A 55,888-nucleotide genomic window follows, 5' to 3' on the forward strand; every position below is an offset into this window, starting at 1 on the left:
ATCGCGTTGCGCATTTACTGAACTCCCGGCAACGATGTGGTCCTCTGCCGCGCCCATGGCGCGGCCAGTAGGGAGCCGGACCATGAAGCGTCGAGACATCTTGCGGAGAGGCGGCCTGGCTGCCGGCCTCGCGGCCTTGGCGTCCCCCGCCGTGTGGGCGCAGAGTGGCGCCTGGCCTAACCGGCCTATCCGCATGATCGTGCCCTACACCCCCGGAGCGGCCACCGATGCCATGGCGCGGCTGGCGGCCATGAAGCTGCAGGAGCGGCTGGGCGTGACCGTGGTGGTGGAGAACCGCCCGGGCGGCAGCGGCACGCTGGGCGGGCAGCTTCTGCTGCAGGCGCCGGCGGATGGCTATACCATCATGGGCTCCGCCTCCATCCACCCCATGGCGCGCCACGTCATGAAGGACGTGCCCTACGACCCGGTGCGGGATTTCCTGCCGCTGGCACGCAGCGCGCGCGGCCCCTGCGTGCTGGTGATGGACCCGCGCCGGCCGGAAACCACCCTGGCCGAGGTCATCGCCGCCGCGAAGGCGCAGCCGGGGAAATGGTCCTTCGCCACGTCTTCCCTCGGCGCCGCCGGGCATCTGGCCAGCATCGAGTTCAACCGCTCCGCCGGCACCGGGATCGAGATCGTGCCCTATCGCGGTTCCGCCCCCGCGCTGACCGATGTGGCGGCGGGCAATGTGCAACTGATGTTCGACCCCGTGCTGGCGACGCTGCCGATGATCCGCGGCGGGCAGTTGCGCGGCCTCGGCATCGCCACGCCCGCGCGCACGCCGCTGGCGCCGGAACTGCCGACGCTGGCGGAATCCGGCCTGCCGGGTTTTGAATTCTATTCCTGGTACGGCGTCTGGGGCCCGCGTGGCCTGCCGCCGAAGATTGCGGCACGCATCAACACCGCTATCGTCGAGGGGCTGCACGAGCCGGAGATGGTGCGGCGGCTGGCGGGGCAAGGATTTGAGCCGGTGCGCGAGACCATTCCCGAGATCGAGGCCGCCATCGCGCAGGATGTCCGGCACAGCGCCGAACTGCTGCGCGTCGCGAAGTTCGAGCCGCAATAAGAAAGTTCAGGAAGACCGCATGAGCATCCAGGCTACCGCCCCCGTCGATCCGCAGGACCACGCGCTGGTGCGCGACTGGTTCCGCGAGCTTTCGGACCATGTCCAGGCCGTGGATTTCGCGGCGGCGCGGCATCTCTTCGCCGATGACTTCATCGCCTTCGGCACCTACAGCAACTTCGTGCCCGGCCGCGACAATGCCGAGGCCAACCAGTGGCGCAAGGTCTGGCCGACCATCGACGGCTTCACCTGGCGGCTGGACGACGTGCAGGCATTGGTTTCGCCGGACCGGCTCTTCGCCGTCGGCATGGCGGTGTGGGATTCCACCGGCTACCTGCCGGATGGAAAGCCTTTCGACCGCAAGGGCCGCGCCACCTGTTCCTTCGCGCGGGAGAAGGTGGGCGAGCCCTGGATCGCGACGCATACCCATATGTCGCTGTTCCGGGGCACGCCCGATGTCTCGCACGGCAACAAGCCGTCGCGCAGTTAGGGCTTACCCCAGGTGGCGGTTGATGGCCGCCACCACATCGGCCTGCGCCTGCCGCGCCTTGGTCAGCAGGCTGGTCTGGCCCAGGAAGCCGTGCGGCACGCCGGAATAGACCTTCAGGTCATGCGGGATGCCGGCTTCCGTCAGGCGCTGGACCAGCTTCAGCGTGTCGTCCAGCAGCGGGTCCAGCCCGGCGGCGATCAGCAGCAGCGGCGGCAGGCCTTCCACCGGCGCGTTCTGCGGCGCCGCGCCGGCATCGTCGCGCGGCGTATCGGCGAGGTAGTGTTTCCAGAACCAGTCCAGCCGCGCAGTGGAAAGCCCGAAGCGCCCGTCACCCAACTCGTGGTGCGAGGGCGTGTCATGGTCGGTGGACAGCATGCCATAGACGATGACGCCCAGGCGCGGCTGCCATTCGCCGCCATCGCGCAGCCGCAGCAGCGCCGCCAGCGCGCCGTTGCCGCCGGCGGAATCGCCGCCGATGCCGATCCGCTCCGGGTCAATGCCCAGGTTGGCGGCTTCCGACCACAGCCAGCGCATTACCGCGACGATCTGTTCCACCGCCGTGGGGTAGGGGTGCTCCGGCGCTAGGGCATATTCCAGGCCGACCACCACCACGCCGGCCTGTTCCGCCACCTCGCGCTTCCAGCGGTCCAGCGTGTCAATATTGCCCAGCGCGAAGCCGCCGCCATGCACATGCAGGTAGGCCGGCAGCACGCCCGTCTTGCCCTTGGGGCGGTAGATGCGCACCGGGGTCGGCGGCGTGGTGGGCAAGGTATGGTTGGAAATCTCCGCTTCCGGCCCGCCTTCGTTGAGGAAGGCCTGGTAGCGGTAGGTGGTGGCACGGGCCTCGGCGACAGGCTGGGTCAGGATATCGCCATTGGCCAGCCCGCGCTGCCGGAAGGTCTCCTGCGCCGCGAGAACCTCGGGGTCAGGCTGGGGGGCAGGGGGCAGGTCGGTCATCGCGGCTCGCGCTCCGGTATCTTGGGGCGGGCAGCTTGGCAGAGCTTCCGTTTCGGCACCAGACGGTCAGCCGCCGCCGGCTGCATCCGCCTCGGCCGAGAGACGCGCCGCGAGGCCTGGCGGCAGCTTCAGCCGATGTGCCAGGGCATCGAGATAGGTCCGCTCGGCCGGGTTGTCCGGGTCGATGGCCAAGCGGCTGGCGAGGAAGAGTTCCGCCGCCTGTTCCGGCGTGCGGGCACTGGCGGCAATGGCGTCCAGGTCGGCGGGGCGGGAGAGCGCGTCGAAGACCAGTGCCTTGGCCTCAGCATCCAGCCCGGCCTGTTCGACCTGGGCGAAGATGGCCTGCTGCTCGGCGGCATCGATATGGCCATCGGCCTTGGCGGCGCCGATCATGGCGTGCACCAGCGCCAGGGCGAAGGGCTGCCCGTCGGCGGCGGGGCGTTCCGGCAGGAAGCTGTCATTGGCCGGCGGGGCGCCGCGCGCCTGCTCCTGCTGCCAGTTCTGGTAGGCGCGGTAGGCCAGCGCGCCCAGCGCCGCGGCGCCACCATGGCTCAGCACGCCGCCGATGCCCTTGCTCTTCTTCTTGCCGCCCAGCAGCAGCCCGATCAGCCCGCCGGCACCGGCGCCGCCCAGAAAGCCGGCGGGAATGCCGCCCGGCAGCCCGGTGCCAGGGCGTGACGCGCCCTGCCCACCCGTGGCCTTTTTCAGCAGGCCACCGAGCTGGCCGGTGCCCTTTCCGTCAGGGCCGAGGAAGCGGTCGAGGAGGGACTTGGCGTCGATCATGCTCTTCAGATCGGGATAAGATTAAAGAAAATCAATATCTGCCTCCGCGCGACCATGGCTGGGGTCGAGACAATGGGCGTGGCTGCTATCCGCCAGCACCTCGATGACACGGCACTGGCCGACCGTGTCGCCGTGGACTTCCAGCATCCGCTCCAACTCCGTCTTCAAGGATTGCAGCCGGGCGATGCGGCTGCTGACGGCGGCAAGCTGTTGCCGCGCGATGGCATCGGCATCGGCGCAGGGAGTGTCGGGGCCGGCCTCTGCCAGACGCAACAGGTCGCGGATGGCTTCCATGGAGAAGCCCATGTCGCGGGCATGGCGGATAAAGGCGAGGCGGCGGCGGTGCGGCTCAGCGTAAAGGCGCTGGTTGCCGGCGGTACGGGGTGGCTCCGGCAGCAGCCCGACTGTTTCGTAGTAGCGGATGGTGCGGACATTGGTGCCGGTCAGGCGCGCGAGGTCACCAATGGAGAAGGTCGTCATGCCAGGACATCCGGTTTTTGACAGCCTTTCAGATAGGGGGCCGGACAGGATTTTGAATTCGGGGCCTGCGGCCGAGTAAGCTTCCTAAAAGGCTTTGGATGGGCGCATTGTCTTGACCCTGGCGGAAGAGGCCGTCGCTGCATCTCGCACGACGCAACATAACAACCCGCTGTCACAGATCTGGGGCTTGTCCTTCGTCAGGTCCGACTGACCCAGGGTTTGTGACAATTAACTAATTGATCTCATTCCTCTTGAACCTCCAGTCCCTGGAGGTCCCATAACACATGCCGTCGAACAAGGATTGGAGGCAGGCGATGGCACGGGAGACGGAGGCGGAGACACTCGCCTGGCGGGTGGAGGGGATGGACTGCGCCGCCTGCGTCGCCAAGGTGGAGAAGGCCGTGGGCCGGTTGCCTGGCATCACCGATATCCGCGTCAATCTGATGGCCGAGCGGCTGAGCCTGCGGCGGGCGGAGGATGGCGCCTCGGCCGAGACGATTGAGCGGCAGGTCAATGCCCTCGGCTACCGCGCCCGCCTTGTCGCCCCGGCGGAGGGGCCAGTGCCGGAGCATGGCCATGGCGGCTGCGGTTGCGGGCATGTGCAGGGCGGCGGCCATGATCACGACCATGGGCATAAGAACGGGCATGGGCACGCCCACAGCCACGGCGGCATCGTGCATGCTCATGGCGAGGAGGAGGAACTGCCCCTCGGCACCCCCTGGTGGCAGCGCGGCAAGGCGCGGTTGGTCTTCCTGATTGGTGCGCTGGTGGTCGCGGCCTGGGTGCTGGCGCATCTGCTGCCTGCGCTGGCCGGCTGGTTCTGGCTGGCGGCGACGCTCACCGGGCTGGTGCCTTTCGGCCGCCGGGCGCTGGTGCTGGCCCGTGCCGGCAGTCCCTTTTCCATTGAGACGCTGATGTCCGTCGCGGCCCTTGGCGCCATCGCCATCGGCGCGACGGAGGAGGCGGCGTTGGTGGTCTTCCTCTTCGCCCTGGGGGAACTGCTGGAGAATGTGGCAGCCGGCCGCGCCCGCGCCGGCATCCGCGCCCTGGCGGCGCTGATGCCCGCTACGGCACGGCGTGAAACCGCCACCGGGGAGTTGGAGGAAGTGCCCGTCGCCGCGCTGCGCCCCGGCGACATCCTGCGCCTGCGCCCCGGCGACCGTGTGCCCAGCGATGGCGAGATCCTGGAAGGCCGCTCAGCCATGGATGAAAGCCCCGTCACCGGTGAAAGCGTGCCGGTGCTGCGCGGCCCGGGCGAGCCGGTGGTGGCGGCCTCCATCAGCACCGATGGCGCGCTGCGCCTGCGCGTCACGCGCGGAGCGGCGGATAACACCCTGGCCCGCATCGTGCGGCTGGTGGAGGAGGCCACGGCGTCCCGCGCCCCCACCCAGCGCTTCATCGAGCGCTTCAGCGCCTGGTGGACGCCCGGCGCCATGGCGGCCTCCGCGCTGACCATGCTGCTGCCGCCGCTGCTCTTTGGCGGGGAATGGGGCACCTGGTTCTATCGCGGGCTGGCGCTGCTGCTGGTGGCCTGCCCCTGTGCGCTGGTGATCTCGGTGCCGGCGGCCATGGCCTCTGGCCTCTCGGCCGGGGCGCGGCGCGGGCTGCTGGTGAAGGGCGGCGCGGCGCTGGAAGCCATCGGCGGCGCCAGGAGCATCGCCTTCGACAAGACGGGAACCCTGACCGAGGGCCAGCCCCGCGTCACCGACCTGATCCCCCTGGGGGGCGCCGATGCCGACATGGCCTTGCGGCTGGCGGCGGCGGCGGAGCAGGAATCCGCCCACCCCCTGGCGCGCGCCATCCTGGCCGAGGCCGAGGCGCGCGGGCTTTCCCTGCCGCCCGCGACCGAGAGCGGCGCCGTGGCCGGCCGTGCCGTGCAGGCGGTGGTGGAAGGGCGGCGCATCTCGGTCGGCAGCCCGCGCCATGCCGCCGAGGCCGGCGCCGCCTTGGATGATGCCCGCGTCGCCATGCTGGAGGCCGAGGGCAAGACGGTGGTGGCCGTACTGGCCGATGGCCTGCCCCTGGTCCTGATCGCCCTGCGGGACGAGCCGCGGGAGGATGCCGCCGCCGGCATCGCCGCGCTGCGGCGCCTGGGCCTGCGCCCGGTGATGCTGACCGGCGACAATCCGCGCACCGGCGCCGCCATCGCGGGCATGCTGGGCATGGAGGTGGAAGCCGGGCTGCTGCCCGCCGACAAGCTGCGGCATATCGGCCTGCTGCGGCAGGCCGGGCCGGTGGCCATGGTGGGGGATGGCATCAATGATGCCCCGGCGCTGGCGGCGGCCTCGGTCGGCATCGCCATGGGCGGCGGCACCGATGTGGCGCTGGAGGCCGCGGATGCCGCCCTGCTGCGCGGCAAGGTGGCGGGCGTGGCGGAGCTGGTGCAGCTCTCCCGCGCCACCCTGTCCAATGTGAGGCAGAATGTGGCGGTGGCGGTGGGGCTGAAGCTGGTGCTGCTGGTGACCACGCTGCTGGGCATCACCGGGCTCTGGCCCGCCATCCTGGCGGATACTGGCGCCACGGTGCTGGTGACGCTGAACGCATTGCGGCTTCTGGCCTGGCGGCCACGCCCGGCATGAAAGGCGCCGCCACGCCCCCGCTGACTCTTGTATTTGCGAAGCATTCTCATTAAGGGGCAGGGAGGCTTCGTCGGGCGCGTCCATGCGGTCCCGGCAATTCCGGAGATTCCGCATGTCGCCGACTTCTTTCGGCCCCAGGGCCGGCCGCCTGCTGTGGCTGCTGGGAGCCACGGCCTTGTCGCCTGTCACCGCCTGGGCCCAGGCCGCCGAGGCGCCCGCCGACACGCTGGTCCTGCCCATGGTCGATGTCACCGGCCGCGCCGAAAGCGCGCTGGAGCCGGTGCGCGGCTTCGTGGCCGAGCAGCAGATCTCCGGCACCAAGACCGACACGCCGCTGATCGAAAGCCCGCAAAGCATCTCCGTGGTGCCGCGCGACCAGATCGACGCGCGTCAGGCGCAGACCATGGGCGAGGCGCTGCGCTACACCGCCGGCGTCCGCACCGAGAACTACGGCACCGACAGCCGCACCGACTGGTTCCAGATCCGCGGCTTCAATGCCCAGGACAACGGCATCTTCCTCAACGGCCTGCGCTACAACACCGGCTATGCCGGCACCATGTTCGAGACCTATGGCCTGGAACGCTACGAGGTGCTGCGTGGCCCGACCTCGGTGCTCTACGGCCAGATCGCGCCCGGCGGCCTCGTCAACATGGTGCAGCGCCGGCCGACCGAGCAGCAGATGGGCGAGGTGCGCCTGACCGCCGGCAGCTTCGGCCGGCTGCAGGGCCAGGGCTATTCCAGCGGCCCGCTGAGCAGCGACGGCACCTGGACCTACGGCTTCACCGGCCTGGTGCGGGATGCCGATACCCCGGTGGATGAGGTCAAGGACAACCGCATCTTCCTGGCGCCGACGCTGACCTGGCGCCCCACCACCGATACCTCGCTGACCCTGCTGGGCTACTACCAGCGGGACCGCACCTCGGGGAACCAGTTCCTGCCCTACGAGGCAACGGTGGAGCGCACGCCCTTCGGCCGTGTCAGCCGCAGCCGCTTCACCGGCGAGGAGGATTTCGACCGCTTCAACCGCTCGCAGTATGGCATCGGCTACGAGCTGTCCCATCGCTTCGACAATATCTGGTCCTTTCAGCAGAACCTCCGCTACAGCCATAGCAAGATCAACTGGGACCAGGTCTATGGCGGCGGGCTTGAGGCGGACCAGCGCACGCTGAGCCGCTTCGCCTATACCGCCAATATCGATGTCGGCACCTTCCAGGTGGACAACCAGCTGAAGGCGCAGTTCGCCACCGGGCCGCTGAACCACACGGTGCTGGCGGGCTTCGACTACAGCCAGGTGAACTACCGCAACGCGCAGTATTTCGCCTCCGCTCCGTCCCTGGACCTCTTCGCGCCGGTCTATGGCAGCCCGGTGCCGGCGTTGACCCAGCCCTACGACAACGTGCGGCAGGTCAATACGCAGTACGGCCTCTACCTGCAGGACCAGATCCGCTGGGGCAACCTGGTGCTGGTGGGCGGCATCCGGCATGACTGGGCCTATTCCGATATCGATGACCGTGATGCCGGCGGGGTGCACAGCTACCAGAACGACAAGGCCTTCACCTGGCGGGTGGGCGCGCTCTACCTGGCCGATAACGGCCTCGCGCCCTATGCCAGCTACGCCCGCTCCTTCCAGCCGCAGATCGGCACGGATACCGCCGGCATCGCCGCGGGTTGGGCCCCGCTGGAAGGCGAGCAGTACGAGGTCGGCATCAAGTTCCAGCCGAACGGCCTGCGCTCCTTCATCCAGGTGGCGGCCTTCCACCTGACGCAGCAGAACACGCTGACGCCGGACCCGGTGAACGTGTTCCAGCAGGTCTCGGTCGGCCAGATCCGTGTGCGCGGCGTGGAGGTGGAAGCCACCGCCGAGCTGGGCAACGGCCTGAGCCTCGTTGGCTCCTATACCTATCTCGACCCCGAGATCACCCAGAGCAACACCGCCGCCGAGATCGGCCGCCGCCCCGCCGGCGTCGCCAAGAACAGCGCGGGGCTTTACGCGGAATACAGCCTCGCGCGTCTCGCCGGGCCGATCGGTGGCCTGACGGTGGGTGCGGGCGTGCGCTACCTCGGAAATACCTCGGCGGTGAACACCGGCGGCGCGGTGGTGCCCTCCACCACCCTCTTCGATGCCGGCATCCGCTACGACCTGTCCCGCCTCAGCGAGAGCATGAAGGGGCTGATGCTGAACGTCACCGCCAGCAACCTGGCGGATACCCGCTATGTCTCCCGCTGCTCGGGCACCACGGGTTGCTTCTACGGCAATCGGCTGAATGTTCTGGGTAGCGTCAGCTACATCTGGTGAAAATAAGCTAACCCCCGGCGTAATCGCGCCGGGGGGCTGGACATCCCGCCGCCGCGCTCGACATGCTGTTGCAGCGACGGGAGTTTGTTTGATCGTGCAACCCAAGCCCCTGGTGAAGACCGAGCCCGGTCCCGCCGCCCAGACCTCGTTGCAGGAGCGTCGCCCGCGCAGCCTGAAGCACGGCGACAGCTTCGCCCTGTTTGACCGCGCCGGCGATCTCGATGGGCTGTCCGGAAGCCCGGAAGGGCTGTTCCACCTCGATACCCGCTACCTCTCGCGCCTGGGGCTGCGGGTGAACGGGCAGGTGCCAGTGCTGCTGGGCTCGGCCGTCAGTCCCGACAACATCACCCTGACCTGCGACCTGACCAACCCGGAGATGCCGGCCGATGCCGGCGGGCCTTTGCCAGCCGGGCGGCTACATCTGCGCCGCACCAAGTTTATCTGGAACGGTGCCTGCCATGAGCGCATCGCCCTGCGGAACTACGGCCACCACAAACGGCAGGTGCAGCTGGATTTCACGTTCCATGCCGACTTCGCCGATCTGTTCGAGGTGCGCGGCCGCAGCCGCCCGGCCCGTGGCCGGATGCACGAGCCGGTGGTGGAGGATGCACGCGTCACCCTCCGCTATACCGGGCTCGACGACGTCACCCGCAGCACCACGCTCAGCTTCGCGCCGGCACCCGACAGCATCGGCGCGGATGGCGCCAGCTTTCTGGTGGAACTGCAGCCGGGGCAGCGCTGCGTCCTGTTCCTGTCGGTGGCGGTGCGGGAAGTGGCGGCCGAGGCGCCGCCGGGCGGCGCGCCCCTGACGGCGGACCGCGCCTTCCATGCGGCGTTGCGTACCTCCCGCCGGGCCTCGCGGCAGGTGGCGGCGCGGGCGGCGCGGGTGGAAAGCTCCCACGAGATCTTCAACGAGGTGCTGCGCCGCGCCAGCGCCGACCTCGACATGCTGCTGACGGACAAGCCGGGCGGGCCCTATCCCTATGCGGGCATCCCCTGGTTCAGCACCGCCTTCGGCCGCGATGCGCTGATCACCGCCTGGCAGACGCTGTGGTTCGACCCCGCCATCGCGCGCGGCGTGCTGCATTTCCTCGCCGCCACCCAGGCACGGGAGGAAGACCCTGCCAATGACGCCGAGCCGGGCAAGATCCTGCATGAGATGCGCGCCGGCGAGATGGCGCGGCTGCGGGAGGTGCCCTATGGCCGCTACTACGGCAGCGTCGACTCAACGCCGCTCTTCGTGATGCTGGCCGGCGCCTATCTGGACCGCAGTGGCGACCTGGACCTGTTGCGGGATCTCTGGCCGAATATCGAGGCCGCCCTCGGCTGGATCGATTCCGCCGGAGACCGGGACGGCGACGGCTTCGTGGAATACCAGCGCCGCACGCCGCAGGGGCTGGAGAACCAGGGCTGGAAGGACAGCGCCGACAGCATCTTCCATGCCGATGGCACCCTCGCGGAAGGGCCGATCGCGCTGGTCGAGATGCAGGCCTATGTCTATGCCGCCTGGCAGGCCGCGGCCCGGATCGGCCGGGCCCTGGGCCTTGACGGGCGTGCCGCTACCCTGGAGGCGCGCGCCGCCCGGCTGCGGGAGGATTTCGATGCCGCCTTCTGGGATGAGGAACTCGGCACCTATGTTCTGGCGCTGGATGGCGCCGACCGGCCTTGCCGGGTGCGGTCCTCCAATGCCGGGCACGCACTCTTCGCCGGCATCGCGAAGCCGGAACGGGCGGCGCGGCTGGTGGCCACGCTGATGGACCCCGCCAGTTTCTCTGGTTGGGGCATCCGTACCCTGGCGGTGGGGGAGGTGCGTTACAACCCCATGAGCTACCACAACGGCTCCGTCTGGCCGCACGACAATGCCATGATCGCCGAAGGCTTCTCGCGATACGGCTACCGGGCCGAGGCGGCGCGGGTGCTGGAAGGCATGTTCGCCGCTGCCGAGCATCTGGAACTGCGGCGGCTGCCGGAGCTTTTCTGTGGCTTCCCCCGCCGCAACGGAGATGCGCCCACGCCTTACCCGGTGGCCTGCGCGCCGCAGGCCTGGGCAGCGGTTTCGCCACTGTCGCTGATGGCGTCCTGCCTCGGCCTGAGTTTCGCGCCTGAGATCCGCTGCATCAGCTTCCAGCGCCCCGCCTTGCCGGCCTTTCTGCATGCGGTGACGCTGCGCAACCTGAGGCTGGGGGAAGCGCGGATCGATATTGGCTTCCGCCGGGTGGAGGAGGGAGTCGGCATGGCCGTGCTGGCGCGCGAGGGTGACATCCGCGCCACCATGACGAGCTGATTGGCCATCGAAAATTCGGGGTTTGGTGGAATAGACCTTATCAGGAGCGTGATTTAACATCGCGCCAAAGCCCCGCCACCGGGCGGGCCAGGAAGAAGGACAGCGCCAGATGCCACATGACGGGCACGACCATTCCTCGCTGGAGGGGCCGCCGGATGGCTGGAAGCACACCGGCGTCCGCGTGATCCCTGGCGACAGGCTGGATGAGAATACTGCGCAGACCCCCGGCATGCACCGCGCCGCCGCCATCAACCTGGCGCGCGTCGGGGCGCAGAAGATCTGGGCGGGCACGGTGCATATCCATGCCAATGCCAAGACCGGCGCGCATCATCACGGGCCGCTGGAAAGCGTGATCTATGTGGTGAAGGGCCGCGCCCGCATGCGCTGGGGCGAGAAGCTGGAATATGTGGCCGAGGCCGGTCCGGGCGACTTCATCTATGTGCCGCCCTATGTGCCGCACCAGGAGATCAACGCCTCCACCGACGAGACGCTGGAATGCGTGCTGGTGCGCAGCGACAATGAGGCCGTGGTGGTGAACCTGGATATCGAGCCGGCGGAGAAGCCGGAAGACGTGGCCTGGATCGACCCGATCCATAAGGCCTGAATCGGAAAGGGCGCGGGCGGCGAGGCCAGCGCCCTTTTCCTGTCATGGGTCGCCGTCAGTGCGTGCTGGCGGTGCCCGGTGGCTGCGCCCAGTCCTGGGTGCGTGCGGCAACGAGACGCGCGACGCGCGCGGCCTCCGCCGGGGTGGGGAAGGTGGCGCCGTCCAGGTCGTCCACCACGGGGTCCACGGCGCGGAAACGCCAGCCGGTGGCATGAGAGACGGCAACGCCGACGAAGCGGCCCGCGACGTCGATGGGGCGAGAATTGATCATGATCAGGCATTCCCTGGCCGGCGCGCGCGAGGGCGCCGGAACACTCGTAGAAAAGACTCGGATTTTGAGAAGGCTGTGGCGCTTAGCGCCAACAGCGCATTCGTGCCCGGTCGGGCAGCGCCAGGGTCCGGAATACGGAGCGGCGCTTTAGCATTTGGTGACGCGGTGCAAGCTGCATGGGTCAAATCCCGCGGGGCCCGGAGGCCCGATAAGCCATGATTGGCTCGCACTAGGTGACGCCAAACCTTGACATCATCAAGTGGAATTTTTGTTATCCACTTCACCATTGTGGAATAAGCTCCGCGCGAGGAGCGCGCGCAAACCTCGATAGGTGTTGTCTCTGACCCTTCCGCCGGGAAACACTTGGCGGACCGCATCGGAAGGAGTGTCGAAACCATGACCTCTGTACGGACCTCACGCCGGGCGCTGCTCGGCGGCCTGGCACTCGCGGGGCTGGCATGCGGCGGCGCGCGGGCGCAGGCACCGACGCAGCTCCTCAACGTATCCTATGACCCCACGCGGGAATTCTACCGGAGCTATAACGCCTTCTTCGCCGAGCGCTGGAAGGCCCAGGGCGGGCAGGGAGTGCAGATCCGCACCTCCCACGGCGGCTCCGGCCGGCAGGCACGCTCCGTCATCGACGGGCTGCCGGCGGATGTGGTGACGCTGGCCCTGGCTTATGACGTGGATGCCATCGCCGAACGCGGGTTGATCGCTCCCGACTGGCAGAAGCGGCTGCCCTTCAACAGCGCGCCCTATACCAGCACCATCGTTTTCCTGGTGAAGAAGGGAAACCCGAAGAATATCCGGGACTGGGGAGATCTGGCGCGGGAGGGAGTGGGGGTGATCACGCCCAATCCCAAGACCTCGGGCGGCGCGCGCTGGAACCATCTCGCGGCCTGGGCCTGGGCGCTGCGCCAGCCCGGTGGCAGCGAGGCCTCGGCGCAGGAATACCTCGGCAGGCTCTACCGCAACGTGCCGGTGCTGGACACCGGCGCGCGGGGCTCCACCACCACCTTCGCCCGCAACGGCCAGGGCGATGTGCTGCTGGCCTGGGAGAACGAGGCGCATCTCGCCTTCGAGGAATTCGGCCGCGACAAGTTCGAGATCGTTTATCCGCCGCTGTCCATCCTGGCCGAGCCCTCGGTGGCCGTGGTGGACAAGGTGGTGGACCGGCGCGGCAGCCGGGCGCTGGCGGAGGCCTATCTCCAGGCCCTCTACACGCCGGAAGCCCAGGCCCTGGCCGCCAAGCACTTCTACCGCCCGCGTGACGCCGCTGCCCTGGCCGCCGTCGGGGACCGCTTCCCCCGCCTGGAGCTGGTGACGGTGGATGGCGATTTCGGCGGTTGGGCGGCGGCGCAGAAGCGCCATTTCGACGATGGCGGCAGCTTCGACCAGGCTTACCGCCCTGCGCGCTAGGGGAGCCATTCCGGGCTTTGGCGCCTCCCTGGGGGTGACGCTGCTGTGGCTGGGGCTGATCGTGCTGGTGCCGCTGGCGGCCCTGGCCGTCCGGCCCTGGGAGCTGGGGGTGCAGGGCGTGCTGCGCTCCCTGGCCGAGCCGCGGGTACTGGCGGCGCTGCGGCTTTCCTTCCTGGCCTCCCTGGCGGCGGCGGCGGTGAACCTGCCTATCGGGCTGCTGCTGGCCTGGGTACTGGTGCGCGACCGCTTCCCGGGCCGGCGGCTGCTGGATGGCGCCATCGACCTGCCCTTCGCCCTGCCCACCGCCGTGGCGGGCCTGGCGCTGACGGCGCTCTATGCGCCGGAAGGCTGGCTGGGCGCGCCGCTCGGGGCGCTGGGGCTGAAGGTCGCCTATACGCCGCTGGGCGTCGGCATCGCCATGCTCTTCGTGGGCCTGCCCTTCGTGGTGCGCAGCGTCGAGCCCGTGCTGCGCGACCTGCCACGCGAGGCCGAGGAAGCCGCCGCTACCCTGGGCGCCAACCGGCTGCAGACCCTGCTCCGCGTGGTGCTGCCGGCCCTGATGCCGGCGCTGCTGGCGGGCTTCGCCATGGCTTTTGCCCGCGGACTCGGGGAATATGGCAGCGTCATCTTCATCGCCGGCAACATGCCCATGGTGAGTGAGATCGCGCCCCTGCTGATCACCATCCGGCTGGAGCAGTATGACTATGCCGGCGCCGCCGCCGTGGGGCTGGCGATGCTGCTGCTGGCCTTCATGATCCTGCTGCTGCTGAACTGGCTGCAACGCTGGGGCCGCGCCAAATGAGGAACGAGAGCCGCTGGCCCCGGCGTGTCGTGCTCGGCGTCGCCCTGCTGCTAGCGGTGGTGCTGCTCCTCCTGCCCCTGGTCACGGTCTTCGCCGAGGCCCTGCGGCGCGGCCTGGCCCCGGCGCTGGAAGCCATCGCGGAGCCGGATACGCAGGCCGCCATCCGCCTGACGTTGCTGGTGGCGGCCCTGTCGGTGCCGGTGAACACGCTGGGCGGCCTGGCCGCCGCCTGGTGCATCGCCAAGTTCACCTTTCCCGGGCGTGGCCTGCTGCTGGCGCTGATCGAGCTGCCTTTCTCCGTCTCGCCGGTGATCTCCGGCCTGGTCTGGGTGCTGCTCTTCGGGGCGCAGGGCTGGTTCGGGCCCTGGCTGCAGGCGCATGACCTGCAGATCATCTTCGCCCTGCCGGGGCTGGTGTTGGCGACGATCTTTGTCACCTTTCCCTTTGTCGCCCGCACCCTGGTGCCTCTGATGCAGGAGCAGGGCCGCACCGCCGAGGAAGCGGCCGCGACCCTCGGCGCGACCGGCTTCCAGACCTTCTTCCGCGTGACGCTGCCCGAGATCCGCTGGGCGCTGTTGTCCGGCGTTCTTCTCTGCAATGCGCGGGCGATGGGCGAATTCGGCGCCGTATCCGTCGTGTCAGGCCATATCCGGGGCGAAACCAACACCATGCCGTTGCAAGTGGAGATCCTCTACAACGAGTATCAGTTCGTCGCCGCCTTCGCGGTGGCGGCGCTGCTGACGCTGCTGGCGCTGGTGACGCTGGGGGCCAAGGCGCTGCTGGAACGTCATGGCGCCACGCGCGCGCATCCCGCATGAGCGTCTCCGTCCAGGGCCTGTGCCGCCGGTTCGGGAATGCCGCCGCGCTGCGCGACATCGACCTGGAGGTGCGGAGCGGCGAGTTCGTCGCGCTGCTCGGCCCTTCCGGCTCCGGCAAGACCACGCTGCTGCGTATCCTGGCGGGGCTGGAGGCGGCCGATGCGGGGCGGGTGCTGATCGAGGGCCAGGACATGGCAGATGTGCCGGTGCGCTCGCGGCGGATCGGCTTCGTCTTCCAGCACTACGCGCTGTTCCGGCACATGAGCGTCTTCGAGAATATCGCCTTCGGCCTGCGCATCCGCCCCCGCGCCACCCGCCCGCCGCGCGCCGAGATCGCCCGGCGCGTGACCGCCCTGCTGGAGCGGGTGCAGATCCCGGAACTGGCGGCGCGGCGGCCTGATCAGATCTCGGGCGGGCAGCGGCAGCGCGCGGCACTGGCGCGGGCCCTGGCCATCGAGCCGCGCCTGCTGCTGCTGGACGAGCCCTTCGGCGCCCTGGATGCCGAGGTGCGCAAGGGCCTGCGCCGCTGGCTGCGGGACCTGCATCGCGACATGGGCCTCACCAGCATCTTCGTCACCCACGACCAGGACGAGGCCATGGAACTGGCGGACCGCGTGGCGGTGATGCGCGGCGGCGCCATCGTGCAATACGACACGCCGGAAGAGCTGGTTGAACATCCCGCCGACGCCTTCGTGGCCGGCTTCCTGGGGGAGGCGGTGCGGCTGGAGGCGCAGTGGGATGGCACGGCGCTGCGCTTCGACCCCCTGCCGCTGGCGCCCCTGCCGGCCAGCGCCCTGCGGCAGGCCCCGCGCGCCCCTGGACCGGCCCTGGCCTTCATCCGGCCCCGCGACTGGCAGGTGCTGCCGGTGGCGGAGGCAGGCAATGCCACCCTGCGCGCCCGCCGCCCCACCGGCCATGGCGTGCGGCTGGAGCTGGAGCTTGGCCCGCTGATCGTGGAGGCCGAGCTGCCTGGCAGCCCGCTGCGCCCCGGGGACGCCTGCCTGCTGCGGCCGGGCGCCGCCCGCGCCTTCGCCACCGGCTGAAGGCGGCAACGTTCCCGCCGGCCAGGGCGTTCAAGCTCCGACCCATCCGATGACCGGAGCAAGAATGTCAGCCAGCCTGCCCGTGACGCCCTTGCGCTACCAGCCTTCCTTCGAGCAGCCGGACGGCGACGAAGCCGCCACCACGCATGAGCTGATCGAGGCGCTGCGGGACATCCAGGAAACCACTTTCCGCAATTCCGAGCAGGCGCTGCGCGGCGTGCATGCCAAGAGCCACGGCCTGTTGCAGGGTGAGCTGGAGGTGCTGGAAGGGCTGCCGCCGGAACTGGCGCAGGGGCTCTACGCGCGCCCTGGCCGCCACCCGGTGGTGCTGCGCTTCTCCACCAATGCCGGCGATATCCTGGATGACAGCATCTCCCTGCCGCGCGGGCTGGCGCTGAAGGTCCTGAACGTGGAAGGCGAGCGGCTGCCGGATGCCCCGGGCGGCACCCAGGATTACGTGCTGGTCAATGCCCCGGCCTTTGCCGTCGCCAAGCCGAAGCAGTTCCTGGGCAGCCTGAAGCTGCTGGCCAAGACCACGGATACGCCGCAGGCCTGGAAGAAGCTGGCTTCCACGGTGTTTCGCGGCGCCGAGGCGCTGGTGGAGGCGGCGGGCGGAGAGAGCGCAACCCTCAAGACCATGGGCGGCCATCCCCAGACGCATCCCCTGGGCGAGACCTTCTATTCCCAGGTGCCGCTGCTGCATGGGCCTTACATGGCCAAGATTTCCGTGGCGCCGGTTTCCTCCAACCTGAAGGCGCTGAAGGATGCGCCGCTGGATGTGCGGGACCAGCCCGATGCCCTGCGCCGCGCTGTGAACGGCTTCTTCCGCAGCGAGGACGCTGAATGGGAGTTGCGTGTGCAGCTCTGCACCGACCTGGACAGCATGCCGATCGAGGATGCTTCCGTACCCTGGCCGGAGGAGAAGAGCCCCTTCATCGCCGTGGCGCGCCTGCGGGTGCCGCGGCAGACAGGCTGGAGCGAGGAACGCGCCGCCGCCGTGGATGAAGGCTGCGCCTTCAGCCCCTGGCATGGTTTGGCGGCGCACCGGCCGCTGGGCGGCGTGATGCGCGTGCGCAAGGCGACCTACGAGGCCTCCTCCCGCTTCCGTGCCGGCCATGGCCGCTGCCCGATCCATGAGCCGCAGGGTGAGCTGAACCTGCCGGCCTGACACCGATCATCCCGCCGCCGGGCGGGCCAGAACAAGGCGCAAGACGATGAGCGAGGAAACGCATATCGAACCCTATGAAGGCCCTGCCGGGGGCTGGGGCTCGCTGAAATCGGTCGAGGGCATCCTGCACCGGGAAGGCCGCCTGGTGGGCGGCAATGCCATCCTGATGAAGCAGAACAAGCATGACGGCTTCGCCTGCGTCTCCTGTGCCTGGGAGAAGCCGGCGGTGCCGCATGCCTTCGAGTATTGCGAGAACGGCGCCAAGGCGACGGCCTGGGAAATCACCTCCAAGCGCGTCGGCCCCGACTTCTTCGCCGGGCATACCCTGGCCGAGCTGCGCGGCTGGCGGGACCATGACCTGGAAGCGATTGGCCGCCTGACCCAGCCGATGCGCTGGGACCCGCACAGCGATACCTACCGCCCCGTGACCTGGGAGGATGCCTTCCGCGAGATCGGCGTCGAGCTGCGGCGGCTGAAGCCGGAAGAGGCGGTCTTCTACGTCTCCGGCCGCGCCTCGCTGGAAGCGTCCTACATGTGGCAGCTTTTCGCGCGGCTCTACGGCACCAACAACCTGCCCGATTCCTCCAACATGTGCCACGAGAGCACCTCCGTGGCGCTGCCGGAAAGCATCGGGCAGTCGGTGGGCACCACCTCGCTGACCGACTTCTCGCATACTGACTGCATCATGTTCTTCGGGCAGAATCCGGGCTCCAACAGCCCGCGCATGCTGCATCCGCTGCAGGAAGCCTCGAAGCGCGGCGTGCCGATCATCACCTTCAATCCGCTGCGCGAACGCGGGCTGGAGCGCTTCACCAACCCGCAGTCGCCGACCGAGATGCTGACGGGCAAGGAGACGCGCATCTCCTCCCAGTACCATCAGGTGAAGGCGGGCGGCGACATCGCGGCCATCATGGGCCTCTGCAAGGCACTGATCGAGGCCGATGATGCCGGCGAGCCGCTGCTGGACCACGACTTCATCGCTCAGCACACCCAGGGATTCGAGGATTTCGCCCGCGCCGCGCGCAAGACCGACTGGGCGGATATCGAGCAGGAATCCGGCCTGACGCGGCCGGCGCTGGAAGGTGTGGCGCGCTGCTACGGCAAGTCCAAGGCGGTCATGGCCATCTATGGCATGGGGCTGACCCAGCATCGGCGCGGCGTCGAGAATGTGCAGATGCTGGTGAACCTGCTGCTGCTGCGCGGCAATATCGGCAAGGAAGGCGCCGGCATCTGCCCCGTGCGCGGGCATTCCAACGTGCAGGGCCAGCGCACCATCGGCATCAGCGAGAAGCCGGAGCTTGTGCCGCTGGACAAGCTGGCGGAGCAGTACAACTTTTCCCCGCCGCGCGAGAAGGGGATGAACACCGTGGAAGCCTGCGAGGCGGTGCTGGACGGCCGCGTGCGCGCCTTCCTCTCGCTGGGCGGCAACTTCCTGCGCGCGGTGCCGGAGACCGGGCCGATGGAAGAAGCCTGGCCGCGCCTGCGTCTTTCGGTGCAGATCGCCACCAAGCTGAACCGCTCCCACCTCGTGCCGGCGGAGGTGACTTACCTGCTGCCCTGCCTCGGGCGCATCGAAACCGATACGCAGCGCGCCGGGCCACAGACCGTCTCGATTGAGGATTCCAACGGGCAGATTCATCCCTCTCGCGGCCTGTCGCAGCCGGCCAGCGAGCATCTGCGGTCGGAGCCCGCCATCGTCGCCGGGCTCGCGAAGGCCACCCTGCCGATGAACGCCCGTGTGCCCTGGGATGAATGGGTGGCGGATTACAGCCGCATCCGCGACGCGGCCGCCGAGACCTTTCCCGATATTTTCGGTGGCTTCAATGAGCGCCTGAAGACGCCTGGTGGCTTCCCACGGCCCCGCGCGGCGCGGGAGCGGGTGTGGAAGACCAAGACCGGCAAGGCCAATTTCATCTCCCCCGCCGGGCTGCGGGCCGACCCCGATGTCCCGTTGCAGCGAAAAGGGGTGCTGCAGCTCATCACCCTGCGGTCCAACGACCAGTTCAACACCACCGTCTATGGCTATGACGACCGCTTCCGCGGCGTCAGCGGCACGCGGGACGTAGTCTTCATCGGCCGCAACGACATGGTGCGGCTGGGCCTGGAAGAAGGCCAGAGCGTGACCCTGCGCACCGAGGCCGACGATGGGCGGGAGCGTCAGGTCTCCGGCCTGCAGGTGGTGGCTTACGACCTGCCCGATGGCTGCATCGCGGCCTATTACCCGGAATGCAACCGGCTGATCCCGCTCTGGCACCATGCCGAGCGCAGCAAGGTACCGGCGGCGAAGTCGGTGCCGGTGCGGGTGGTAGCGTCATGATGCCTGGCTCGCGGCAGGCTCCGCGCCGCGCCTGGCGTGGCGGCAACTGGCAGGATGGCGATCGCGCCTTGCCTGAGGAGGTCGCGGTGGCCTTCACCTATGACGGCACGGCCCATGCCGTAATGATGGCGACGCCGGATGACCTGCGCGACTTCGCCATCGGCTTCAGCCTGACGGAAGGCATCCTGACCCATGCCGATGAGGTGGAGGTGCTGGAGATCGTGCCGCTGCCCACCGGTATCGACCTGCGCTTCTGGCTGCAGCCGGGGCGGGGGGAGGCGCTGGCGGCGCGGCGGCGGCGGATGGCCGGCCCTGTCGGCTGCGGCATGTGCGGGTTGGAAACGCTGGCCCAGGTGCAGCGGGCCGTGCCGGAGGTCGGCCCCGGCGTGGCGCTTTCCCCCGAGGAGATCGAGGCCGCCCTGGCCAGCCTGCCACCGGCCCAGGCGCTGAACACGGAAACCCATGCGGTGCATGCGGCGGCCTTCTGGCACCCGCGCCGCGGCCTGGTGGCGCTGCGCGAGGATGTGGGCCGCCACAATGCCCTGGATAAGCTGGCGGGCGCCCTGGCCGCCCGTTCCTTGCCGGCCGCGGAAGGTTTGGTGATGGTGACCAGCCGCATCTCGGTGGAGCTGGTGCAGAAGGCGGCGATGCTGGGCGCGCCGATGCTGGCCGGCATTTCCGCCCCCACCACCCTGGCGCTGGAGGTGGCGGAGGCTGCCGGCATCACCGTGATGGGCATCTGCCGGCGCGACGGCTTCGAGATCTTCACCCGCCCCCACCGAGTGCTGGAGGCCGCGCCGGCCTAGGCTTCCAGCGCCAGCACGGCGAAACTGGCCAGCCAGTGCTCGCCCATGTAGTCGCCGGCGACATGCGGCAGGGCGGATTGGAGATGCGCCTCGGCGGTCTCAAGCGCCAGAGCGCGGCGCGGGTCGGCTTCGGGCAGCGCGGCGACCAGGCTGCGCCAGCACCAGGCGCGGCTGAGGTTCAGCCCGTCCAGATGCGCAATCTTGCCATCCGTGCGGTCGCTGACCGTGGCAGGGCAAAAGAGCGTCGCGGGCTGCCGTTGCGCCAGCCGGGGCAGGAAGCGGTCGATCCAGGGCAGGAAGGCGCCTTCCGGCAATAGGCGCCGCATGCATTCCGCCTCGATCAGTGCGGAGGACAGGAAGTCGTCGCCGCCGGGTTCCCAGGCTTGGCAATCGATATCCTCGCTGAACCAGCGGGCCGCCGTATCCCGCAGCATGGCGGCGAGCGGCTGGTGCGACATCGCCGCCGCGTAATCGGCGGCCAGGACAAAGGCGAAGGCGCTGTTGTAGTGGGTGCCGACACGGGTGGGGTAGGTGGCGCGCGGCAGGAAGTCCAGGAAGCGCTCTGCCATCATGCCCGCCAGCGGCGCCAGGGCTTCGGCATGCGGCGAGGGAAGCTCGGCGGCGAGCTTCAGCAGCCAGCCCCAGCCATAGGGCCGCTCGAAGCCGCGTGCGGTGGGGCGGCGCAGATAGGCGCATTCCGCTTCCACATTCGTTGGCGTGAACTGCGTCTCGAACAGCGTGCGGATCTCGGCGGCCGAGTCCATGCCAGGGAAGCGGCGCAGCAGCCGCGCCAGCATCCAGTAGCTGTGCACGCAGGAATGCCAGTCGAAGCTGCCGAAGAAGATCGGGTGCAGGTCGCGCGGGCCGCGCGCATCTTCCGGCCCGGCCATCACATGATCCAGCTTGTTGGGGTATTCCCGCGTCACGTGCCCCAGCGCGATGCGCGCCAGCTTCGCGGCAAGGGTTTCGTCCAGCCTTGTCATGCCTTGTTCCTCTCGCCAAAGCGGTCCTGCCAACAGGGCTGCGCGTTGGGCCAAGGCAAAGTCGTGGCCGAGAAGACGGCACGGGCCACGGCGCGCGCCATCACCTGCGTCGCCGTATGGCCGAGCAGGGTCAGCGCCGCAACCGGGTCCCCCAACGGCACGGCACCCGTGGCGGTGGCGAAGACGGTATCGCCATCCGTGGGCGCATGGGCGGGCAGGATGGCGCGGGCCAGCCCGTCATCCGCCATGATGGCCAGCCGCCGGGCCTGCGCCTTGGTCAGTGCCGCATCGGTGACCACCAGCCCGATGGTGGTGGCGGTGCCGGCGCTGCCCTTGAGGCGCGGCCGCAGATCCTCCGCCCCGAAGTGCTGCGGCAGGCCGAGGCCGCCGAATTCCGCGCCCTGTTCGAAAGGCGCGGCCCAGAAGCAGGGGCCTTCGCCCACCAGGGGCGAGCCGACCGCATTCACCGCTACGATGGCCGCCACCCGGTGCCCCCGTGCCGTGACCCCACTGGCTGAGCCCAGACCGCCTTTGACGGTGGCGGTGGTGGCCCCGGTGCCGGCGCCGACGGAGCCGAGCGCGAACTCCCCCGCCGCCGCTGCCCGCGCCGCCGCGTAGCCCAGGTCCCGGTAGGGGCTGAACCGCCCCCAGTCCTTGTTGCCGCCGTTCAGCAGGTCGAAGAGGATGGCCTGGGGCGCCAGCGGGATGTTGATGCCGCCGAACCGGATGCCGCGCCCATCCTCCCGCAGCGCCGCCTGCACGCCGCCCGCCGCATCCAGCCCGAAGGTCGAGCCGCCGGAGAGCACGATGGCATCCACCCGCTCCACCGTCATCTCGGCGCGCAGCAGGTCGGTATCGCGCGTGCCGGGGGCGCCGCCGCCGATCTGCACCGCGGCCACCGCCGGCGCGTCGAACAGCACGGCGGTGACGCCGGAGCCCAGCGCCAGGTCGGTGGCATGCCCGACCCGGATGCCAGGAATGTCGGTCAGCAGGTTGAGTGTCTGGCTCATGGCAAGGGATCATGCCGTCTGCCGCGGGCCCGGCCAAGGCTTGCCATCCGGCGAAACCGGCCTAGCCTGCCCCACACCGCGATGACGGAGACCACCATGCGCTTTCCGCGCCGCTCGATCCTTGCCGCTTCCGCCACGCTGCTGGCCGCGCCGCGCCTGGCGCGTGCGCGGCGGGCCAGTACCCTGCGCTTCGTGCCGCAATCGGACTTGGCAGTTCTCGATCCGGTGCTGACGGCGGCCTATGTCACCCGTAACCACGCCATGATGGTCTTCGACACGCTCTACGGCATGGACGCGGAGTTCCGCGTACGGCCGCAGATGGTGGAGGGCCATGTGGTCGAGGATGACGGCCGCCGCTGGACCCTGACGCTGCGCCCCGGGCTGCGCTGGCATGACGGCGCGCCCGTGCTGGCGCGGGATTGCGTGGCCAGCATCCGCCGCTGGGCGGCGCGGGACGCGCTGGGACAGTCGCTGATGGAGGCGACGGAGGAACTCTCCGCGCCGGAGGATCGCCTCGTCCGCTTCCGGCTGAAGCGGCCCTTTCCGCTGCTGCCGGCCGCGCTGGGCAAGCCGGGCTCGCCCATCTGCGCCATGATGCCGGAGCGGCTGGCGCAGACCGACCCCTTCAAGCCGGTGGCCGAGATGGTCGGCAGCGGCCCCTTCCGCTTCAATGCGGGGGAGCGGCTGGCCGGCGCCCGCGTGGTCTATGACCGAAACCCGGATTACCTGCCGCGCGAGGATGCTTCCTCCTTCACCGCCGGCGCCAAGCGGGTGCATTTCGACCGCGTGGAATGGCAGGTGCTGCCCGACCCGGCCACCGCCGCCGCCGCGCTGCGCAGTGGCGAGGTGGATTGGTGGGAAGCGCCGGGCTTCGACCTGCTGCCGATGCTGGAACGCGGCGGCGAGGTGCGCACCACCCTGCCGGACCCCACCGGCTTCATTGGCATCATGCGGATGAACCACCTGCAGCCGCCCTTCAACAATCCGGCGCTGCGCCGCGCGGTGCTGCCGGCGCTGCGGCAGTCGGATTTCATGGCGGCCGTGGCGGGCAGCGACCCCGGCGGCTGGCGGGAGGGCATCGGCTTCTTCTGCCCCGGCACGCCCATGGCCAGCAATGCCGACATGGAGGCCCTGACGGCACCGCGAGACCTGGAGGCGGCGAAGCGCGCCGTGGCGGCCTCCGGCTACAAGGGGGAGCCCGCGGTGGTGCTCGCGCCTTCCGACTTCCCGAACCTGAAGGCGCTGGCCGACGTGGGCGCGGACCTGCTGCAGCGCATCGGCATCAAGGTCGATTACCAGGCGATGGACTGGGGCTCGGCCATCCAGCGCATCGGCAAGATGGAGCCGGTGGAACAGGGGGGCTGGAGCGTCTACCACACCTTCTGGTCCGGGCTGGACCAGCTGAACCCGGCGGTGAATGCCTCGCTGCGCGCCAATGGCCGCGCGGCTGGGCGCGGCTGGCCGGACAGCCCGGCGCTGGAAGCAATGCGGGAGCGTTGGCTGCAAGCGCCGGACGAGGCCAGCCAAGCCGCCATTGCCGTTGAGATGCAGCGGCAGGCCTTCCAGGACCTGCCCTATATCCCGCTGGGCCAGTTGCTCCAGCGCACCGCCTTCCGCCGGGATATCCAGGATATCCCGACGGGTTTCGCCGCTTTCTGGAGCGTGCGGCGCGGCTGAGGCTTATTCCACGCGGATGCCGCCCGCGCGGATCACCTTGGACCAGCGGTCGTGTTCGGACTTCAGGAAGCTGGTGAACTCCGCGCGCGTTCCGGCGACAATACGCCCGGCCTGCACTTCCTCCACGGCCTTGCGCACTTCCGGCACGGCGGCGACCTTGTTGAAGACCTCGTTGATGCGGTCGGCCAGCGCGGGGTCCATGTTCGGCGGGGCAACGACGCCATACCACACGGCGGCCTCGAAGCCCGGAATGGCATCGCGTGCCGAGGGCACGCCTGGCAGCTGGTCCGTCGTGTCGCCGCCCAGGGCGACCGCGCGCACCTGACCACCCTTGATCATCGGGAAGGCGGAGGCGAGGCTGGGGAAGGAGAATTGCGCATCGCCGCGCATCACCGCCGTCACCGCCTCGGAGCCGCTGCGATAGGGCACATGGACCATGCTGGTCTTGGTCTGCTGCTCCATCAGCGCCATGGCGAGATGGCTGATATTGCCGACGCCGGCGGAGGAATACACGAAGCCGTCCGGCTTGGCGCGCGCCGCGGCGATGATCTCGGCCAGCGTCTTCTCCTTCACGGAAGGATGCGCAATCATCACGGCATGCAGGATGGCGCCCTGCATGATCGGCGTGAAGCCGGTCAGCGGCTCATAGGAGAGCTTGGGGTTCAGCTCCTTGCCGACGACATTGGCGCCGATATCGGCCATCATCAGCGTATAGCCATCGGCCGGCTGGGTATTGGTATAGGAACCCGCCACCATGCCGCCGGCACCGGAGCGGTTCTCCACCACCAACGTCTGGCCATTGGCGAATTCTGAGAAGCGCTGCGCGAAGAGCCGCGCCAGCGTGTCCACCGCGCCGCCAGCGCCGAAGGGCACGACCATCTTCACGGGGCGGTCCGGCCAGGAAGCCGCCGGGGCCTGGCCCAGGGCCGGGGTCGCGAGCAGCCCGGCGGCAAGCCCGCCGAGACCTCGGCGGGTGAACTTCATTGTCTTTGTCATGGCATTTCCTCAGGTGTAACCGAAATCAGCAGCGGAGAGTCAGAAGGCTTCCTCGTAGAGGCGCAGCGCATCTGCCTCGGTCAGCTCGACAGGATTGTTGATCAGCAGGCGCTGCTGCTGCATCGCGTCGGCGGCCAGTTGCGGCAGGCTCTCCCGCGTCACCTGCAACTCATGCAGGCGCTTCGGCATGTCGCAGACCGCCACGAGCCGCTCGATAGCCGCCAGGAAACCCTCGGCGGTCTGCGCTTCCGCACCGACGGAGGGCGCCAGGGCGGCATAGAGCGGCGCCGCGGCGCGCAGGTTGAAGCGCAGCACCGGCAGCAGCATCAGCGCGTTGGAAAGCCCGTGCGGCACGTGGTAGCGGCCGCCCAGCGGATAGGCGAGGGCATGCACCGCCGCCACCGGCGCATTGGCGAAGGCCATGCCGGCGAGGCAGGAGCCCAGCAGCATCGCGCCGCGTGCCGCCACATCCTTGCCGTCCTTCATCACCACCGGAAGATTGGCCGAGAGCAGCGAGAGCGCCTGCTGCGCCAGCACGTCCGACAGTGGATTCTTCAGGCGCTTGCTGGTGAAAGCCTCGATGGCATGCACCATGGCATCCACGCCCGTCGCGGCCGTGACGGCGGGCGGCAGGCCCAGCGTCAGGCTCGGGTCCAGCAGCGCCACATCCGGCAGCAGACGGCAGGACACGACGCCCTTCTTTTCCTCGGTCGGCGTGGTGACGATGGAGATCGGCGTCACCTCCGACCCTGTGCCGGCGGTGGTGGGTGCCAGCACCAGTGGCAGGCGCTGGCCCTTGGCCAGTTCCACGCCATAGATGGACGAGAGTTCGCAGGGCGAGCGCAGCAGATAGGCCACCAGCTTCGCCGTATCCATGGCGCTGCCGCCGCCGATGGCGAAGACGCCATCGACGCCGGCCGCGCCCAGCTTGTCCACCGCGCCCAGGATGATCTGCTCCGGCGGGTCGGCCTGCACTTCGTCATAGATCGTGACGGCGAGGCCGGCCTGGCGCAGCTTCGCTTCCACCGGCGCCACCATGCCGGTGCGCACCAGCCCCGCATCGGTCACCAGTGCGACATGCCGCACGCCCAGTTCCGCCAGGATGGCGGGCAGTTCGTCCAGCGCGCCGTCCCGCAGCACGATGCGCGGGGTGGTCGCGAAGTTCATCGAGAGCACGGCGCGATTACTCCGCCGCCTGCTTGGGCTCTTCGCGGGCCCAGCGCTTGTCGAAGTCCCAGACCTCCGGGAAGCCCATCAGCTCGTTCATCTTGCCGAAGTCGTAGATGACGTCCTTGTCGAGCCCGTTGGTGTCGCCTTCCTTCAGCAGATGCGCGTAGGAACGCTCCAGCGCCGCCGCCGCCGTCAGGAAACCCACCGCCGGATAGATGGCGATGTTGTAGCCGAAGGAGGCCAGCTTCTCGGCGGAGAGGATCGGGGTGCGGCCACCGCCATCGACGTTGTTGGCCAGCAGCGGCGCGTCGATCTCCTGGCCGATGCGCTTCATCTCGTCCTCGGTCTCGGGGCTCTCGATGAAGACGATGTCGGCGCCGGCCTTCTGGTAGAGCTTGCCGCGGCGGATCGCCTCGTCCAGGCCCAGGCTGGTGCGGGCATCGGTGCGGGCGATGATCAGGAAATCCTCGCTCTTGCGCGCCTCGACGGCCACCTCGATTTTCAGCGCCATTTCCTCGGCCGGGATGACGCGGCGGCCAGGGGTATGGCCGCACTTCTTCGGCACTTCCTGGTCTTCGAGCTGGATGGCGGTGACGCCGGCGGCCTCATAGCCCATCACGGTGTGGCGCACGTTCAGCAGCCCGCCATAGCCGGTATCGGCATCGCAGATCACCGGGGTGCTGCAACCCTGGGCGAAGCGGCCCATGCGGCTGACCATGTCGGTGAAGGTGGCGATGCCGGCATCCGGCACGCCCAGATGCGAGGCCACCGTGCCGTAGCCCGTGGCATAGAGCGCGTTGAAGCCCATGCGGTCCGCCACGCGGGCGGAGATCATGTCGAAGATGCCGGGGGCCACGATGAACTGCTTGGCGGCCAGCGCGGCCTTCAGGCGGGGATCTGCCATGTGTTCTGTTCCTTCCTTGAAGAATGTCTTGTTCAGGCGGCCAGGGCCGCGCGCACGCGCTGCACCAGCCCGCCAGCGGCCAGGATGGCATTCACCTCGTCGCCCAGCGGCGCGGCCTGCCAGCTTGCGGCGCCCTGCGTCACCGCCATGGTGCCGAGGTCGATGCGGGCTTCCTCGCCCTCGCGCAGCGCGGCGGCGGCCTCGGGGCAGAGGATGACGGGCAGGCCGAGATTGACGGCATTGCGGAAGAAGATCCGTGCCGCGCTCTGCGCCACGATGGCGGCGACGCCGGCCGCCTTCAGCGCGATCACCGCATGTTCGCGGGAGGAGCCGCAGCCGAAGTTGCGGCCCACCGCCAGGATGTCGCCCGGCTGCACGCGCCTGATGAAATCCGGGTCCAGGCCTTCCATGCAGTGACGGCCCAGCTCCTCCGGCTTGCGCAGCGCGAGGTAGCGGCCGGGCAGGATCACATCGGTGTTCACCTCGTCCCCGAAGCGGTGGACGCGGCCCTGGTAGGTCAGGCTCATGCGGCGGGCTCCAGCATGCGGGCAACTTCGGCCGGCGGCACGATCTCGCCCATCACGGCGGCGGCGGCGGCGACCCAGGCATTGGACAGGAAGACCTGCGAATCCGGGTGCCCCATGCGGCCACGGTAGTTGCGGTTGGTGGTGGCGATGGCGGTCTCGCCCGCCGCCAGGATGCCCATATGGCCGCCGAAGCAGGCGCCGCAGGTCGGCGTGGAGACGGCGGCACCGGCGGCGGCGAAGATCTCCAGCAGCCCTTCCGCCAGGGCCTCGCGCCAGATCTTCTGCGTCGCCGGCACCACCACCATGCGCACGCCCTGCGCCACCTGGCGTCCGCGCAGGATCTCGGCCACCTGCCGCAGGTCCGTCATGGTGCCGTTGGAGCAGTTGCCGACATAGACCTGATCGACCTTCTGGCCGCGCAGCGCCTCCACCGGCACGCCGGAGGCGGGCGAGGGGGGCTTGGCCACCATGGGGGTCAGGGCGGACAGGTCGATCTCGATGTGCTGGCGGTAGTGGGCATCGGCGTCGGCGGCCACCGGCGGCGCGGCGGGCACGCCGCGCTTGGCCATGTCGGCGATGGACTGCGCGTCGCCTTCGAAGACGCACATGTCGGCGCCGCCCTCGACGGCCATGTTGGCCACCGCCATCCGCTCATCGATGCCGAGCGCGGCGACGCCAGGGCCGCCGAATTCCAGCGCCGCATCCGCCGCGCCATCGGAGCCGATGCGGCGGATCAGCTCCAGGATCACGTCCTTGCCGGTGACAAAGGGGCCGGGCTTGCCGGTCAGCTCGACACGGATGCTGTCGGGCACCCGCATCCAGAGCTGCCCGGTGGCCAATGCGCCCGCCAGATCGGTGGAGCCGAAGCCGATGCCCAGCGCATTGAAGGCGCCGGCGGTGCAGGTATGGCTGTCGGCGCCGAAGACCACGGTGCCATGGCCCACCATGCCCAGCTCGGCCAGCAGGGTATGCTCGATGCCGCCACGGCCGGGCTCGTAGTAGTGCGGGATGCCGTGCTTGCGGGCAAAGTCCCGCGTCATGGCGATGGCGCCGGCGGCGGTGACGTCAGGGGCGGGGGCGAAGTGGTCGGCCACCAGCACGATGCGCTGCGGGTCGAAGGGCCGGGGCGCGCCCATGGCATCGAACTGCTCGAAGGCGAGCGGGCCGGAGACATCGTTCAACAGCACGACATCGGGGCGGATGGTGACGATGGCACCCGCCGGGGCCGCGCCGCCCACCGCATGGGCGGCCAGAATCTTCTGCGTGATGGTGCCATCCTTCATGGCGCCATCATGGCATGTCGCGGCATGGCCATTCCCCTCCATTGTTGCTCTTTCCGGCCAAGCCGGAAGCCTTGTGCAATCGATAGCATAAACACCCGGGTGGTAAAGGGAAATTTGAACGCAAACCTCCTAGCATACGGTAGGCCAGCGATTGCACGGGTCGGGCTCCGCTGATAACGCCAGTGGCATGGAGGATCTGCCACATCCGGAACGGGCGACGGTGGCCAGCCTGGCGCGCCGGGCCGGGGTTGCGACCTCCACCGTCTCGCGCGCCCTGAGAAACGACCCCCGCATCTCGCCGGAGGTCCGGGCCCGCATCATCGCCCTCGCGGCCGAGGTCGGCTATACGCCCAATGCGCTGGCCCGCACCCTGGTCAGCGGCCGCAGCGGGCTGATCGGGCTGGTGCTGGGCCCGATGGACAACCCCTTCTATGCCGAGATGATGCAGCAGATCGTCAGCCAGGCCGCCGCGCGGGGCTGGCGGCTGCTGCTGCTGCATGCCGGCGCCGGCCCGATCGAGGACGCCACGGCGGCGGCCCTGCTGCAATATCGCGTGGACGGCTGCCTGATCACCTCGGCCGAGCTTTCTTCCCGCGCCGCCTCCGTCTGTGCCGAGAACCGGGTGCCGCTGGTCATGGTCAACCGCGTGGCGCGGGAGCATGGCTCCGCCGTATCGTGCGACAATCTGGCGGCGGGCGAGACCCTGGCGGACCTGCTGATGGAAGCCGGGTACCGGCGGCTGGCGGTGATCACCGGCAATCCCGGCACCTCCACGGGGCTGGAGCGTGCGGAAGGCTTCGTGCGGCGCGTGGTGGCCGCCGGGCTGCCGGCGCCCTTGCTGCTGCCGGGCGGCGCCTCCCATGCCGCCGGCTATGCGGCCGGGCAGGCCATGGCCGCCCTGCCGGCGGAGCAGCGCCCGGATGCCGTGATGGGCGTCAGCGATATCCTCGCCATGGGCGCGATGGATGCGCTGCGCGAGGCCGGGCTTTCGGTGCCGGGCGATGTCTCCGTGGTGGGCGTGGACGGCATCGCCGCCGCCGGGCGCGCGCCTTACCGGCTCACCACCGTGGCGCAGCCGCTGGAGGCCATGATCGCGCGTGGGCTGGATATGCTGCTGGCACGCATCGGTGGCACGCAGGTGCCGGAGGAAGTGGTGCTGCTGCGCGGCAGCCTGATCCGCCGTGCCTCCGCCCGGCTTGTCGCCCCCGGCCAGGACTGAGGGCGCCAGCACCCGCGCCGCCTCGGCGGGGTGCAAGCATTGCTGAAGCGTGACATGCTCCGCCCTTGAAGGGACACACCGTCCAGCTTCGTGCCGAAGAGGAGTTCCGCCATGCTGCCAGACCTGACCCGTCGTGCCACATTGTCGCTGGGCGGCGCCATGCTGACCGGCGCCCCCGGCCGGCCGGCCCTGGCGCAGGATGCCTCCAAGGTGCTGCGCTTCGTGCCGCATGCCAATCTGACGACGCTGGACCCGCTCTGGTCCAGTGCCCTGGTTTCCTACTGTGCCGCGAGCATGATCTGGGACCGCCTCTACGGCCTGGACGACAGCCTGACACCCCAGCCACAGATGGTGCAGGGGCACGAACTGTCAGAAGACCGGCTGCACTGGCGCTTCACCCTGCGCGACGGTCTGTTGTGGCATGACGGGTCGCCGGTCGCGGCGCGGGATTGCGTCGCCTCCATCGCGCGCTGGGCGCAGAAGGATGGCTTCGGCGTCCGCATGGCCTCGCAGATGGAGGAGATGCGCGCGATCGACGACAAGCGCTTCGAGATCCGCCTGAAGCGGCCTTTCCCGCAGATGCTCTTCGCGCTCGGTGCCACGGCCTGCTTCATGATGCCGGAGCAGACGGCGGCCACGCCCGCCTCCGCCAGCGTCACCGACTACATGGGCAGCGGCCCCTTCATCTTCCGCAAGGACGAATGGGTCGCCGGCGCGCGGGCGCTGTTCGAGCGCAACCCGCGCTATGTGTCGCGCCAGGAGGCGCCGCAGTTCTGGGCCGGCGGGCGGCCGGTGCATCTCGACCGCGTGGAGTGGCATATCCTGCCCGACCCCTCCACCGCGGCCTCCGCCCTGCAGACCGGCGAGGTGGATTGGCTGGAGCGCCCGTTGGGCGACCTGCTGCCGGTGCTGCGCCGGCGCCGCGACCTGAAGGTGGAGGTGCTGGACCCGCTGGGCTTCTGGGCCGAGGTGCGGCTGAACACTGCGGTGCCGCCTTTCAACAACCCGAAGGTAGCGCACGCCATCCTGCCGGCGCTGCAACAGAGTGACTTCCTGCAGTCGCTGCTGGGCGACCAGCCCGAGATGATGAACGGCAATTGCGGCATCTTCCTGCCCGGCACGCCGCTGGCGAACGACGCCGGCATGGACCTCCTGACCAAGCCGCGCGACCTGGAACTGGCGCGGCGCATGCTGAAGGAATCCGGTTATGCCGGAGAGCCGGTGGTGATGCTTGAGGCCTCGGACCTCGCCACCTCCGCCGCCTTTTCCCCGGTCGCGCGCCAGTTGTTCGAGCAAGTGGGCCTGAAGGTGGATTACCAGACCGCCGACTGGGGCACCGTGATCAGCCGCAGCAATCTGCCGGGCGGACAGGGGCAATGGAACTGCTACGCGACCGCCTGGGCCGGGCTCTGGATCACCAACCCGGCGATGCATGCGCATCTCTATGGCACCGCCGCCAATCCGCGCATGACCGCGCTGCGGGATGCCTGGTTCGACGCGCCAGACCTGCCGGCGCAGAAGAGCATCGCGGAACAGATGCAGCGCCAGGCCCTGGAGGAGCCGCCGGTTCTTCCCTGCGGCCAGTACTTCACGCCACAGGCCTATAACACGCGCCTGTCCGGCTTCGTGAAAGGACCCACCGCCACCTTCTGGAACGTGCGCAAAACCTGATCGACGCCGCTGATGGAAGGGTGGGCAGGCGGAGCGTGGCCGCGACGCCTGTCCCGTGCCGTCTTCCAGCCAAATCCGCTGCAACATGCGGAGAGGGCCGCAGGCCAGTGGCCTTATGCGCCGTGATGGTACGGCCCGGCAGGCGCCGGTGCGCATATCCTCCGGCCAAGCGGCACTGGACTGTTCGAGGAGCCGAACCAAGTGTGGCCGATGCGTTCCGTCCTGCCGTTCCTTCTGCTGTTCCTTCCCTTCCTCGCACAAGCGCAGCCCACCAACCCGATGGATTGGGCACGCTGCCGTCAGGCCATCGCGACGGCGGAGCCAGGCTCCGGCGTGCCGCCCGGCCTGCTTGGCGCCATCGCGCTAGTGGAGAGTGGGCAGCGAAACCCGCGGACCGGCGCACCGGAACCCTGGCCCTGGTCCTATAACGTGGCCGGGGAGGGCCATGCGCCGCCAACCAAGGCTGCCGCCATAGCGGAGGTTTCGGCGCTGCTGGCGCGCGGCGTCAAATCGATCGATGTCGGATGCATGCAGGTGAACCTGATGTACCACCCGAATGCCTTCGCGAACCTGGAGGAAGCCTTCGACCCCGCCGCCAATCTCCGGTACGCCGTGCGCTTCCTGCGCGATCTGCGAAGCCGGACCGGGGACTGGGGCCAGGCTATCGCCCGCTACCACTCCGGGGAGGCAGAGCGTGGTGCGGCCTATAGCCGCCGCGTTGCCCTGGCACGGATGGGCGCGGCCTGGGGACGGGGCGGCGGCGTGCCCCTGCCGCCGCAGATCGCGCAGAACATCTGCGCTCCAGGCCTGACGCCCATGCTGTTCTTCGGTGGGCTGCAGGAGGCGCGGCGCTTCATGACACCAGAAGCGCGCCGGGCGCGCCGGGCGGTGCCGGTGGCACCCGCCAGCACCCGGCCCCGGCTGGCCTGCATCCGCAATGAGGCGCGGCGTTGAGGCCAGGAAAGAGGAGGGGGGTAGGCATCAAAGCCAGACCACCTCTCCTGTGAATCTGATCAGGGCTGGCTTTCGGGTTTGTACGATGCCGTACAGCGAACTTAGTGAGCCAATGGTAGCCTTCTCCGCTCTGCCGCAGTGAAGCGTCGCAGCATCGTGCAGGCTTCGGGCATCTTGTTTCGGCAGATGCAGTTGTGGTGCCGCATCAATATGATGCTCGATGGCGCCAAGTAGATCCGTGTTTTATCAGTAACGGATCATTCTGGATGAGCGTGTGGAGGCAATGTCGTCGTTCACCGGTTAAACTTCAGCGTGGCAGCAACTTTTCGCGCCAGAGAGACTGATTGCCCACTGCTGTTTCCAACGGGAGATGCCGCCTGACAATACATGCAAGAAATGTGGCACGGCAGCCGCGAAGACGCATCTGTCGTTGGCTTCAGCATCAGCCAGAAGAACCAGAATTTTGCATTCCTTGCATCAAGCGGAGCAAGAAGCAAAGCCCATGATTTGGTGGGCATGGAGAATATGCCAAGGCAAATATCTTTGCCAATGAAATATTAAGCATATGGTTTTGTAACCGAGTCGAATTGCGGGCGTTACTGTTATCGTGATGTCTTGCCGATGGGGCGCCGGCAGTCGATGCGCCAATGCTTAAGGAAAGGTTCTCAGATGGCGTCTCCGGTTGCTTTGGCCCGGCCGATGAACAATTCCTTGATGATCTGCTTGTCGCACTTGCGATGGAACTTTGTGCATCAGCGTCCGCAACACCTGCTCACCTATGCTGCTGGCAGCCATCGTGTCTATTTCTTCGAGGAACCGATATTCGAGGATGGGCTGACTGAGCCGCGCCTGGATCTGCAGATCCAACCCTGCGGTGTTGTAGTGGCCGTCCCCACTCTGCCTTCCGGATATGGCGAGGCCGAGGCAGTCGAGGCACAGCGTGGCTTTCTGGATGCTATCCTGGAATCGCACCCCAACAGCCGCACCACGTTTTGGTACTATTCCCCCATGGCGCTGCGCTTCTCAGCACATCAGGTGCCAGACCTGTGCGTCTACGACTGCATGGATGAACTTTCGGCCTTTCGAGGTGCGCCGCCCGAGCTGACGAATCTGGAGAGCCAGTTATTCGATCTGGCCGATCTGGTCTTCACCGGCGGCCACAGCCTCTATGAGGCCAAGAAGACGCGCCACGCGAATGTGCATGCTTTCCCCAGCAGCATCGACAAGGCGCATTTCTCCCGCGCACGCCAGGGCGGAATGGAAGACCCAGCAGACCAGAAGCACATCCCGCACCCCCGCATCGGCTTCTTCGGCGTGGTGGATGAGCGGATGGACATCCGGTTGGTCGCCAACCTGGCGGATCTGCGCCCGGACTGGAACCTGGTGATGATCGGCCCGGTGGTGAAGATCGACCCGGCCTTGCTGCCACGGCGGCCGAACATCCATTGGCTCGGCATGAAGTCCTATCAGGATCTGCCACGCTATCTGGCCGGCTGGGACGCGGGCTTCATGCCCTTCGCCCTTAATGAGGCCACGCGCTTCATCAGCCCCACCAAGACGCCCGAGTTCCTTTCCGCCGGGCTGCCGGTGGTCTCGACGCCGGTGCGGGACGTGCAGCGGCCTTACGGCAGCATGGGTCTCGTCAGCATCGCCGCCGACGCCGTGGAGATGGCGCGGATGCTGGAGGCCGTCATGGCCGGCCCACGCGAGGAATGGCAGGCCATGGTCGACCATTATCTGGCCGATATGTCCTGGCAGGGCACCTGGGCGGCGATGGACCGCCTGATGCGGCAACACAGCCGGCATGTATCGGCTGTCGGGCAGGCGCCGCGGCGCGGGACGGCCGCGCATGTTTGACTGGTTGATCGTCGGAGCGGGCTTCGCTGGCAGCGTACTGGCGGAGCGTTTGGCCAGCCAGCGGAATGCAAAGGTGCTGGTGATCGACAAGCGCAACCACATCGCCGGCAATGCCTATGACCGGCATGACAATGCCGGCGTGCTGATGCACCAGTACGGGCCGCATATCTTCCATACCAATTCACAGGCGATCTTCGACTATCTTTCCAACTTCACCGGCTGGCGTCCCTATGAACACCGCGTGCTGGCGCAGGTGGATGGGCAGCTTCTTCCCATTCCGATCAATCGCACTACCATCAACAAGCTCTATGGCCTCTCCCTCAGCAGCGATGCCGAGACCGAGGCCTTCCTGGCCACGCTGGCCGAGCCGGTGCCGGAGATCCGCACGTCGGAGGATGTGGTTGTCAGCCGCGTCGGGCGCGAGCTCTACGAGAAGTTCTTCCGTGGCTACACGCGCAAGCAGTGGGGCGTCGATCCCTCGGAGCTCGACAAATCCGTCACGGCCCGTGTGCCGACGCGGGTCAACGAAGACGACCGCTATTTCAACGACAGCTTCCAGTTCATGCCCGAGCATGGCTACACGCGCATGTTCGAGCGGATGCTGGATCATCCCAATATCAAGGTGATGCTGAATACGCGGTTCGAGGAGATCCGCGACATCATCCCCTATCGCCGCATGATCTTCACTGGCCCGGTCGATGAGTATTTCGATTTCCGCTACGGCCGGCTGCCTTACCGCTCGCTGCGCTTCGAGCATGTCACGCTGGACAAGCCTTGGCACCAGCCCGTCGGCGTGGTGAACTACCCGCAGACGGAGGATTATACGCGCGTCACGGAATACAAGCACCTGACGGGCCAGGAGCATCCGAAGACCAGCCTGACCTATGAACGCTCCTCTGCGGAGGGCGAGCCCTACTACCCGGTTCCGCGCCCGGAGAATGCGCTGCTCTACAAGAAATACGAGGAACTGGCGGAGGCGGAGCAAGACGTCTGGTTCGTCGGCCGGCTCGCCACCTATCGCTACTACAACATGGACCAGGTGGTGGGGCAGGCCCTGGCGACCTTCCGCCGGATCGAGGCCTCGCTGTCCGAGGTGGAAGTGGACGCGGCCTGACGGCTGCGCCGCCGGCGGGAAGGCGCAGACAAAGGCCCGGTGCCATGCTGCCCCAGTTCCGGCGCCGCCCGATGCCGGGCGCCCTTCCGCGCGCATGGCCGGGGGGCGGCTGACACGTCCCTCCCGACCTGCTAGAGGTGGCGCCTGTCCCCTTCCGGCCACCACCTGCTTAGGTATCGCGCATCATGGATCTCGCCACTCTCCGCGCCCACGCGCACCGGATCCTGCCCGATGCCACCATCCCGGAACTGCCGAATCACTACAGCGGCAAGGTGCGCGACAACTACGACCTGCCGGACGGCCGCCGCGTCATCATCGCCACCGACCGCCTCAGCGCCTTCGACCGCATCCTTTGCACCATTCCCTTCAAGGGCCAGGTGCTGACCCAGACCGCCCGCTTCTGGTTCGAGGCGACGCGCGACATCTGCCCCAACCACGTGCTGGAATATCCCGACCCGAACGTGGTGATCGGCCAGCGGCTGGAGATCCTGCCGGTGGAAGTGGTGGTGCGCGGCTATCTCGCCGGCACCACGGGCACCTCGGTGCTGACGCTCTACAAGGCCGGGCAGCGGGAGATGTATGGCATCCGCCTGCCGGATGGCATGCGCGACAACCAGAAGCTGCCGCAGCCGATCCTGACGCCCACCAGCAAGGCCTTCGACGGCGGGCATGATGAGCCGCTGACGCCGGACGACATCATCAGCCGCAAGCTGCTGACGCCGGCGCAGTGGCAGCAGCTCAGCGACTACGCGCTGGCGCTCTTCGCCCGTGGGCAGCAGATGGCGGCGGAGCGCGGGCTGATCCTGGCCGACACCAAGTATGAATTCGGGCTGGACCCGCAGGGCCGCATCGTGCTGGCGGATGAGATCCATACGCCGGACAGCAGCCGCTACTGGCTGGCCGAAAGCTACGAGGCGCGCTTCGCCGCCGGGGAGCGGCCGGAGAGCTTCGACAAGGACTTCGTCCGCTCCTGGGTCGCCGCCCGCTGCGACCCCTATCACGACCCGATCCCCGAGATCCCGGAGCAGCTCATCCTCGATACGGCGGCGGTCTATATCCGCGCCTTCGAGGCCATCACGGGCCAGACCTTCGTGATCCCGGAGGATGGCGCCATGCCGATCGACCGCATCCGCGCCGCGCTCTCCGGCCTGATGCGCGGCTGAGCTTTCCTGCCCTGCCGGCGCACCGGCAGGGCAGGGGCGGGTAGCTAGACGGCTTCCGCCCGCAGCACGAGGCGGCCCACCGCCTGGCCGTTCTTCAGCCGCTGCAAGGCTTCATAGGCCTGGGACTGTGGCATCTCCTCGGTGGGGATGGGCAGCAGGCCGCCCTGGTTGGCCAGGGCCACCACTTCCCGCAGGTCCCGCAGGGAGCCGACGAAGCTGCCGCGCAGCGCCTGCTCCCGCATCGCCATCAGCGGCAGGTCCAGCGTGATCTCGCCGCCGAAGAGCCCCACCTGCACCAGCGTGCCGCCCTTGCCCAGGGCATCCACCAGGAAGCGCGCGGTGGCGCTGGCATTTACCAGGTCCAGCGCCGCGCGCAGCGGCCCGCCGGCGGCCTCGACCAGCCGGGCGGTCACATTCTCGCCGGTCGATTGCACCGTGGCCGTGGCGCCCACCTGCCGCGCGGCCTCGAGCTTCTCCTCCGCCACGTCGACGCCGATGATCGCGCGGTGGCCCATGGCCTTCAGCATGGCGATGGCCGAGAGTCCCAGCCCGCCCATGCCGACCACCACCACCGGCACGTCCGGCGGCAGCGGCATCAGCTTCTTGATGGCGGAATAGACCGTGATGCCGGAGCAGGCATAGGTCGCGGCCAGGCCGGGGTTCAGGTTGCCGGGGTCCACCAGATAGCGGGGGTGCGGCACCAGCACATGGGTGGCGAAGCCGCCGTCCTGCAGGATGCCGATGGGCCAGGTCTTGGGGCAGAGGTTGTCTTCCTCCGCCTTGCAGCGGTCGCACTGGCCGCAGCCGATCCAGGGATAGACGATCCGCCGCTCCCCGACCGGCACCGGCCCGGCATCGGGCCCGGACGCCACGACTCGGCCGACGATCTCGTGCCCCTGGGCCAGGGGCAGCTTGCGCCCGCGCGCCGCGTGTTCCAGCCGCCGGCCGCCGCCGAGCTGGTAGTAGCCTTCCCAGGTATGCAGGTCGGAATGGCAGACGCCGCAGTGGGACACCTGCACCAGCACCTCGGTGCCCTTCGGCTCCGGGGTGGGCATCTCCATCTCCTGCAGCGGCGCACCGTATTCAACCAGGGACCAGGCTCGCATGGCGTATCCTCGATGATGTTCGTGGCGCCCGCCGCCGGCGATCGGGCCGGGGGCCCGTCCGCCTCGCCAGGCGCGGGGAAAGCCTAACGCGCTATCGCGCCTTCCGCCTAGGCGCCCTGCTCAAGTTGCCATGAGGCGCGAAAGCTGGGCGAGGCGCTGGCCGGCCGAGTGGTTGCTCTCGGCCTCGATGGCCCGGTAGTGGCTGATGACGGCCTCGCCGGCCAGGGTCAGCCGCGCGCCGCCGCCGCCGGCACCGCCCGCCGCCGTTTCCACCACGGGCGTGCCGAGGCCACGGTTGAGGTCCTCCACCAGCTCCCAGGCCCGGCGGTAGGACATCTTCAGCGCCCGGCCCGCCGCCGAGATGGAGCCGCTGCGGCCTATTTCCTCCAGCAGCGAGACCTTGCCCGGGCCGATACGCACCCCGCCCAGGTCCAGGCGTATGATCAGCCTGGGGACGGAACCGGTGGTCTGCGGCTCAGGGCGTCGGGCGCGGGGCATGGGCGAAATCCATCATGCGGCGGGTGCCGGCGCAATGCTCAGGCGGGGTTGTCGCCACCACCCGGCGTGAAGGCCACCGCCTTGACCAGGGCCCAGACCGGCAGGCCGGGGCGCAGGCCGAGGCGGTGAACGGAATCCTGCGTCACCCGCGCCAGCAGCAGGCTGGGGCCGAGGCGCAGGCGCAGCATCGCCTCATGGGCGCGGCCAGCCTCCACCGCCTCGACCACCGCCGGCAGCACGTTCTGCATGGACAGGTTCCGCGGCTCCTCCGTCGCGACGGAGACATCGCGGGCGCGGATACGCAGCCGCACCGGCGCGCCGGGCACCGCCGATTCCAGCGGCACGGCGAATTCACCGCCCGGGAAGCCGAGGCGCGTCACGCCCTGCTCCGGCGCATGGCCCAGCACGGTGCAGCCCAGCACCACGCCGGCATCGCGCCGCGCCGCCAGGATCGGCAGGTCCGTGCGGGCGGAAAGCGCTTCCAGCGTGCCGCAGGCCAGCACCCGCCCGGCTTCCATCAGGACCAGCCGGTCCGCCAGCCGGTCCACCTCGTCCAGCGCATGGGTCACATAGAGGATGGGGATGCTGAACCTTTCCCGCAGGCGTGCCAGGAAGGGCAGCACCTCGGCCTTGCGGCTGGCATCCAGCGCGGCCAGGGGCTCGTCCATCAGCAGCAGCCGGGGGCGCGAGAGCAGGGCGCGGCCGAGCGCGACGCGCTGCTTTTCCCCGCCCGAGAGCGCCACCGGGCGCCGCCCCAGAAGATGGCCGATGCCGAGCAGGCTGACCACCTCCTCCATGCCCGGCCCTTCGGCCGTGCGCGGCGCGCGGCGCAGGCCGTAGCGCAGGTTGGTCTCCACCGAGAGATGCGGAAACAGGCGCGAATCCTGGAAGACGATGCCGCAGCGCCGCTGTTCCGGCGGCACCATGCGGCGGGCGGCGCTGTCGAAGAGCACAGTGCCATCCAGCACGATGCGCCCCTGACCAGGCCGCAGCAGCCCGGCCACGGCGGCCAGCACCGTGGACTTGCCGCAGCCGGAAGGTCCGAAGATGGTGGTGACACCCGCCCCAGGGGCAGTGAAGGCGGCATCCAGCGTGAAGCCCTGGCCGCCCGGGAAGCTGTGCCGGATGGCGAGGTCCAGCATCAGCACGGTGCCCGGCCCAGCAGGGCCTGCATGCGCCGCCCGGCGAACTCCGCCAGCAGCAGGCCCACCACGGCCATGGCGAAGGAGAAAGCCGCCAGCCGCGCCGCCACGGCTTCGCCGTCCGGCGTCTGGGTGGCGCTGTAGATGGCCAGCGGCAGGGTCTGGGTCTCGCCAGGGATGTTGGAGGCGAAGGTGATGACGGCGCCGAATTCCCCAAGACCCGCGGCAAAGGCGGTGATGGCGCCGGAGAGGATGCCCGGCGCGATCAGCGGCAGCGTGACCGTGACGAAGCGGTCCAGCGGGCCGGCGCCCAGGGTGCGCGCGGCTTCCTCCAGCCCCGGGTCCACCGCATCCAGGCTGAGGCGCACGGCGCGGACGATCAGCGGAAAGGACATGACCCCGGTGGCCAGGGCGGCGCCCGCCGTGGTGAAGACCAGCCGCACCCCGAACCAGTCATGCAGCAGCGCGCCCACCGGCCCGCGTATCCCGAAGGTGACCAGCAGCAGCCAGCCGATCACCACCGGCGGCATCACCAGGGGCAGGTGCACGAAGGCGTCCAGCAGCCCCCGGCCGGGGAAGCGCCCGCGCGCCAGCAGCCATGCCACCAGCACCGCCGGTGGCAGGCTGAAGGCAACCGAGCGCAAGGCCACGGTCAGGCTGAGCCGCACCGCCTGCCATTCCTCGGGAGAGAGCCAGGTCATGTGGCTCGGTCAGGGCGCGCGGAGGCCGAAGCCGAAGCGGCGATACATATCGGCGGCCTCGCCCCCGGTGATGAAGGCGAAGAAGCCCTGTGCTTCCCTGTTGCCCGCCGCGCGGCGCGTGATGGCGAAGGGGTAGGTGACGGCCGGGTGGCTTTCGGCGGGAAAGGTGCCGATGACCTTCACGCCCTTCGAGGCCGCGGCGTCGGTGGCATAGACGATGCCCAGCGGTGCCTCGCCACGCTCCACCAGCAGCAGCGCGGAGCGGACATTGTCGGCGCGGGCCAGGCGGGGCGAAACCCTGTCCCACTGGCCCATCCAGGCCAGCGCCGCCTGGGCGTACTTGCCGACCGGCACGTTGGAAGGGTCGCCCGTGGCGATGCGGCCGGTGGCGCCTGCCATGGCCAGGAGGTCGGTGTCACGCGCCAGGGCGACCGGCGCGCGCGCCGAGTCGGCCGGGGCGATCAGCACAAGGCTATTGGCCAGCGGGCTGGTGCGGGTCTCGTTCAGGATCAGGTCCCGTTGCTGGACGTAATCCATCCAGGGCTCATCGGCCGAGGCGAAGATATCGGCCGGCGCGCCCTGTTCCATCTGGCGCGCCAGCGCGGAGGAAGCGGCGAAGGAGAAGCGTGGCAGCGGATGCCCCTTGGTCCGCCAGGCTTCTCCCAAGGCTCTCATGGCATCCGTGAGGCTGGCGGCGGCGAAGACGGTAGGGGCCTGCGCTTCCTGTGCCCGCAGGGGAAAGGCCGGGAGACTGCCAATGGCTGCGAGAGCGGCCAGAAGGGGACGGCGATGCATACGGCTAGCTCCGCTCGTTGTTCCCGTTCGGGTATATCGATCAGCCACGGGCGGCACAACCTGGCCGCGGTTCAGGCCGGGGTGAAGCCCAGCACCCGCAGCCGCTCCCGCACCGCATCGCTTTCCAGCGCGGCCAGGAAGGCCTGCAGGGCAGGCCGCTCCAGCCGCGCTTCCGGCACGAAGAAGTCGTAGTGTTCGTCGGCAATCGGCAGGAAGCCCAGGCCATAGGCCCGCGCCACGGTGCCGATAGCCATGCCCCAGTCTGCCCGCCCCTGTGCCACGGCGGTGGCCACGGCATTGTGGGATTTCGGTTGGTTGGGGTAGCCGGGCGGCCGGGCACCACCCAGCAGGCCGTCCAGCAGGATGCGGGTGCCTGAGCCGGCATTGCGGTTAACCAGCAGGCAGGCAGGATCGGCTGCGGCGCGGCGGATGGCCTCGGCGCCGTCCAGCCCCTCGAAGCGGGCATCGCCGGGGCGGAAGACCACGCCCTGGATACGGCGCCAGCCCGGCACCAGCCGCAGCCCGGCCTCCAGCCAGGGCGTGTTGTAGAGACCGGTCTTCGCATCCAGCAGATGCGCGGGCGCCAGGTCGCATTCGCCGCGCCGGGCCGCCGCCAGCCCGCCCAGGCTGCCCACGGCCAGGGTGCGGGCGCGGATGCCCTGTTCCGCCAGCACCTCCAGCACGTCATCCAGCCCGACGCAGTGGCTGCCGATGATGGAAAGCTCCGGCAGCCGCGCCTCGCCGATCAGCCGCACCTGCACCGGCATGCCGGCTTCCGCCCCCTGAGCCAAGGCGGGAATGGCGAAGAAGCCATCGGCCTGCGAAAAAGCCGTGACGCTGCCAGAGCCTTTTCCCAACGGCCAAGCTGTCAGGCCCTCGCCATCCGCCGTTTCCGAAAGAGAGACCATCACGTATTCCGTGCGCCCCAGCTCGCTGGGCGTGCGGATGGCGAGGCTGGCTTCCAGCGTGGTCTCGGCGCGCGGCGGCAGGCCGGCCAGGGCGCGGATCACCGGCACCACGAATTCATGGAAGGTGAAGACTGCCGAGGTCGGAAAGCCCGGCAGCACCACCAGCGGCTTGCGCCCCACGGCGGCGAGGCAGAGCGGCTTGCCCGGCTTCAGCGCCACGCCATGCGCCAGCACGCCCGGTGGCCCCAGCCGGCCGATGATGCGGTGGGAGACATCCCCGGCACCCTTGCTGGTGCCACCGGACATCACCACCAGGTCGGCCGTCTCCAGCGCGCGGCGCACTGCCTGTTCCAGCACCGCCTCGTCGTCCCGGAAGATGCCGAGGGGCAGGGGCTCCCCGCCATGTTCGGCCACGGCGGCAGCCAGGATGGCGGCATTGCTGTCCGGAATGGCGCCGGGCGGCAGCGGCGTGGTGCCTGGCGGCACCAGCTCATCCCCGGTGGAGAGAATGGCGACGCGCGGCCGCCGCACCACCGGCACCGTGGCATGCCCCGCCGCCGCCAGCATGCCGATCTCGCGCGAGGTGATCGTGGTGCCGGCCCGCAGCAGCGCTTCGCCCCGCGCGATGTCGCTGCCGGCGAAGCCGATGAACTGGCCCGGAGCGGCGGCGCGGCGCAGGGCGATGGCCGCTCCGCCGCCTTCCTCCAGTTCCGTATGCTCGATCATCACCACCGCGTCGGCGCCGCGTGGGATGACGCCGCCGGTGGCGATGGCCGTGGCGGTGCCGGGCAGCACCTCGATGGCAGGTGCCGTGCCGCAGGCCAGCACTTCGCCGTTCAGGCGCAGCCGGCGCGGGCTGGCCTCGGTGGCGCCGGCGGTATCGGCGGCACGCAGCGCGAAGCCATCGACGGAGGAGCGGTCGAAGGGCGGCGCATCCGCCGCGGCGGCGATGCCCTGGGCCACCACGCGGTGCAGTGCCTCGGCCAGCCCCACCGTCTCCGCCTCCAGCGGCGCAAGGTCCAGCGCGGCGCGGAAGCGGCGGGTGGCTTCCTCGGCGGAAAGGACTTCGAGGAACTGTTCCTGGCGCGCGGCGCGGCGCACTTGCTCGGTCAGGGAGGGGGCGGTCACCATGCGCTCCATATGGGGCCGGAGGCGGGGATATCAGATCTCCTCGACCTCGACCCAGCGGCCGGCCTCGTAGCCCTCGCTGGCAGGGGGCACAACCAGCATGGCCTCCGCCGCCGCCAGGGCAGAAAGGGGCAGGGTGCCGGTGGCCAGCGGCTCCACCAGATCGGGCTCCGCGCCCCGGCGCAGCAGCACCAGTTCCGCCAGCCCGATGCCGGAGGCGATCTTGCGGCCAAGCCGGGCGCGTCGCGGCGCCGCCGGCAGGGCGCCGGAGAGCCGCCGCAGCGCGGGGCGCGCCAGCAGCAGCCAGCCGGCCAAGGCATCGGCCGGATGTCCGGGCACCAGGATCACCGGCCGGCCCCCGGCGTGGCCGAAGCCGGTGGAATGGCCGGGCCAGGCGCCCAGGCCGTGCAGCAGCACCTCGCCCGCCAGCGCCAGGCCGGCGGCCGCATGGTCGCGCCGCCCTAATCCGGTGCCGCCCAGCGTGAGCAGGAGGTCGGCCTCCGCAGCGCCGGCGCGCAGCGCCTCGGCGATGCTGGCGGGGTCGTCGCCGGCTGGCGGCAGGATGCGCGCCTCCGCGCCCTCCGCCGCCAGGAGGTGGAGGAGGAAGGGGCCCGTCCGGTCCAGGATGGGTGAGGCCATGATCTCGTCGCCGATCGGCAACAGGGCGACGCGCGGGCGGCGCACGGCCACCGAAGCGATGCCGGCCATGGCCAGCAGCGGCAGGTCGGCGGCGCGGAGCCTCTGGCCAGCGTGGCGGAGCAGCAAGGCGAGCGGTGCATCCGCACCGGCGGGCTGGACGCCATCACCCGGCACGGCCTCGGCCAGGGCCATGAGCAGCGGCCCATGCTCCTCCACCTCGAAGGCTGGCAGCACCGCATCGGCGCCGCTGGGCAGGGTATCCCCGGCCTCCACCCACGGGGCACCGGCCAGCGGCGCGGGGGCATAGGCGCTGGCCCCCGCCGTGTCAGCGGCACAAAGGGCCCAGCCGTCCCGCGCAGCGGTATCCCGGGCGGGTAGGGCTTGCGGCAACAACAGGTCCGTAGCCAGTGGCAGGCCCAGGCTCTCGCCGACAGCAAGGCGCGCGGGGGCGACGGGGCCGGGGATCAGGGCTTCGAGCCTGGCGGCGGCCAGGGCAGGATCGGTGACATGCAGGGGCAGCATGCGGCCGGTTATGGCCCGGCAGGGCGAAGCAGAACACCTCCAAGGACGAAATCCCTGGCGGGAGGGGCGATGGCCCTGCCGCCCCGTCGGGCCCATACTGGACCCGCCAGAAGCAGGAGGAACGATGCCGGACTCCACCACATCCACCGCAGGCCCTGCCGCCGCGTCCGTGTTGCCCGCAGGCGCGGCCGGGGCGGTGGAGGCGGCGCTCCACGCCCGGCGCTCCGTCCGCGCCTTTCTGCCGCAGCCGGTGGAGCCCGCATTGGTCGAACGGCTGCTGGCCGCCGCCGCCCGCGCGCCGAGCGGCACGAACATGCAGCCCTGGCGCGTGCATGTGGTGACGGGCGCGGCGCGGGACCGGCTTTGCGACGCGCTGGTGGAAGCGCATCTGGCGGGGCAGGGCGAGGCCGATCCGGATTATGCCTATTACCCGCCGCAGTTCTTCGAGCCCTATCTCTCCCGCAGGCGCAAGCTGGGCTGGGACCTTTATGGGCTGCTTGGCATCGGCAAGGGCGACAAGGAGCGGATGCGCCAGCAGCACGGCCGCAACTTCCGCTTCTTCGATGCGCCGGTGGGCATGATCATGACCATCGACCGGCGGCTGGAGATCGGCTCCTGGCTCGACTACGGCATGTTCCTGCAAGGGCTGGCGACGGCGGCGGTCGCGCATGGCCTCGGCACCTGCCCGCAGGCGGCCTTCGCCGAGCACCACCGCACCATCCGCCGCCTTCTGCCGATTGGCGAAGGGGAGGTGGTGGTCTGCGGCATGGCCCTTGGCTACCCGGACTGGAACGCCCCTGAGAACCGGCTGGTGACGGAGCGGGTGCCCGTGGCGGATTTCACCACCTTTCATACCGACTGACGGGTCGCAACAGAGACAAAGCGACGAAACGGGTTCGCGCACCGCCGGTTGAGGCGCGCCGCCCCTCGCCGCCGTTTCTGAAGGCGGCTGGAATCTTCAGCGCGGCCTGCATGTGCATGCCGGCATGCCACTCCGCGTTGAGATTTGGCTAAGGATTATCCCGCAGAAGGAGGCAGATCTCTTTCTGAGGCTCCTGCCCATGTTTTTCATCCGCGGCCTTAAACCTTCCCTTCTGCGCTTCTGGCACTGGGTCTCGCCGGGCGGCTACCGGCCTGAGCGGCACTATATGCGTGGCCTTCCACGCCAGACGGCGAATTGAACCCATGGCCAGCGACACGGTATACTGCCGCTGCACAGGCAGAATATTGCAGATATTGTCAGTAGATTTGCACAGGAAGGGATTTCCCTGCGAATCTTGGTAGTCGGGGGAAGAAATCAGCGTTGTTGGAAAAGGAAACCGAGGCCGCCTTGTCCTATGAGCCGGAGGATGTCCGCCGCTTCGCGCAACTGACCTTCACCGACCTTGGATGGCAGACGTTACGGAACGACCCTTCCGCGCGGGCTTCCATGCCGCCAGTGGACACCAGCCTGACCTTTGCGCATCCTGATTTTGGCGTGGCACTGGTTGATGTGGCGCCTGCGCGCGCCGCCGAACCTGTCGAGCGTCTGCGGCGCCGGCTGGAGGCGCTGAAGACCCGCCCCTCCCTGGTTGACGCATTGCCCATCGTCCACCTGCCGCTGGCAGCTTCTGATCTTTGGCGGCTCAATATCATCCTGGACAGTGCCTTCGCTTCGCCCGCGTCGTTGCAGGGGAAAGAGAAAGGCTGGGTCGATGTGGTGCAGCAGGCCTTGCTGCCGGAATCCTTTCCGCCCTCGCCGGCCGAGCCGGAACCCATTGCCGTGGAGAGTGCCGGCCGCGTAGTCAGCGCCGCCAGCCCACGCGGTTCTTTTCGGCCATGGATGCTGGCGGGCGTGGCGACAGCCGTTCTGATCGGCGCAGCAGCCGTTTATGGCTTCAAAGCGCCAGGCCAGCAGGTTGCCCCGGCCCAGCCGGGTCAGCATGCGGAGGAAGCGGTCGAGCCCGCTCCCCCCTCAACCGGAACACCCGATGAGCCGGCCGTTGCGGCTGTCCGGCCCGCTCAGCCCGCGCCTGCTGCACCAGCGCCTGCCCCGCATCAGCAGCCGGCACCGCCAGCGGTGGCCGGCATCCGGGCCGTTGCGCCGCTGCGTCAGGAAGCTGCCGCGCCTCCAGGACGGCCCGGGGGTGCGGTTGGTCCGAGTAGGATCGTCGTGCATTCCGTCCCCGCGGGGCGTGACACCGCCCAAGCACTGCTCCGCTCCGCTGCTGATGCGAATGATGAGGTGGAGTTCCGTACGCTGCGCGTCACGCCGGACAGGGCGGTAGTGCGGTACTTCTATCGTGCAGATGAGGCGGCGGCCCAGGAACTGGCCAAGCGCCTGGGCCCGGCATGGCGGGTGCAGGATCTGACCCGCTACCGCCCGAGTCCAAGACCCACCACCCTGGAAGTGTGGCTGCCGCGGTCGTTCCGCGCCGATTGAAGCAATGAGGGGACTGGTCGAGGTTCCGGCGCTGCTCCGTAGAACTGCGCCTGCCAAGCTTTGGCCGTGTCAACCGTCGGAATTCTGTCACCTCCCGATGGAAGTTGTCGGTAAACCTGACACCAGAAACCTGATCGTCAGCCAGAATTCCGACAAGTCTTTAATTTCTCATCGAAAATCTCGCTGGCACGTTGCTTGCAATTCCTTTGCGTGGATGCCCTGCACCCCGGCAGGGACCCACAACAAGGAAGCTACTATGCGTCAGCTGAAGTCTCTGCTCCTCGGCACTGCCCTGGCGTTCGCAACCACCGTTTCGGCCATGGCAGCTCCCATCACCGGCAGCTTCGACATCACGGGCCTGTTCCAGGCGGAGAACAACGCCGGCATCAATGTCGCCTTCAACCAGGCGACGGCGATCGACTTCTGCGCTGCTGTCACGGGTGAGTGCATCACCGATCCGGGCGTCGGCACCGGCACCGGCGCTTTCCAAGTCAACAATGCCTCCGCTGACAATACCTTCGGTATCACCGACGGGCAGATGGGCACTGTGAAGGATTTCGTCTTCAGCCCCTTCACCACCGTGGCCGACTTCTTCAAGATCGGTGACCTGAGCTTCGACCTGACCGCGATCGAGAATTCCTCCTTCGGCACCGGCAACTTCCAGTTCCTGATCCTGACCGGCACGGGCGTCTTCAGCCGCGAAGGGTATGACGACACGGCCGGCACGTTCAGCTTCACCGGCCAGACCAACGGCGTCGACACCACCGGCACCTTCACCTTCAGCGGCGCCTCCGCCGCCGTGCCGGTTCCCGAGCCCGCCTCGCTGGCGCTGTTCAGCGCCGGCCTGCTGGGTCTTGGCCTGGTGCGCCGCAACCGCCGCAAGGCCGCCTGAGCTACCCGGTATTCGGGGCAAGCTTGAGGCAGGGGGAGCGGTTTCGCCGCTCCCCCATCTCACAAGCATCTAAGTCTTTGGAATTCGACCTGGGTTTTGGCTAGAGCAGCGCCGCTGCCGGCCTGTACGCGAGGCAGCGGACCTCAGCCCGCCAGCGCCTGCTCCAGATCCGCGATCAGATCCGCCGGGTCTTCCAACCCGACCGAGAAACGAAAGGTGCCGCTGCCAGTCCAGGCGCGATACGCTTCCGCCTGCGCGCCCTCCAGCTGGAAGGAGGAGCGCAGGATATCCTCCGCCGGGATATGGAAGAGCAGGCTCTGCGTCTTGCCAAGGGAAACGGCGTAGGACACCACCTTCATCCGCGCGGCAAGCTGCCGGGCCAGCGCCTTGTCGTCCTCCGCCACGAAGCTGACCATGCCGGAGAAGTTGCGCATCTGCCGCCGCGCCAGCTCGTGCTGCGGGTGGCTCTCCAGGCCCGGCCAATAGACGCGGCTGATGCGGGGGTGGCCTTCCAGGTACTGCGCCACTGCGCGGGCATTGCTTTCATGCAGCGCCATGCGTGCCGGCAGGGTCTCCAGCCCACGCAGGATCAGCCAAGCGGCAAAGGGGCTGATGGCGGCGCCGTAATGGATCAGCGCCTCCTTCCGCAGCGCGCCGATAGCCCCGGCCCGACCGATCACGGCGCCGCCCAGGGCATCGCCATGGCCGCAGATATATTTGGTCAGGGAATGGATCACCCAATCCGCCCCCAGGGCCAGCGGCCGGGTGGCGATAGGCGTGGCCATCGTGGAATCCACCGAAAGCTCGGCGCCATGCCGATGCGCCAGTTCCGCCAGCGCGGCGATATCGGAAAGCCGCAGGATCGGGTTGGCCGGCGTTTCCACATGCAGCAGCTTTGTCTGCGGGCGGATGGCGGCGGCCACGGCAGAGATGTCGGAAAAGTTTACAGCGGTCACGCCCACGCCGTAACGTGCCAGCGTATCCCGGGCGAATTCGGCGACGCCGGCGTAGCAGACATCGCTGACCAGCAGGTGGTCGCCCGGCGAGAGGCGGTGCAGCATCAACCCGGTGGCGGCGGCCATGCCGCTGGCGAAGGCCAACGCGGCCTCACCGCCCTCCAGCGCCGCCAGCCGCTGTTCCAGCAGGCTGATCGTCGGGCTGCCCCAGCGCGTGTAGAAGGGGGGCGCTTCCTCCCCAAGTTCCGTGGCCGAGAAGCCGATGGCATCCGGGTCCGCATGGAAGCTGGTGGCGGCTACGAGGGAAGGTGTCAGGGGCGCGCCCGGCTGGCGGGCCGGGGCGGCGGCATGGATGGCCTGGGTTGCCGTGCGCATGGTTCTCTTTCCGCTTCTGGTGACGCTGCTCGGATGGAGCGGGCGGCCTCTCCGTACAAGGGCCGGACGCCGGGCCTTGGCACCCCCGGCCCGGCGGGCTAGGCTGGCACTGTTGTTCCTGGGGTGCCCGTTCTGAGCGGGCTGAGACGGCGGCGCCGAACCCATTGAACCTGATCCGGGTCATACCGGCGGAGGGATGGAAACACAGCCGGCCGCGCCGGCCCTCTTTCTTCCCCCCGCATCGGTCTGGCCCTGTTGAAGAAAGGGCCTTGGGGTGGAACCAGCCTCCACATCCTCCGTGGGACCGAGCGTGCTCGTGATCGGTGCCGGCGTCGCTGGGCTGGTCATGGCCACGGTGCTGGCCGGACGCAGCGCGGCGGTCTGCGTGATCCACCGGCAAGACCCGGCGACGCGTGCCTCCCATTTCGCGGGCGGCATGCTGGCCCCGTGGTGCGAGGCCGCCGATGCCACCCCCGCCCTGGTGGCGCCCGGTATCGAGGCCATCGACTGGTGGGCGCGCCATGTGCCGGAGACCTGCCGCGAGGGCAGCCTGGTGGTCGCCGCCCAGCGGGACCAGGGAGAGCTGGCCCGCTTCGCCCGCCGCACGGCCGGCCACCGCATGTGTCCAGCGGCCGAGATCGAGCCGGAACTGGATGGCCGCTTCTCCCAGGCGCTGTTCTTCGCCGGGGAAGCGCATCTGGACCCCCGCGCCGCCCTGCGCGCATTGGCTGCCGGCCTGGAGCGGCAGGGCGTCGAGATCCGCGAAGGGGAGGTGGAGGAAGCCGACCATGCCGGCTTCGACCATGTCATCGATTGCCGCGGCCATGCCGCCGCACCCATGCTGCCTGACCTGCGCGGCGTGCGGGGAGAGATGCTGCTGCTGCGCTGCCCTGGCGTGACGCTGCGACGGCCGGTGCGCCTGCTGCACCCGCGCATCCCGCTTTATGTCGTGCCGCGCGGCGGCGGCGTCTTCATGGTCGGCGCCACCATGATCGAGAGCGCCGACCGGCGCGCCGTCACCGCCCGCTCGGCGGTGGAACTGCTGAACGCCGCCTATGCCCTGCATCCCGGCTTCGCCGAGGCCGAGATCCTGGAAGCAGGCAGCAATATCCGCCCCGCTTTCCCCGACAACATGCCCGCGCTGCGCCGGCAGGGCCGCGTGCTGCACCTCAATGGCATGTACCGGCACGGCTTTCTGCTTTCGCCCCATTTCGCCCGCCGCGCGGCCGCGATCGTCTTTGGCGAGGACACCATGGAGACTGGAGAGGCAGCATGAACATCGTCGTCAACGGCAAGCCGCGCAGCGTCGCGGCCACCAACTTGGCCGAGGTGCTGGTGGAACTGGGATACACCAATGCCCGTGTCGCCACCGCGCATGACAGCGAATTCGTTCCCGCCGAGCGCCGTGCCGCCTGCCGCCTGAAGGAAGGCGACAAGGTGGAAATCCTCGGCCCGATGCAGGGGGGCTGAGGCGATGCGCGTCTATGGTGTGGAACTGCCCTCGCGCCTGCTGCTGGGCACCGCGCTCTATCCTTCGCCGGCGATCATGACGGAGGCGATCCGCGCTTCCGGCGCCGCCGTCGTCACCGTCTCCCTCCGGCGGGAAAGCGGGGCCGGGGAGCAGGGCGCCGGCGCCGGCCAGCGCTTCTGGGACCTGGTGCGCGACCTCGGCCTGCGGGTGCTGCCGAATACCGCCGGCTGCCACTCCGTGAAGGAGGCGGTGCTAACGGCGCAGATGGCGCGCGAGGTCTTCGGCACGCCCTGGATCAAGCTGGAGGTGACCGGCGATGACGATACCCTGCAGCCCGATGTCTTCGCCCTGGTGGAAGCCGCCCGCATCCTCACCGCCGATGGCTTCCAGGTCTTTCCCTATACCACCGAGGACCTGGTGGTGGCGGGCCGCCTGCTCGATGCCGGCTGCGAGGTGCTGATGCCCTGGGGCGCGCCGATCGGCTCCGGGCGCGGCCTCAACAACCCTTATGCGCTGCGCTCGATGCGAGCGCATTTCCCCAATGTGCCGCTGGTGGTGGACGCAGGGATCGGGCTGCCTTCCCACGCCGCCGCCGCGATGGAACTGGGCTATGACGCCGTGCTGCTGAACACCGCCGTCGCCAAGGCCGGCGACCCGGTCGCCATGGCAGGCGCCATGCGGCGGGCCGTGGAGGCAGGCCGCATGGCCTATGAAGCCGACCCGATGGAAGCGCGCGACATGGCGGCGCCCTCCACCCCGGTCTTCGGCACGGCGGCCTTCGCATGATGCTGCCGTCGCGCTTCTACCCCGTGGTGCCCGATGCGGGCTGGGTGCGTCGCCTGGTGCCCGGCGCCCGGCTGATCCAGCTTCGCCTGAAGGGTCTCCCGGAAGCCGAGATCCGCCGGCAGGCCGCCGAGGCCGACGCCATCTGCCGTGCCCATGGGGCCCTGCTGGTGCTGAACGACTTCTGGCGCATCGCCATCGACCTGCGGCTTGAGGCGCTTCACCTCGGCCAGGAGGACCTGGCGGAGGCCGACCTGCGCGCCATCCGTGCCGCCGGGCTGCGGCTCGGCATCAGCACGCATTCCGAGGCGGAACTGGACACCGCCCTGGCGGCGGAGCCCGACTATGTGGCCCTGGGCCCCGTCTACCCCACCACCCTGAAGGTGATGCCCTGGGCGCCGCAGGGCCTGCCGCGCCTCGGTGCCTGGAAGCGACGCATCGGCGCCTGCCCACTGGTGGCGATCGGCGGCATCACGCTGGATCGCGCGGCAGGCTGCCTGGCCGCCGGGGCCGACTGCGTGGCGGTGGTGTCCGACGTCACCAGCCATCCGGCGCCCGAGGAACGGGCCCGGGCCTGGCTGGCGGCGGTGGATGCCGGCCACGGGGCAGTGGCCGGCTAGGCCGTCAGAGGCTCACTCCTCCTCCTCTTCCTCTTCGTCCTCCTCATCATCCAGCGGCACGAGGAAGAGGATGGTGGTGGCGTCCTCGTCGTCGTCCTCCTCCTCGTCCTCTTCCTGGCTTTCCTCGAACTCGGCGATTTCCTCCTCGTTGGAGGGGCGCAGGTTCAAGGGAGCCTTGCCATCCCACAGCGCCTCATTGGCGCTCTTCAGGCGCATCAGATCCTCGCGGAAGCCTTCGCCTTCCACGATGGCGCGCGCGTCATCCTCGTTGGTGTTCATGACAGCCATGGGCCGGCCGCCAATCTCGAGCGTGAACATGATCCTTCGTACCTCCTCGGGGACGGACCTGGGTTCAACGTCGCCTCCGGCGATTGTTTGCGTGGGGCAAGGCCAGCTTCGCCATGGCTGGCAGAATCAGGCAGGGCGCCGCTGGACCACGAACCTGTCCGGCCGGCGCCACCAGCCAGGCTGCTCCACCACCGGGTGTGCAAAACCGCCGGTCGTCGCCAGGGCGCGCACCGCCTTTGCCAGCGGGGTAGGGCGAGGTGGGTCGTGGCGGGCATCGAAGACCCCGGCCTCATAGGCATTGTCGCGCCGTTGCAGCAGCGAGCACCAGTCCACCGCGCCGAACAGCGACCAGACCGTCACCGCCCGCAGGTCCGCGCCCTCCCGCCGCAGCCGCGCGGCGGCATTCCAGACCTCCAGCAGCCAGCGCACGCTTTCCTCCGGCTCCATGCAGCCGAGATGCGCCTCGGTCACGGCGGTAGGGAGCCTGTAGCGCTCCCAGGCCTCGCGCAGCCGCGCTTCCGCGCCGGTCTCGTAGCCTTCCGGCAGAGGCACGCGGACAGCCTCTACATCGACATAGCGGCCGCGCGGCACATGCGGTGGATAGATCTTCGCCCGATGGTCCAGGAAACGGTCGCTGGTCACGTAGTGATTGATGCCGATGACATCGGGAATGCAGGGCTCCGCGACGAATTGGTCGAGCTGCTCGTGCGCGATGCCCTCCGAGAGCATGAGGTCATGCCAGGGATGGCTGCTGTCCACGCGGCCGCAGAGCAGATCCAGGCTCAGCCACCGGCGCTGGTTCTCGTGCTCCGCCTGTGCCGCCAGGGGTGGAGTGGAGAAGACGCGGCCCAGATCCTCGGTCTGGATCAGCCGCGCGCCGGGACAGACGCGGCGGATGGCGCGCATGGCGAGCACCGTGCCGCGGCATTCATTCACCAGCGCCGTCAGAAAGCTGCGCATGTCGCGCCCGTGCGGGTGCCAGAGCCCATAGAGGCCGGAGAAGCGCGCGGTGGTCAGCGGCTCGTTCACCGGCGTCCAGTCCTGCACCCAGGGGTAGCGCCGGGCGGCATGCCCGGCATATTCCGCCAGCTTCTCCGGAAAGAGCGGGTCCAGCAGGCTGGTATAGTCCGGGCCGGAACCATGGTGCACCAGCCCGACAATGGGCGCGATGCCCAACTCACGCAGGCGGGCGAGGCGTGCGTCGGACCAGCTCCAGTCCATATCTTCCAGACTGCGCGGCGCCACCTTCTCCCACAGGACCGGATAACGCAGCCGGGTAATGCCCAGTGCCGCTATGAGGTCCAGATCCTTCACCCGCTGAGCATGGCCTGTCTCATGCAACTGGTCACGCCATTCGCCATTGACCTGGAGCATCGTGCATTCGACACCCCCCCAGACTTCTAGCCCTGTCACCAGATCACGCTCCCGGCAAGTTCCTGCCCGACGCCTGACGGCATCGGTCATGAACGCCGCAGGCAGGCAGGATTTTACGGGCGGCAGCACATAAGGCCGCCAATTTCCGGCGGCGGCCTTCACACTTCCGTTAGCCCTTCGGGAAGCGGGAGGGAACCCTGCTGTCGGGCGGAACCGTAGAGCAACCCGCGGCATTGCCAAGACCTTAACGCAGTTGGTGTCCGCCTGAACCGCGCCCGCACAGCCGAACTGTCGACCGGTTGGCGCCTGGAGGATGAATGGAAAGAGTTCCGGCTCTTCGCGTGACTCTCTGGGTGGGCCCGGCCCGATGAAGATCATCATGCTGCCCTGTGTTGAAGGGGGCATAGGTCATATCTCGCGCACCGCAACCCTGGCGCGCGCGCTGTGCCGCATCGACCCTTCGGTGGAGATCGAGTACGTGCTCGATACCGTGAGGCTGCGTCCGCTGAACATCGAGATGACGACGCAGATGGGCTACCGCCCCCGCCTGCTGCCGCCCATCACGCGCGAGAACCGGGATGCCGTGGCACGCGCCTGCCTGGGCGATGCCGATGTGATCGTCGATGACACCGCACGCTACCTGCTTCCGCTGCGTGCCTGCGTGCCACAGGCGGCCTGGGTCTCCATCCCGATTCCTCCCGTTGGTGACGAGCTTTTCGGCGACTGGCCTTTCATGAAGCAGATGGAGGCCATCATCTGGGCCTATCCGCCCCTGCTTGCCCTGCCGCCGGAACTCTCGCTGGTGCGGGACAAGATCGTGAAGACGGGACCCTTCCTCGACCTCGCCGATGTGCCTGGGCGGGAGGAAGCGCGCAGAAGCCTCGGCATCGCACCGGAAGAGCGGGTGGTGCTCTACGCCGTGCGGAACTTCCCCTTCGGGCGCGATTTCGCTGGCAGGACGCTGAAAAGCCTGCACGGTGCCGTCGCGGCTCTGCGCGCCGATCATCCGGATCTGGTGCTGCATCTTCTGGCGGTGCGGGACGAGGCGGAGCTGGCGGAGGTGATGGAGCTTCAGGATGGCTTCCCCGGCTGGCTGCGTTGCCGCGGCGTGCTGCCGCAGGCCGAGGCCCTGCGGCATATCAGCGCCTCCGATATCGTGATCGGTGAAGGCACCAGCACGATGCATGAAGGCGCAGCCCTGGGAACGCCGCTGGTGCTGATGCCGGGTCCGATTTCAGAGACGCTGTTGCTGGCCGAGGCGCTGGGGCGCGAGCAGGCCGCGCCGTGCTTTCCGCCTGGCACCGTTGACGCCGAAAAGCTCGCCGCGGCCTTCCGCGGCATCCTGGATGACTCCGCCGCCACGGCTGGTGTGACAGCCCGCGCTAGAGCGCTGGTGAGCGGCGGCGGCGGCGTGGAGGCTGCCGCCCGCCTGGTGCTGGAGATTGGCGCCCGGCATGCCCGCCGCTTCCAGGCTGCCCCGGCGGGCTGACACCCACCCGTGCTGGAGCAACGGAATGGATGATACGCAGACAGCCCCTGGCGGCGAGGCCCGGCACAGCTCCGAGGCCGCGCGCTTCAGGCCCAGCCTTTTCCAGAGCTTCTTCCTGGGCGGCTTCGAATGCTCGACGCACCGGCGGCGGGACGGCTGCCGGCTGGACCTGATCCAGAGCACGCGCCACGACATCCTGGCCACCGAGGATTACCGGCAACTGATGGGCCACGGCATCCGGGCAGCGCGGGACGGGGTCCGCTGGCATCTGGTGGAACGGGTGCCGGGGCAGTACGACTGGTCTTCGGTGCTGCCGGCGTTGCGCGCGGCCAGGGCGGCGGAGATGCAGGTGGTGTGGGATCTCTGCCATTACGGCTGGCCCGACGGGCTGGAGATTTTCTCGGCCGCCTTCGTGGAACGCTTCGCGCGTTATGCCGCTGCCTTCGCCCGGCTGCACCTGGAGGAAACCGGCCGGCCGCCCATGGTCTGTCCGGTGAATGAGATATCCTTTTTCTCCTGGGCCGGTGGATTGGCCGGGCTGATCAACCCCTTCCTCTCGACGCAGGAAGACAGCGAGAAGCTGAAGCGCCAGCTGGTCCGTGCGGCCCTGGCCGCGACCCATGCGACGCGGGAGGCCGCGCCCGGCACCCGCGTGCTGGCCATCGACCCCCTGATCAACATCGTGCCGCGCCCGGGCCAGGACCCGGCGGAAGCGGCGGCGCTGAACGAGGCGCAGTTCCAGGCCTGGGACATGCTGGCGGGGCGCCTGTGCCCCGAACTCGGCGGCGCGCCGGAGATGCTGGATGTGGTGGGGGTGAACTACTACTGGAACAACCAGTGGCTCCATGAAGGCGAGCGGGAGGCGGTGCTGCCCTCCGACCCCCAACACCGCCCGCTGCGTGAGATGCTTCACGCGGCCTATGCCCGGTACCGGCGCCCCATCGTCGTGGCGGAGACCAGCATCGAGGGTGAGGAGCGGGCGTCCTGGCTGCGCTATGTCAGCGAGGAAATCCGCGCCGCGATGCAGCAGGGCCTGCCGCTGGAAGGCATCTGCCTCTACCCGGTGCTGTC

Annotated in this window: 50 protein-coding genes and 1 riboswitch (1 of these 51 only partly in view); of the genes, 29 read left to right on the forward strand and 21 right to left on the reverse strand. The window is 69.1% G+C overall.

The window, feature by feature from the left end; genetic code table 11:
• The first annotated feature begins 193 nt into the window (after positions 1–193).
• Entirely contained in the window at positions 194–1,066 is an 873-nt protein-coding gene (locus EBE87_RS10505; protein ID WP_233553112.1) for a Bug family tripartite tricarboxylate transporter substrate binding protein, read from the forward strand.
• Positions 1,067–1,085: 19 nt separating this feature from the next.
• On the forward strand, positions 1,086–1,553 hold the full coding sequence (locus EBE87_RS10510; RefSeq protein ID WP_120637452.1) for a YybH family protein: 468 nt from the start codon (positions 1,086–1,088) through the stop codon (positions 1,551–1,553).
• Positions 1,554–1,556: 3 nt separating this feature from the next.
• On the opposite strand, the gene EBE87_RS10515 is transcribed toward EBE87_RS10510, so the two are convergent.
• From EBE87_RS10515 to EBE87_RS10525, 3 genes are all read right to left on the reverse strand, one after another.
• On the reverse strand, positions 1,557–2,510 hold the full coding sequence (locus tag EBE87_RS10515; protein WP_120637453.1) for an alpha/beta hydrolase: 954 nt from the start codon (positions 2,508–2,510) through the stop codon (positions 1,557–1,559).
• A 66-nt stretch (positions 2,511–2,576) separates the two neighbouring features.
• Positions 2,577–3,293, reverse strand: a complete 717-nt coding sequence (locus EBE87_RS10520; RefSeq protein ID WP_120637454.1) for a tellurite resistance TerB family protein — start codon at positions 3,291–3,293, stop codon at positions 2,577–2,579.
• Positions 3,294–3,314: 21 nt separating this feature from the next.
• Positions 3,315–3,773, reverse strand: coding sequence for a MerR family transcriptional regulator (locus tag EBE87_RS10525; protein ID WP_120637455.1), 459 nt, complete (start codon positions 3,771–3,773; stop codon positions 3,315–3,317).
• A 314-nt stretch (positions 3,774–4,087) separates the two neighbouring features.
• Between EBE87_RS10525 and EBE87_RS10530 the strand changes: the two genes are divergently transcribed.
• The 4 genes from EBE87_RS10530 (at position 4,088) to EBE87_RS10545 (ending at position 11,536) form a co-directional block, all read left to right on the forward strand.
• Positions 4,088–6,352: a heavy metal translocating P-type ATPase gene (locus tag EBE87_RS10530; RefSeq protein WP_233553113.1), complete on the forward strand. Its 2,265-nt coding sequence runs from the start codon at positions 4,088–4,090 to the stop codon at positions 6,350–6,352.
• A 112-nt stretch (positions 6,353–6,464) separates the two neighbouring features.
• Positions 6,465–8,648: a TonB-dependent siderophore receptor gene (locus EBE87_RS10535; RefSeq protein WP_158600841.1), complete on the forward strand. Its 2,184-nt coding sequence runs from the start codon at positions 6,465–6,467 to the stop codon at positions 8,646–8,648.
• Positions 8,649–8,742: 94 nt separating this feature from the next.
• Complete coding sequence (locus tag EBE87_RS10540; RefSeq protein ID WP_233553114.1) at positions 8,743–10,932, forward strand: amylo-alpha-1,6-glucosidase; 2,190 nt, start codon at positions 8,743–8,745, stop codon at positions 10,930–10,932.
• 109 nt (positions 10,933–11,041) lie between these two features.
• A complete protein-coding gene (locus EBE87_RS10545; RefSeq protein WP_120637457.1) occupies positions 11,042–11,536 on the forward strand; it encodes a cupin domain-containing protein in 495 nt (164 codons plus the stop codon).
• A 55-nt stretch (positions 11,537–11,591) separates the two neighbouring features.
• Here EBE87_RS10545 and EBE87_RS10550 read toward each other — a convergent pair whose 3' ends face one another.
• Positions 11,592–11,807 carry a hypothetical protein gene (locus tag EBE87_RS10550; RefSeq protein ID WP_120637458.1) on the reverse strand — a complete coding sequence of 72 codons (216 nt, stop codon included), beginning with the start codon at positions 11,805–11,807 and terminating at the stop codon, positions 11,592–11,594.
• A 396-nt stretch (positions 11,808–12,203) separates the two neighbouring features.
• Here EBE87_RS10550 and EBE87_RS10555 point away from each other — a divergent pair, with 396 nt between their 5' ends.
• The 7 genes from EBE87_RS10555 to fdhD all read left to right on the forward strand — a co-directional run bounded on the left by EBE87_RS10555 (position 12,204) and on the right by fdhD (position 20,180).
• Complete coding sequence (locus EBE87_RS10555) at positions 12,204–13,226, forward strand: sulfate ABC transporter substrate-binding protein (RefSeq protein ID WP_120637459.1); 1,023 nt, start codon at positions 12,204–12,206, stop codon at positions 13,224–13,226.
• Positions 13,227–13,260: 34 nt separating this feature from the next.
• A complete protein-coding gene (gene cysT / locus EBE87_RS10560) occupies positions 13,261–14,028 on the forward strand; it encodes a sulfate ABC transporter permease subunit CysT (RefSeq protein ID WP_456316265.1) in 768 nt (255 codons plus the stop codon).
• Positions 14,025–14,846 carry a sulfate ABC transporter permease subunit CysW gene (gene cysW, locus EBE87_RS10565; RefSeq protein ID WP_120637461.1) on the forward strand — a complete coding sequence of 274 codons (822 nt, stop codon included), beginning with the start codon at positions 14,025–14,027 and terminating at the stop codon, positions 14,844–14,846. The genes cysT and cysW overlap by 4 nt, the downstream gene beginning before the upstream one ends.
• A complete protein-coding gene (locus EBE87_RS10570) occupies positions 14,843–15,889 on the forward strand; it encodes a sulfate/molybdate ABC transporter ATP-binding protein (RefSeq protein WP_120637462.1) in 1,047 nt (348 codons plus the stop codon). The genes cysW and EBE87_RS10570 overlap by 4 nt, the downstream gene beginning before the upstream one ends.
• Positions 15,890–15,953: 64 nt before the next feature.
• Positions 15,954–17,057 (forward strand): catalase family protein, encoded by a 1,104-nt coding sequence (locus EBE87_RS10575; RefSeq protein ID WP_120637463.1) that lies wholly within the window; start codon positions 15,954–15,956, stop codon positions 17,055–17,057.
• A gap of 46 nt (positions 17,058–17,103) precedes the next feature.
• Positions 17,104–19,374: an FdhF/YdeP family oxidoreductase gene (locus EBE87_RS10580; RefSeq protein ID WP_120637464.1), complete on the forward strand. Its 2,271-nt coding sequence runs from the start codon at positions 17,104–17,106 to the stop codon at positions 19,372–19,374.
• Positions 19,371–20,180: a formate dehydrogenase accessory sulfurtransferase FdhD gene (gene fdhD, locus EBE87_RS10585; RefSeq protein ID WP_233553115.1), complete on the forward strand. Its 810-nt coding sequence runs from the start codon at positions 19,371–19,373 to the stop codon at positions 20,178–20,180. The genes EBE87_RS10580 and fdhD overlap by 4 nt, the downstream gene beginning before the upstream one ends.
• On the opposite strand, the gene EBE87_RS10590 is transcribed toward fdhD, so the two are convergent.
• Positions 20,177–21,163, reverse strand: coding sequence for a DUF2891 domain-containing protein (locus EBE87_RS10590; RefSeq protein ID WP_120637465.1), 987 nt, complete (start codon positions 21,161–21,163; stop codon positions 20,177–20,179). The genes fdhD and EBE87_RS10590 overlap by 4 nt on opposite strands.
• The gene (locus EBE87_RS10595) at positions 21,160–22,173 is read right to left on the reverse strand and encodes a P1 family peptidase (protein ID WP_120637466.1); all 1,014 of its coding nucleotides are present in this window, start codon (positions 22,171–22,173) and stop codon (positions 21,160–21,162) included. Before EBE87_RS10595 ends, EBE87_RS10590 begins: the two co-directional genes overlap by 4 nt.
• Before the next feature lie 96 nt (positions 22,174–22,269).
• Between EBE87_RS10595 and EBE87_RS10600 the strand changes: the two genes are divergently transcribed.
• Complete coding sequence (locus EBE87_RS10600; protein WP_120637483.1) at positions 22,270–23,850, forward strand: ABC transporter substrate-binding protein; 1,581 nt, start codon at positions 22,270–22,272, stop codon at positions 23,848–23,850.
• 3 nt (positions 23,851–23,853) lie between these two features.
• Here EBE87_RS10600 and EBE87_RS10605 read toward each other — a convergent pair whose 3' ends face one another.
• Genes EBE87_RS10605 through EBE87_RS10625 form a run of 5 tightly spaced genes read right to left on the reverse strand, consistent with a single transcriptional unit; the run spans position 23,854 to position 28,730 of the window.
• Complete coding sequence (locus tag EBE87_RS10605) at positions 23,854–24,846, reverse strand: Bug family tripartite tricarboxylate transporter substrate binding protein (protein ID WP_120637467.1); 993 nt, start codon at positions 24,844–24,846, stop codon at positions 23,854–23,856.
• 39 nt (positions 24,847–24,885) lie between these two features.
• Positions 24,886–26,013, reverse strand: a complete 1,128-nt coding sequence (locus tag EBE87_RS10610) for an iron-containing alcohol dehydrogenase (protein ID WP_120637468.1) — start codon at positions 26,011–26,013, stop codon at positions 24,886–24,888.
• Positions 26,014–26,029: 16 nt separating this feature from the next.
• Entirely contained in the window at positions 26,030–26,920 is an 891-nt protein-coding gene (locus EBE87_RS10615) for an isocitrate lyase/PEP mutase family protein (protein WP_120637469.1), read from the reverse strand.
• Positions 26,921–26,952: 32 nt separating this feature from the next.
• Positions 26,953–27,447, reverse strand: a complete 495-nt coding sequence (locus EBE87_RS10620; RefSeq protein WP_120637470.1) for a LeuD/DmdB family oxidoreductase small subunit — start codon at positions 27,445–27,447, stop codon at positions 26,953–26,955.
• A complete protein-coding gene (locus tag EBE87_RS10625) occupies positions 27,444–28,730 on the reverse strand; it encodes an aconitase/3-isopropylmalate dehydratase large subunit family protein (protein ID WP_120637484.1) in 1,287 nt (428 codons plus the stop codon). Before EBE87_RS10625 ends, EBE87_RS10620 begins: the two co-directional genes overlap by 4 nt.
• 187 nt (positions 28,731–28,917) lie before the next feature.
• Here EBE87_RS10625 and EBE87_RS10630 point away from each other — a divergent pair, with 187 nt between their 5' ends.
• The 6 genes from EBE87_RS10630 (at position 28,918) to EBE87_RS10655 (ending at position 36,708) form a co-directional block, all read left to right on the forward strand.
• Positions 28,918–29,949 (forward strand): LacI family DNA-binding transcriptional regulator, encoded by a 1,032-nt coding sequence (locus EBE87_RS10630; protein ID WP_120637471.1) that lies wholly within the window; start codon positions 28,918–28,920, stop codon positions 29,947–29,949.
• 111 nt (positions 29,950–30,060) lie between these two features.
• Complete coding sequence (locus EBE87_RS10635) at positions 30,061–31,620, forward strand: ABC transporter substrate-binding protein (protein WP_120637472.1); 1,560 nt, start codon at positions 30,061–30,063, stop codon at positions 31,618–31,620.
• Between the two features lie 210 nt (positions 31,621–31,830).
• Positions 31,831–32,574, forward strand: a complete 744-nt coding sequence (locus EBE87_RS10640; protein ID WP_120637473.1) for a lytic transglycosylase domain-containing protein — start codon at positions 31,831–31,833, stop codon at positions 32,572–32,574.
• Positions 32,575–33,195: 621 nt separating this feature from the next.
• Entirely contained in the window at positions 33,196–34,431 is a 1,236-nt protein-coding gene (locus tag EBE87_RS10645) for a glycosyltransferase family 1 protein (RefSeq protein WP_233560078.1), read from the forward strand.
• Positions 34,424–35,545: a UDP-galactopyranose mutase gene (gene glf, locus EBE87_RS10650; RefSeq protein WP_120637485.1), complete on the forward strand. Its 1,122-nt coding sequence runs from the start codon at positions 34,424–34,426 to the stop codon at positions 35,543–35,545. The genes EBE87_RS10645 and glf overlap by 8 nt, the downstream gene beginning before the upstream one ends.
• Positions 35,546–35,730: 185 nt before the next feature.
• Positions 35,731–36,708 carry a phosphoribosylaminoimidazolesuccinocarboxamide synthase gene (locus EBE87_RS10655; protein ID WP_120637475.1) on the forward strand — a complete coding sequence of 326 codons (978 nt, stop codon included), beginning with the start codon at positions 35,731–35,733 and terminating at the stop codon, positions 36,706–36,708.
• A gap of 44 nt (positions 36,709–36,752) precedes the next feature.
• On the opposite strand, the gene EBE87_RS10660 is transcribed toward EBE87_RS10655, so the two are convergent.
• The 7 genes from EBE87_RS10660 to EBE87_RS10690 all read right to left on the reverse strand — a co-directional run bounded on the left by EBE87_RS10660 (position 36,753) and on the right by EBE87_RS10690 (position 44,147).
• Positions 36,753–37,814, reverse strand: coding sequence for an alcohol dehydrogenase (locus tag EBE87_RS10660; RefSeq protein WP_120637476.1), 1,062 nt, complete (start codon positions 37,812–37,814; stop codon positions 36,753–36,755).
• 120 nt (positions 37,815–37,934) lie between these two features.
• Positions 37,935–38,312, reverse strand: coding sequence for a winged helix-turn-helix domain-containing protein (locus EBE87_RS10665; RefSeq protein ID WP_120637477.1), 378 nt, complete (start codon positions 38,310–38,312; stop codon positions 37,935–37,937).
• 38 nt (positions 38,313–38,350) lie between these two features.
• Positions 38,351–39,454 carry a molybdenum ABC transporter ATP-binding protein gene (gene modC, locus EBE87_RS10670; RefSeq protein ID WP_120637486.1) on the reverse strand — a complete coding sequence of 368 codons (1,104 nt, stop codon included), beginning with the start codon at positions 39,452–39,454 and terminating at the stop codon, positions 38,351–38,353.
• A complete protein-coding gene (gene modB / locus EBE87_RS10675) occupies positions 39,454–40,155 on the reverse strand; it encodes a molybdate ABC transporter permease subunit (protein WP_120637478.1) in 702 nt (233 codons plus the stop codon). The genes modC and modB overlap by 1 nt, the downstream gene beginning before the upstream one ends.
• Positions 40,156–40,164: 9 nt before the next feature.
• The gene (gene modA / locus EBE87_RS10680) at positions 40,165–40,950 is read right to left on the reverse strand and encodes a molybdate ABC transporter substrate-binding protein (protein WP_120637479.1); all 786 of its coding nucleotides are present in this window, start codon (positions 40,948–40,950) and stop codon (positions 40,165–40,167) included.
• A gap of 71 nt (positions 40,951–41,021) precedes the next feature.
• On the reverse strand, positions 41,022–42,989 hold the full coding sequence (locus tag EBE87_RS10685) for a molybdopterin biosynthesis protein (RefSeq protein ID WP_120637487.1): 1,968 nt from the start codon (positions 42,987–42,989) through the stop codon (positions 41,022–41,024).
• 30 nt (positions 42,990–43,019) lie between these two features.
• Positions 43,020–44,147, reverse strand: coding sequence for a molybdopterin-binding protein (locus tag EBE87_RS10690; RefSeq protein WP_158611644.1), 1,128 nt, complete (start codon positions 44,145–44,147; stop codon positions 43,020–43,022).
• Between the two features lie 124 nt (positions 44,148–44,271).
• Here EBE87_RS10690 and EBE87_RS10695 point away from each other — a divergent pair, with 124 nt between their 5' ends.
• From EBE87_RS10695 to EBE87_RS10710, 3 genes are all read left to right on the forward strand, one after another.
• A complete protein-coding gene (locus EBE87_RS10695; protein WP_120636869.1) occupies positions 44,272–45,009 on the forward strand; it encodes a nitroreductase in 738 nt (245 codons plus the stop codon).
• Between the two features lie 576 nt (positions 45,010–45,585).
• On the forward strand, positions 45,586–46,569 hold the full coding sequence (locus tag EBE87_RS10705; RefSeq protein ID WP_147465028.1) for a hypothetical protein: 984 nt from the start codon (positions 45,586–45,588) through the stop codon (positions 46,567–46,569).
• A 97-nt stretch (positions 46,570–46,666) separates the two neighbouring features.
• Positions 46,667–47,461: a PEP-CTERM sorting domain-containing protein gene (locus tag EBE87_RS10710; RefSeq protein WP_158600811.1), complete on the forward strand. Its 795-nt coding sequence runs from the start codon at positions 46,667–46,669 to the stop codon at positions 47,459–47,461.
• A gap of 143 nt (positions 47,462–47,604) precedes the next feature.
• Here EBE87_RS10710 and EBE87_RS10715 read toward each other — a convergent pair whose 3' ends face one another.
• Positions 47,605–48,792 (reverse strand): trans-sulfuration enzyme family protein, encoded by a 1,188-nt coding sequence (locus EBE87_RS10715; protein ID WP_120636873.1) that lies wholly within the window; start codon positions 48,790–48,792, stop codon positions 47,605–47,607.
• A gap of 109 nt (positions 48,793–48,901) precedes the next feature.
• A riboswitch (TPP riboswitch) is annotated at positions 48,902–49,007 on the forward strand.
• 101 nt (positions 49,008–49,108) lie between these two features.
• On the opposite strand from EBE87_RS10715, the gene EBE87_RS10720 reads away from it, so the two are divergent.
• The 4 genes from EBE87_RS10720 to EBE87_RS10735 are packed head-to-tail and all read left to right on the forward strand — an operon-like array spanning position 49,109 to position 51,666.
• A complete protein-coding gene (locus tag EBE87_RS10720) occupies positions 49,109–50,068 on the forward strand; it encodes an FAD-dependent oxidoreductase (RefSeq protein WP_233553068.1) in 960 nt (319 codons plus the stop codon).
• Positions 50,065–50,262, forward strand: a complete 198-nt coding sequence (thiS, locus tag EBE87_RS10725) for a sulfur carrier protein ThiS (RefSeq protein ID WP_120636874.1) — start codon at positions 50,065–50,067, stop codon at positions 50,260–50,262. Before EBE87_RS10720 ends, thiS begins: the two co-directional genes overlap by 4 nt.
• A 4-nt stretch (positions 50,263–50,266) precedes the next feature.
• Positions 50,267–51,049 carry a thiazole synthase gene (locus EBE87_RS10730; protein ID WP_120636875.1) on the forward strand — a complete coding sequence of 261 codons (783 nt, stop codon included), beginning with the start codon at positions 50,267–50,269 and terminating at the stop codon, positions 51,047–51,049.
• Positions 51,046–51,666, forward strand: coding sequence for a thiamine phosphate synthase (locus EBE87_RS10735; protein WP_120636876.1), 621 nt, complete (start codon positions 51,046–51,048; stop codon positions 51,664–51,666). Before EBE87_RS10730 ends, EBE87_RS10735 begins: the two co-directional genes overlap by 4 nt.
• 12 nt (positions 51,667–51,678) lie before the next feature.
• Here the strand turns inward: EBE87_RS10735 and EBE87_RS28625 are convergent, their stop codons facing one another.
• Both EBE87_RS28625 and EBE87_RS10740 read right to left on the reverse strand, forming a co-directional pair.
• A complete protein-coding gene (locus tag EBE87_RS28625) occupies positions 51,679–51,984 on the reverse strand; it encodes a hypothetical protein (protein WP_147425947.1) in 306 nt (101 codons plus the stop codon).
• 96 nt (positions 51,985–52,080) lie between these two features.
• The gene (locus tag EBE87_RS10740; protein WP_199707123.1) at positions 52,081–53,367 is read right to left on the reverse strand and encodes a family 1 glycosylhydrolase; all 1,287 of its coding nucleotides are present in this window, start codon (positions 53,365–53,367) and stop codon (positions 52,081–52,083) included.
• Positions 53,368–53,707: 340 nt separating this feature from the next.
• Here EBE87_RS10740 and EBE87_RS10745 point away from each other — a divergent pair, with 340 nt between their 5' ends.
• Positions 53,708–54,817, forward strand: a complete 1,110-nt coding sequence (locus EBE87_RS10745; RefSeq protein ID WP_147425948.1) for a glycosyltransferase family protein — start codon at positions 53,708–53,710, stop codon at positions 54,815–54,817.
• Between the two features lie 25 nt (positions 54,818–54,842).
• On the forward strand, positions 54,843–55,888 hold the 5' portion of the coding sequence (locus EBE87_RS10750; protein WP_233553063.1) for a glycoside hydrolase family 1 protein. Its footprint extends 148 nt past the window's final position; 1,046 of the gene's 1,194 nt are visible here — the first part of the coding sequence; its start codon is at positions 54,843–54,845; its stop codon lies beyond the right edge, outside the window.

Origin of the sequence: Teichococcus wenyumeiae (assembly GCF_003696345.1) — a bacterium.
In the GTDB taxonomy this organism is placed as follows: domain Bacteria; phylum Pseudomonadota; class Alphaproteobacteria; order Acetobacterales; family Acetobacteraceae; genus Pseudoroseomonas; species Pseudoroseomonas wenyumeiae.

Bases quoted from the DNA above. Each gene is read 5' to 3' on its own strand.
- EBE87_RS10625 (WP_120637484.1), bottom strand. From the start codon at position 28,730: ATGAAGGATGGCACCATCACGCAGAAGATTCTGGCCGCCCATGCGGTG.
- thiS (WP_120636874.1), top strand. From the start codon at position 50,065: ATGAACATCGTCGTCAACGGCAAGCCGCGCAGCGTCGCGGCCACCAAC.
- EBE87_RS10550 (WP_120637458.1), bottom strand. From the start codon at position 11,807: ATGATCAATTCTCGCCCCATCGACGTCGCGGGCCGCTTCGTCGGCGTT.
- EBE87_RS10695 (WP_120636869.1), top strand. From the start codon at position 44,272: ATGCCGGACTCCACCACATCCACCGCAGGCCCTGCCGCCGCGTCCGTG.
- EBE87_RS10685 (WP_120637487.1), bottom strand. From the start codon at position 42,989: ATGGTGACCGCCCCCTCCCTGACCGAGCAAGTGCGCCGCGCCGCGCGC.
- EBE87_RS10715 (WP_120636873.1), bottom strand. From the start codon at position 48,792: ATGCGCACGGCAACCCAGGCCATCCATGCCGCCGCCCCGGCCCGCCAG.
- glf (WP_120637485.1), top strand. From the start codon at position 34,424: ATGTTTGACTGGTTGATCGTCGGAGCGGGCTTCGCTGGCAGCGTACTG.
- EBE87_RS10630 (WP_120637471.1), top strand. From the start codon at position 28,918: ATGGAGGATCTGCCACATCCGGAACGGGCGACGGTGGCCAGCCTGGCG.
- cysW (WP_120637461.1), top strand. From the start codon at position 14,025: ATGAGGAACGAGAGCCGCTGGCCCCGGCGTGTCGTGCTCGGCGTCGCC.
- modC (WP_120637486.1), bottom strand. From the start codon at position 39,454: ATGCTGGACCTCGCCATCCGGCACAGCTTCCCGGGCGGCCAGGGCTTC.
- EBE87_RS10575 (WP_120637463.1), top strand. From the start codon at position 15,954: ATGTCAGCCAGCCTGCCCGTGACGCCCTTGCGCTACCAGCCTTCCTTC.
- EBE87_RS10535 (WP_158600841.1), top strand. From the start codon at position 6,465: ATGTCGCCGACTTCTTTCGGCCCCAGGGCCGGCCGCCTGCTGTGGCTG.
- EBE87_RS10690 (WP_158611644.1), bottom strand. From the start codon at position 44,147: ATGCTGCCCCTGCATGTCACCGATCCTGCCCTGGCCGCCGCCAGGCTC.
- EBE87_RS10635 (WP_120637472.1), top strand. From the start codon at position 30,061: ATGCTGCCAGACCTGACCCGTCGTGCCACATTGTCGCTGGGCGGCGCC.
- EBE87_RS10620 (WP_120637470.1), bottom strand. From the start codon at position 27,447: ATGAGCCTGACCTACCAGGGCCGCGTCCACCGCTTCGGGGACGAGGTG.
- EBE87_RS10645 (WP_233560078.1), top strand. From the start codon at position 33,196: ATGGGGCGCCGGCAGTCGATGCGCCAATGCTTAAGGAAAGGTTCTCAG.
- EBE87_RS10580 (WP_120637464.1), top strand. From the start codon at position 17,104: ATGAGCGAGGAAACGCATATCGAACCCTATGAAGGCCCTGCCGGGGGC.
- EBE87_RS10570 (WP_120637462.1), top strand. From the start codon at position 14,843: ATGAGCGTCTCCGTCCAGGGCCTGTGCCGCCGGTTCGGGAATGCCGCC.
- EBE87_RS10595 (WP_120637466.1), bottom strand. From the start codon at position 22,173: ATGAGCCAGACACTCAACCTGCTGACCGACATTCCTGGCATCCGGGTC.
- EBE87_RS10610 (WP_120637468.1), bottom strand. From the start codon at position 26,013: ATGAACTTCGCGACCACCCCGCGCATCGTGCTGCGGGACGGCGCGCTG.
- EBE87_RS10665 (WP_120637477.1), bottom strand. From the start codon at position 38,312: ATGCCCCGCGCCCGACGCCCTGAGCCGCAGACCACCGGTTCCGTCCCC.
- modA (WP_120637479.1), bottom strand. From the start codon at position 40,950: ATGCATCGCCGTCCCCTTCTGGCCGCTCTCGCAGCCATTGGCAGTCTC.
- EBE87_RS10555 (WP_120637459.1), top strand. From the start codon at position 12,204: ATGACCTCTGTACGGACCTCACGCCGGGCGCTGCTCGGCGGCCTGGCA.
- modB (WP_120637478.1), bottom strand. From the start codon at position 40,155: ATGACCTGGCTCTCTCCCGAGGAATGGCAGGCGGTGCGGCTCAGCCTG.
- EBE87_RS10660 (WP_120637476.1), bottom strand. From the start codon at position 37,814: ATGCGAGCCTGGTCCCTGGTTGAATACGGTGCGCCGCTGCAGGAGATG.
- EBE87_RS10590 (WP_120637465.1), bottom strand. From the start codon at position 21,163: ATGACAAGGCTGGACGAAACCCTTGCCGCGAAGCTGGCGCGCATCGCG.
- EBE87_RS10745 (WP_147425948.1), top strand. From the start codon at position 53,708: ATGCTGCCCTGTGTTGAAGGGGGCATAGGTCATATCTCGCGCACCGCA.
- EBE87_RS10605 (WP_120637467.1), bottom strand. From the start codon at position 24,846: ATGACAAAGACAATGAAGTTCACCCGCCGAGGTCTCGGCGGGCTTGCC.
- EBE87_RS10640 (WP_120637473.1), top strand. From the start codon at position 31,831: ATGCGTTCCGTCCTGCCGTTCCTTCTGCTGTTCCTTCCCTTCCTCGCA.
- EBE87_RS10510 (WP_120637452.1), top strand. From the start codon at position 1,086: ATGAGCATCCAGGCTACCGCCCCCGTCGATCCGCAGGACCACGCGCTG.
- fdhD (WP_233553115.1), top strand. From the start codon at position 19,371: ATGATGCCTGGCTCGCGGCAGGCTCCGCGCCGCGCCTGGCGTGGCGGC.
- EBE87_RS10530 (WP_233553113.1), top strand. From the start codon at position 4,088: ATGGCACGGGAGACGGAGGCGGAGACACTCGCCTGGCGGGTGGAGGGG.
- EBE87_RS10730 (WP_120636875.1), top strand. From the start codon at position 50,267: ATGCGCGTCTATGGTGTGGAACTGCCCTCGCGCCTGCTGCTGGGCACC.
- EBE87_RS28625 (WP_147425947.1), bottom strand. From the start codon at position 51,984: ATGTTCACGCTCGAGATTGGCGGCCGGCCCATGGCTGTCATGAACACC.
- EBE87_RS10545 (WP_120637457.1), top strand. From the start codon at position 11,042: ATGCCACATGACGGGCACGACCATTCCTCGCTGGAGGGGCCGCCGGAT.
- EBE87_RS10525 (WP_120637455.1), bottom strand. From the start codon at position 3,773: ATGACGACCTTCTCCATTGGTGACCTCGCGCGCCTGACCGGCACCAAT.
- EBE87_RS10655 (WP_120637475.1), top strand. From the start codon at position 35,731: ATGGATCTCGCCACTCTCCGCGCCCACGCGCACCGGATCCTGCCCGAT.
- EBE87_RS10505 (WP_233553112.1), top strand. From the start codon at position 194: ATGATCGTGCCCTACACCCCCGGAGCGGCCACCGATGCCATGGCGCGG.
- EBE87_RS10710 (WP_158600811.1), top strand. From the start codon at position 46,667: ATGGAAGTTGTCGGTAAACCTGACACCAGAAACCTGATCGTCAGCCAG.
- EBE87_RS10600 (WP_120637483.1), top strand. From the start codon at position 22,270: ATGCGCTTTCCGCGCCGCTCGATCCTTGCCGCTTCCGCCACGCTGCTG.
- EBE87_RS10615 (WP_120637469.1), bottom strand. From the start codon at position 26,920: ATGGCAGATCCCCGCCTGAAGGCCGCGCTGGCCGCCAAGCAGTTCATC.
- EBE87_RS10515 (WP_120637453.1), bottom strand. From the start codon at position 2,510: ATGACCGACCTGCCCCCTGCCCCCCAGCCTGACCCCGAGGTTCTCGCG.
- EBE87_RS10735 (WP_120636876.1), top strand. From the start codon at position 51,046: ATGATGCTGCCGTCGCGCTTCTACCCCGTGGTGCCCGATGCGGGCTGG.
- EBE87_RS10520 (WP_120637454.1), bottom strand. From the start codon at position 3,293: ATGATCGACGCCAAGTCCCTCCTCGACCGCTTCCTCGGCCCTGACGGA.